Origin of the sequence: Pseudomonas sp. RL, assembly GCF_000647775.1 — a bacterium.
Taxonomy (GTDB): domain Bacteria; phylum Pseudomonadota; class Gammaproteobacteria; order Pseudomonadales; family Pseudomonadaceae; genus Serpens; species Serpens flexibilis.
The window spans coordinates 1-55,236 of sequence record NZ_JBOY01000063.1 but is presented as its reverse complement, the minus strand read 5'-3'; the positions used below and the strand labels follow the sequence as shown (position 1 = coordinate 55,236).

Genomic DNA, 55,236 nt, shown 5'->3' with positions numbered 1-55,236 from the left:
GATCGCGCTCGACCTCGGTGACCAGATTGGTGACCCGCTTGATGACCTGGCCGGTGAGGTCCTGATAGTCCTGCGCCAGCATGATCTCGTTCAGCTGCGCGCCGACCTTCTCGCTTTCGCGTTCGCTGCGGACAAAGAACTGCTCGACCCGCTTGACCAGCTGGCGAAAGCCTTCGGCATCCATCTCGCGACGCATGAAGCGCTGCCAATCGGTACGCAACTCGCGGGCGTCGTCGTTCAGCCGACTGATCACCGGCGCGGTGGCCTCGACCAGGTCCATGGTGCGATTGGCCGCGCGCTCGGTCATCGACACGACGTAGTTCAGGCGCTCGGTGGCATCGGCGATCTCCGACATCTCCCGCGACTCGGGGAAATTCGGGTCGATATGGAAGCTGACGATCGCGGTGTGCAACTTGCGCGTCAGCCGCCCCACGGCCTGGTATAGGCCACGGTCACGCACCTTGTTCAGCTCGTTGATGATCTGCACGGCATCGCCGAAGTCGCGTTGCTCAAGGCTGCGAATCAGCTCCCGTGCATTGTCCATCAGGCTCGCTTCGAGCTCGCCCCTTGGATCTGTGTGCTGCTCCATCATGCCCCCAAGGCGCTGTTCAGCCGCTGACGCGTTCGAAGATCTTCTCGATCTTGTCCTTCAGTCCCTGGGCGGTGAACGGTTTGACCACATAGCCGTTCACACCGGCCTGGGCTGCCTCGATGATCTGGTCGCGCTTGGCTTCAGCGGTCACCATCAGCACCGGCAGGTGCTTCAGGCGCTCATCGGCACGCACCGCGCGCAGCAGGTCGATGCCATTCATGCCCGGCATGTTCCAGTCAGTCACCAGGAAGTCGAAGTTGCCGCTCTGCAGCATCGGCAGGGCGGTGAGGCCGTCGTCAGCTTCGGTGGTGTTGGTGAAGCCCAGGTCACGGAGCAGGTTCTTGATGATCCGCCTCATCGTCGAGAAATCGTCCACGATGAGAATCTTCATGTTTTTGTCCAACGGTCGACCTCCATACAGTCCAAAAACGCAGCCGGGTCATCCCGACTGCGTCCCCTTCTTCAGAAAACCGGCAAGCCCTGTCAGCGAGCCCGCCATTCGCCCAGCCGGGCCCGCAAACGGGCGGCGCACTGGCTGTGCAACTGGCTGACGCGGGATTCGCTGACCCCCAGTACCTCACCGATTTCCTTGAGATTCAGTTCTTCGTCGTAATACAGCGACAGCACCAGGCGCTCGCGCTCCGGAAGGTTGGCGATCGCTTCGCTCAGCGCATTCTGGAAGCGCTGGTCCTCGTGCTCGCGCGAAGGGCTCGGGTGGGAGTGCTCGATATCTTCCAGCGCACCGCCGCCCTCGCCCTCCTGCAACAGGTCATCGAAACTGAACAGGCGACTCCCCAGGGTGTCGTTGAGGATCGCGTAATACTCTTCGAGACTTAACTGGAGTTCGGCAGCAACCTCGTGATCTTTAGCGTCGCGGCCGGTTCTGGCCTCCACCACGCGGATGGCGTCGCTGACCATGCGGCTGTTGCGATGCACCGAACGCGGCGCCCAGTCACCCTTGCGCACCTCGTCGAGCATGGCGCCACGGATGCGGATGCCGGCATACGTCTCGAAACTGGCACCCTTGCCCGAATCGTATTTCTTCGCCGCCTCCAGCAGACCGATCATGCCGGCCTGCATCAGATCCTCGACCTGCACGCTGGCCGGCAGGCGGCCGAGCAGGTGGTAGGCGATCCGCTTGACCAGCGGCGCGTAACGCTCGATCAGCTGGTACTGGGAGTCACGGGACTGGGCATGGCTGTACATGTGAACGGGTGAGCTCATGCGGAAGAACCTGTTGTGGGCCTGTTCACCAGACGCTCGACGAAAAACTCCAGGTGGCCGCGCGGATTGGCCGGCAACGGCCAGCTGTCCACCTTCTGGGCGACCGCGCGGTAGGCCTGCGCACACTTGGAACGCGGGTAGGCCTCGTACACGGCGCGCTGTTTCTGCACGGATTTGCGCACCAGCTCGTCGGCGGGAATCGCCCCCACGTATTGCAGCGCCACGTCGAGGAAGCGCTCGGTGACCTTGGTCAGCTTGGCGTAGAGGTTGCGGCCTTCCTCGGGGGTGTGCGTCATGTTGGCCAGCACGCGGAAGCGGCTCAGGCCGTAGTCGCGGTTGAGCAGTTTCACCAGGGCATAGGCGTCGGTGATCGAGGTGGGCTCGTCGGTGACCACCAGCAATACTTCCTGGGCCGCACGCACGAAGCTGATCACGCCGTCGCCGATACCGGCGGCGGTGTCGATGATCAGTACGTCAATGCTGTCGCTGATGTCGCTGAACGCCTGGATCAGCCCGGCATGTTGCTGACTGGTCAGGCGCACCATGTTGGCCGCGCCCGAGGAGGCCGGCACGATGCGGATACCGCCGGGCCCCTGCAGGATGACGTCGCGCAGTTCGCACTCGCCCTCGATCACGTCGGCCAGGTTGCGCTTGGGCGTCAGGCCCAGCATCACGTCGACGTTGGCCAGGCCAAGGTCGGCGTCCAGCAGCATCACCCGGCGGCCGAGGTCGGCCAGGGCCAGCGCCAGGTTGACCGAGACGCTGGTCTTCCCAACACCACCCTTGCCGCCGGTCACGGCGATCACCTGTACGGGGTGCAAGCTACCCATGTTCTCTCCACTGATTCGCCAGTCTGGCCTGCTGTCCTTGTTCGCGCCGCGGCGCGAAGGGTCTGGCTAGCCAGCCGCTTCCCCTGATTCTTATCCGACGCGACGCGTCGTGGTGTTGTTGTATAGGCCGGCGAACATGTCGGCCATCAGATCCTCGCTGGGATCTTCGGACATCTGCATGCGCACGGCACGGCTCACCAGCTGGTGGCTGCGCGGCGTATGCAGATCGTCGGGAATGCGCGGCCCGTCGGCCAGGTAGGCCAGGGGCAGCTTCTCGCTGACCAGCACGCCGAGGATCTCGCCCAGGCTCAGTGCTTCGTCAAGCTTGGTGATCACGCAGCCAGCCAGGCCGCAGCGCTTGTAACTCTGATAGGTGGCACGCAACACCTGTTCCTGGCTGGTGGCCGCCAGCACCAGATAATTGCGGGCGTTCAGATCAGCGGCGGCCAGCGCGTCGAGCTGCTGGCGCAGGGCCGGATCGGCGGTCGGTAGGCCGGCGGTGTCGATCAGCACCAGACGCTTCTTCCTCAGCGGCTCCAGGGCCTCGATCAACGATTCGCCGGGCTCCACCTGGGTGACCGGCACGTTGAGAATCTTGCCAAGGGTCTTGAGCTGTTCCTGGGCGCCGATGCGGTAGCCGTCCATGCTCACCAGGGCGATATTCTTGGCGCCGTGCTTGAGCACGTAGCGCGCCGCCATCTTGGCCAGCGTGGTGGTCTTGCCCATGCCGGCCGGGCCGACCAGGGCAATCACGCCGCCCTCTTCCAGCGGCTCGCGCTCGGGCACGATCAGGCTGCGCGCCAGATGGGCAAGCACGATGCGCCAGGCACGACGCGAGTCTGTCTCGTCACTGACCTCATCCATCAGCTTCTTGGACACATCCACCGGCAGGCCGATGCGCTGCATGCGCCGCCAGAGGTTGGCGATCAGCGGCCGATTTTCCTGGATGTTGCCCCAGACCATGGTGCCCAGCTGCATCTCGATCAGCTCGCGCAGACCGGTCAGCTCACTGCGCACCGCATCCAGCATGCCTTCGGTGCTCTCCGGATCACGACGCGGCGCCGGCGGGGCGACCGGCGCGACCGGTGCCGGCTGGGTCTGCTCGCTTTCGCTGCGGATGGCCATCTCCACCTGGGCGGAGGCAATCATTTCCTGGGTCTTGCGCAGCTCGGCTTCCAGCTGCAGGTTGGGCTCGCGCACCAGTTCATTGGGCAGTTGATAGTTCAGCGCCGCGACCAGCTCGACACCACCGGCCAGACGACGATTGCCGATGATCGCGGCATCGGCGCCCAGTTCGTCACGCACCAGCTTCATGGCCTGGCGCATGTCGGCGGCGAAGAAGCGTTTGACCTGCATGGTCGGAATACCTCGGTTAGTTCTGGCCTACGGTGGCGACGATGGTGACCTGCTTGTTGTCCGGCACTTCCTGGTAGGACAGCACATGCAGGCTGGGTACAGCCAGACGTGCAAAGCGGGAGAGCATGGCGCGGATCGGCCCGGCAACCAGCAGTACCACCGGCTTGCCGAGGGCTTCCTGACGCTGCGCGGTCTCCACCAGGGAGCGCTGCAGCTTCTCCGCCATGCCGGGTTCGAGGAGGAAACCTTCATCGGCGCCCTGGCCGGCCTTCTGAACGCTGCCAAGCAATATTTGTTCCAGCCGCGGGTCCAGCGTGATCACCGGAAGCTCCGGCTCTAGCCCCACAATGCCCTGCACGATGGCGCGGCTCAGCGCCACGCGGACCACTGCCACCAGCGCGCCGGGATCTTGACTCTTGCCCGGCACACTGGCGATGGCCTCGGCGATGCTGCGGATGTCCCGCACCGAGACCTGCTCTTGCAGCAGCGCCTGCAGCACCTTGAGCAAGGTGGACAGCGAGACCATGCCCGGCACCAGTTCCTCGGCCAGCTTGGGCGAGCTCTTGGCCAGCACCTGCAGCAGCTGCTGGACCTCTTCGTGACCGATCAGTTCGTGGGCGTGCTTGTAGAGCACCTGGTTGAGGTGCGTGGCGACCACGGTACTGGCGTCCACCACCGTGTAGCCCAGGGTCTGCGCCTGCTCGCGGGCCGAGCCCTCGATCCACACCGCCTCCAGGCCGAACGCCGGATCGCGGCCGGCGATGCCGTTCAGGGTGCCGAACACCTGACCCGGATTGATGGCCATCTCGCGATCCGGGTACAGCTCGGCCTCCGCCACACTGACACCCATCAGGGTCAGGCGGTAGGCGTTGGGCAGCAGATCGAGGTTGTCGCGGATGTGTACCGGCGGAATCAGGAAACCCAGGTCCTGGGAGAGCTTCTTGCGTACGCCCTTGATGCGCGCCAACAACTGGCCGCCCTGGTTGCGGTCCACCAGCGGGATCAGCCGGTAGCCGACCTCCAGGCCCACCAGATCGACCGGATTGACGTCTTCCCAGCCGAGTTCCTTGCTTTCCGGCTCCTGCAGGGCCGGCAACTGGTCGGCGGGCAGCGCCGGCGCCGCATCGGCCTCGGCGCGCGCCTTGCCGTTCGCCTTGCGCCAGATCAGCCAGGCAAGGCCGGCCGCCACTAGGCCCAGGCCGACAAAGGGCGTGTGCGGCATGCCCGGCACCAGGCCGATGACGATCAGCAGGCCAGCCGCCACCGCCAGGGCCTTGGGCGAGGAGAACATCTGCCGATTGACCTGCTGGCCCATGTCCTCGGACGTGGACACGCGGGTCACCATGATGGCCGCCGCGGTGGACAGCAGCAGCGAGGGAATCTGCGCCACCAGGCCGTCGCCGATGGTCAGCAGGGAATAGATGCGCGCCGCCTCGCCCGCCGAGAGGTCGTACTGCAGGGTACCGATGGCCATGCCGCCGAGCAGGGTGACGAACATGATCAGCAGGCCGGCGACGGCGTCACCACGCACGAATTTGCTGGCGCCGTCCATGGAGCCGTAGAAATCGGCTTCCTGCGCCACCTCGGCGCGGCGCTTCTTGGCCTCGGCCTGATCGATCAGGCCAGCATTGAGGTCGGCGTCGATCGCCATCTGCTTGCCGGGCAGGGCATCCAGGGTGAAGCGCGCGCTCACTTCGGAGATGCGCCCAGCGCCCTTGGTGATCACCACGAAGTTGATGATCACCAGGATGGCGAACACCACCGCACCGACCACGTAGTTGCCACCGACCACCACATCGCCGAACGCCTGGATCACCTTGCCGGCCGCGCCTTCACCCTCCTGGCCATGCAGCAGCACCACGCGGGTGGAGGCAACGTTCAGCGACAGCCGCAGCAGCGTGGAAACCAGCAGGATGGTCGGGAACACGGCGAAGTCGAGCGGCCGCAGCGCATAGACGCTGACCAGCAGGACGACGATGGACAGGGCGATGTTGAACGTGAAGAACACGTCGAGCAGGAAAGGCGGCATCGGCAGGGTCATCATGCCCAGCAACACCAGCACCAGCAGCGGCACGCCCAGATTGCCCCGGCTCAGACTGGCCAGGTTGCCGCGCAAGTTCGTCAACCGCGTGCGATCCACCCGCTTCTCCCACTCGCTGAAACAATTTTTTGACGCGCATCACAAACGCGCAGGAGTGATAGCAAGAAGCCGTCCAACTTGCGGGGTGGCGACGGAGAAAAACCAAAAAAGTTCCGTCGGCCAGCGCTTTTCTGGCCGCCAACCGAGGCATCGCCGTTGCGTCAGGCAAAACCCATGTTCCGCCTTCGAAAGCTGGCGCCCAAAAAAGCTCGGGGCTGAAGCCCCTCCTGCCAAAGCGGTGATCCGCATGTCCGCAGGAGGGGCTTCAGCCCCGATGCTTTCCAGCAGGGATGTATCAGCGCTTGCGCAGCACCACGCTGCCAATGGAATAGCCAGCGCCGAAGGAGCTCAGCACACCCACCGAGCCGGCAGGCAGATCGTCCTGGTGCTTGTGGAAGGCGATCACCGAACCTGCCGAACTGGTGTTGGCATAGGTGTCCAGGATCACCGGCGCCTCATGGGCTTCGGCGTCGCGCCCCAGCAGTCGACGGGCAATCAGCTGGTTCATGTTCAGGTTGGCCTGGTGCAGCCAGAAGCGCTTCACCTCGGTCACCGGTACGCCGACGTCCTGCAGGTGCGCTGCGATCAGCTCCGCCACCATCGGGCAGACTTCCTTGAACACCTTGCGCCCTTCCTGGACGAACAGCTTGTCGCGCGCCCCGACGCCTTCCTCGGCGCAGCGGTTCAGGAAGCCGAAGTTGTTGCGGATGTTGTTGGAGAACTGGGTGACCAACTTGGTCCCGACGATCTCCCACTGGTGCGGCGAGGCGGCTTGGTCGGCGCGCTCGACAATCACCGCCGTGGCGGCATCGCCGAAGATGAAGTGGCTGTCGCGGTCGCGGAAGTTCAGGTGACCGGTGCAGATTTCCGGGTTGACCATCAGCACGGCCCGGGCCTGGCCGAGCTGCACGGCGTTGGCCGCGGCCTGCAGACCGAAGGTGGCGGAGGAACAGGCCACGTTCATGTCATAACCGAAACCCTGGATGCCCAGCGCGGCTTGAACCTCGATGGCAATGGCCGGATACGGACGCTGCAGGTTGGAACAGGCGACGATCACCGCGTCGATGTCGGCGGCGGTGCGACCGGCACGCGCCAGCGCCTCGCGGGCCGCAGCCACCGACATCTCGCAGAGAATGCTCCACTCGTCGTCGGAGCGCTCCGGGATGCGCGGGGTCATGCGCTGCGGATCGAGAATCCCGGCCTTGTCGGTCACGTACCGGCTCTTGATGCCCGAGGCCTTCTCGATGAAAGCGGCGCTGGACTCGCTCAGCGGCTGGACATCGCCACGCGCGATGGCGTCGGCGTTCTCGGCATTGAACTGCTGGACGTAGGCATTGAAGGCAGCCACCAGCTCATCGTTGCTGATGCTCTGGGACGGGGTATACAAGCCGGTACCGCTGATCACGACGTTATGCACTGTCGGTCCTCTTGGCTGGTGTTCATGTAATAAATGTGACGATATTGTGCCCGAAAATTTCAAACCTTACCGCCAGACTTCCCTGCCCGATTCATCCCGCGCATCATGCGCAGCCGGCTATCCAAGGCGCCCTGCACCCTGTTTCCTGCAGCGCCTGCTGCACTCCGCTGTAATCGAACGATGTCCGACACCCTAGCGCCCCCTCTTCCCTCCGTCCTCGCCGGCCCCGTGCTGCGACGCTGCACGCCCGATCGCCTGCTGATCTGGCTGGTCGGCAGCCGGGAGCTGAACCTGACCCTGCACCTCGACGCCGGCGACACAGTGCGCACGCTTCCCCTGAGCCAGAGCTGCCGCCGCCTGCGCTTCGGCCAACACGCGGTGCTGCACCTGCTGGACATCGCGCTGCCCGAGCCCCTGCCGCCGGACCGCCTGATTCGCTACGACCTGACCGTCGACGGCCAGGGCATCGCCCAATGGGCGCCGCATCTGCTCTATCCCGGAGAAGAGCGTCCGAATTTCGTCCTGCGCGAGCGACTGGACAATCTCCTGCACGGCTCATGCCGCAAACCGCATTCCGCCTGCCCGGACGGCCTGCTGCAGGTCGACGCCCTGCTGGCCCGGACCACGGAACCACAAGCCCGCCCCAGCCTGCTGCTGATGAGCGGCGACCAGGTCTATGCCGATGACGTGGCCGGACCGACCCTGGCGGCCATCCATCGGCTGATCGAGCGCCTGGGCCTGTTCGGCGAATACCTGGACGGCGCGGTGGTCAGCGATACCGACCAGTTGTACCGCCACCCGGATACCTTCTACCGGCGCGAAGCGCTGCTGCCGGCCTTTCGCCGCAACGAACCGCTGCGCGAGCGGTTCTTTGGCGGTGTGGAGAAGCCCATCTTCACCAGCGCCAATGCGCACAACCACCTGATCAGCCTCGCCGAGATGCTGGCCATGTACCTGCTGGTCTGGTCACCGACTCCATGGTCTCTGATCGACCTGCAGGCACCCGCCCTGGCGCCGGCGGACGCCACGCGTTACGAGCAGGAGCGCGGACGACTGGGTCACTTCATCGACGGCTTGCCACAGATCGCGCGCACCCTGGCGCACCTGCCGACCCTGATGATCTTCGACGACCATGACGTCTCCGATGACTGGAACCTGTCGGCCAGCTGGGAAACCAGTGCCTATGGCCACCCCTTCTCGCGCCGCATCATCGGCAACGCCCTGCTCGGCTACCTGCTCGGGCAGGGCTGGGGCAACGACCCGGACGCCTGCGCCGAACCATTGGAAGGCGCGGCCCGCCTGCTGGCCAGTGTGGATCCCCAGGGCAAGCTGCCCGGCAAGGCCCATGATGACTACCTGACCGCGCTGTTCCATTTCAATCGCTGGGGCTATGTCGTGCCGGGCGAGCCGGCGCTGATCGTGCTCGATACCCGTACCCAGCGCTGGCGCAGCGAGCGTCACCCAAGCCGACCATCGGGCCTGATGGACTGGGAAGCCCTGAGCGACTTCCAGCAACAGTTGCTGGATCACCGTAGCGCGGTGATCGTCTCGGCCACCCCGGTGTTCGGCGTGAAGCTCATCGAGGTGATCCAGCGCATCTTCACCTGGTTCGGCCACCCACTGCTGGTGGATGCCGAGAACTGGATGGCCCACCCCGGCGCCTCGCATACCCTGCTCAACATCTTTTGCCACTCCCGCACCCCGGGCAACTACGTGATCCTTTCCGGCGATGTGCACTACTCGTTCATGTACGACGTGGCGGTGCGCCGTGCACGCGGACCACGGATCTGGCAGATCACCAGTAGCGGCATCAAGAACGAATTCCCGCGCCGCCTGCTCGACTGGTTCGACCGCCTGAACCGCTGGCTCTACGCGCCTCGCTCACCGCTCAACCTGCTCACCAAGCGGCGCCACCTGGCGATCACCCCGCGCATTCCGAGCCGCAGCCAGCGCGGCGAGCGCCTGTGGAACGGTGCGGGCATCGGGCAGGTACTGCTTGATGATCGGGGCCGCCCCCGGGAAGTGCTGCAGCTCAACGCGGACGGCAGCGCGCCGACGCGCTTCGTCGCCACGAAGCGGGACTGAACACGGCTTTGGGTTTATCCTTGCCGCCCTTTTTTCACATGCCGATAACCGCCATGAAAGATTCGCTTGCCGAGCTGATCCGCCTGATCGCTTCCGGCTGCCTCGCCGAAGAGGACGTGCTGCGCATTGCCGACGAGGCCGCGCAGGCCTATGCCGACCCCGAGGGGTTCCTGGCCGCCAACCCGGACATCAATTACGACGAGAGCTTCCCCATCCCGCTGGGCGAGTGGGTGGTGGCTGGCAGCCTGCCGGACACCGTGCTGTTCCAGGCCGACACTTATCAGGAACTGTTCCAGCAGATCCGCGATTCCTTTGGCCCAGAGGTGACGTTCGTGCTGCAGGCCAAGCAGTTGGCCAAGGCCGACGCCCTGACAGCACTCAAGCGCATCCAGGTGCAGCTCGGCGCGCTGTATCCGGAAAAGGGCGGCTACGTCCTGGTCGACTTCAGCGAGCCGCTGGATGACGAGCTGCAGGCCGTGCTGGTGTATGCCAGCGACCTGCGGCGCGTCCTGGACCTGGCTGTGGAGGTGGGCATCTACGCCGCGCCAGCCTACGAGAGCCTCAAGGCCGAACAGGAAGGCTGATCAGCCCTGTGGGAGCGAATTCATACCCGAGGCGGCGAAAGGTACGCGAATGAATTCGCTCCCACGCTATCAGGCTCTCTCGACCGGCAGCACCGGCACCGGTCGATTGTCGTCACCCACCGCCACGAAGCTGAACACGCCTGTGATGGCGTGTTCGCGCCCATCTGCGTACATGCTTTCCACGTAGATATCCACCTGCACCTTCAGGCTGGTGTTGCCCACCTTGATGATGCGCCCTACCAGCTCGACGATCGAACCGGCCGGAATCGGATGCTTGAAGTCGATGCGATCGGAGGAAACCGTCACCAGCGGCTTGCGGCAGAAGCGCGTGGCGGTAATGAACGACACCTCATCCAGCCAGGCCAGCGCCGTGCCGCCGAACAGGGTGCCGTGGTGGTTGGTGGTCGGCGGGAACACCGCCTTGCTGATGCAGGTGGTCGACAGCTCGATACGGCGCTGGATTTCTTCTTCGCGGGTGCTCATGACTGCTTGCTCTATCTTGCACGTAAGGGTGGGCATGACGCCCAAATGAAAAAAGCAGCCCGTAGGCTGCTTTTTTGTGAAAAGGCGGGTCGGTTAGACCAGCTTTTCCTTGATGCGCGCTGCCTTGCCGGACAGGTCGCGCAGGTAGTACAGCTTGGCCTTGCGCACGTCACCGCGACGCTTGACAGTGATGCTGTCAACGATCGGGGAGTAGGTCTGGAAGGTACGCTCGACACCCACGCCGTTGGAGATCTTGCGCACGGTGAAGGCGCTGTTCAGGCCGCGGTTACGCTTGCCGATCACCACGCCTTCGTAGGCCTGCAGGCGGGAACGGTCGCCTTCCTTCACCTTCACTTGCACGATCACGGTGTCGCCAGGGGCGAACGCCGGGATCTCTTTGTTCATCTGTTCAGCTTCGATCTGCTGAATGATCTTGTTGGTCATGCTGTGCTCCTAAGACAAACCGTCTCGGTTTGCCATCGATACGTTATCTATCGTTCCGCTGGCGTATGTACTCGTCCAGCAGCTTTTTCTCTTCTCCAGAAAGCGAGCGGCAATCCAGAAGATCGGCACGGCGTTCCCAGGTTCGCCCGAGGGCTTGCTGCAAGCGCCAGCGCCGGATGTGTTCGTGGTTGCCGCTGAGCAGCACCTCCGGAACACGTTGGTCCGCATATACCTCCGGTCGCGTGTAATGCGGGCAGTCGAGCAGGCCGTCGGTGAACGAGTCCTCCTCGGCGGAATCTGCGTGGCCCAGGGCCCCCGGCAGCAACCGCGTCACTGCATCGATCAGCACCATCGCCGGCAGCTCGCCACCGGACAGTACATAGTCGCCAATCGACCATTCCTCATCGACATGCGCCTCAATGAAGCGTTCGTCGATGCCTTCGTAGCGCCCGGCGATGAGAATCAGAGACTCTTCGTTCGCCAGCTCGCGCACGGCTGCCTGCTTGAGCGGGCGACCCTGCGGCGAGAGGTAGATCACCTTCGCCCGATCCCCGGCGGCTTCACGCGCTGCGGACAGCGCCCGTTCCAGGGGTTGAATCTTCATCACCATGCCAGGACCGCCGCCGAAGGGTCGGTCATCCACGGTCTGGTGACGATCCTCGGTGTAGGTCCGCGGATTCCAGCAATTGAGGTTCAACAACCCCTGCCGGACCGCACGACTGGTAATGCCGTACTCACTGATGGCGGCAAACATTTCCGGGAACAGCGTGATGACATCGACCCGCATGGTCAGAAGTCCGCGTCCCAGTCCACCTGCATTTCGCCGGCGGCCATGTCGATCTCGAGTACGCACTGCTCCGTGTAGGGCAACAGGCGTTCGCGATCATCCAGGCTGCCCGCACAGGGCTTGACCACCATCACATCATTCGAACCGGTTTCCAGCAGGTGGTCGATCTTGCCGAGCAGTTGCCCGTCCTGATTGATCACCTTCAGACCTTCGAGCTGGTACCAGTAGTACTCGCCGTCGGTCAGCTGTGGCAGCTGGCTGCGCGGGATGCAGATCTCGAATTCGGCGAGCAAGCGTGCCTCTTCGCGATCATCCAGCCCTTTCAGCTTGGCCACCAGGACCTTGCCATGCAGGCGGCCCGTCACCAGCTCTGCCTGCCGCACCTCACCCCCTCGCCGAAGCGTCCAGTGGCGGTAGTCCAGCAGGTTGTCGATCGGATCGGTAAAGGAATAGACCTTCACCTCACCTCGCACACCATGCACCGAAACGATCTTGCCGATGACGATCAGGTCTTCGGCCGGGGCCGGCGTCGTATTCATAGCGGTTGCGCTTAGGCGGCAGCCTGAGCAGCTTCCTTCAGCAGCTGAGCAACGCGCTCGGACGGCTGGGCACCCTGGGACAGCCAGTAGTTGGCGCGTTCCTGGTTGACGGACAGCTTGACTTCAGCGCCGGCGGCAACCGGGTTGAAGAAGCCGATGCGCTCAACGAAGCGGCCATCGCGAGGATTGCGGCTGTTGGTCACGATCAGGTGGTAGAAGGGGCGCTTCTTGGCGCCGCCACGGGCGAGACGGATGGTTACCATGTGAACTTCGTTCCTGTAGTCGGTGCTGCAAAACCAGATGCAACGCGGGCGCATGGCCCGAAAGGCCGCGTATTTTAAGGAATATCCCGGCGATTGCAAATGGCTTTTGCGGGAATGGCCGCAGCCCCGGCGAAGCGCGATACGCCTCGCCAGGGCCTGTGGCCGTTGCGGGCGCTGGCGCCCGGTCGATGATCCGCCAGGCGAATCATCAGAACTTCGGCATTCCGCCGCCGGGGAACATGCCGCCCATGCCACGCATCAGCTTGGACATGCCCCCCTTGGCGGTGAACTTCTTCATCATTTTCTGCATCTGCTTGTGCTGCTTGATCAGGCGACCGATATCCTGCACCTGGGTGCCGGAACCCAGGGCAATGCGACGCTTGCGCGAGCCGCTGATGATGTCCGGATCCCGGCGCTCGGCCGGGGTCATGGAGTTGATGATCGCCTCCATCTGTTTGAACTGCTTCTCTGCCGCGCCCTGGGCGTTACCCATCTGCGCCAGGTTGATGCCGCCCATGGACGGCAGCTTGTCCATCAGGCCGCCCAGGCCGCCCATGTTCTTCATCTGCTGCAGCTGGTCGCGGAAATCTTCCAGGTCGAAGCCCTTGCCCTTCTTGAGCTTCTTGGTGAGCTTCTCGGCCTTCTCGCGATCCATGGTCTGCTCGGCCTGCTCGATCAGGCTGAGCACGTCACCCATGCCGAGGATGCGCGAGGCGACGCGGTCCGGGTGGAACGGCTCGAGCGCATCGCTCTTCTCGCCCATGCCGAGGAACTTGATCGGCTTGCCGGTAATGTGGCGCACGGACAGCGCGGCACCGCCACGGGCATCGCCGTCCACCTTGGTGAGCACCACGCCGGTGAGCGGCAGCGCATCACCGAAGGCCTTGGCGGTATTGGCCGCGTCCTGACCGGTCATGGCGTCGACCACGAACAGGGTTTCCACCGGCTTGATGGCGGCATGCAGCGCCTGGATCTCGGCCATCATGTCGGCATCGACGTGCAGGCGGCCGGCGGTGTCCACCAGCACCACATCGATGAACTTCAGCTTCGCCTCGCGGATCGCCGCCTCGGCGATGGCCACCGGCTTCTGACTGATATCGGAGGGGAAGAAGGTCACGCCAATATCATTGGCCAGGGTTTCCAGCTGCTTGATGGCCGCAGGGCGGTAGACGTCCGCCGACACCACCATCACCGATTTCTTCTTGCGCTCCTTGAGGAAGCGCGCCAGCTTGCCGACCGTGGTGGTCTTGCCCGCACCCTGCAGACCGGCCATCAACACCACCGCCGGCGGCGCGGCGTTGAGCGCCAGGTCCTCGTTGGCGGCCCCCATCAGCGTTTCCAGTTCGGCACGCACGATCTTCACGAAGGCCTGGCCAGGCGTCAGGCTCTTGGACACCTCGGTGCCCACCGCGCGCTCCTTGACCCGATTGACGAAATCCTTGACCACCGGCAGGGCAACATCGGCCTCCAGCAGGGCCATGCGCACCTCGCGCAGGGTGTCCTTGATGTTGTCCTCGGTCAGCTTGGCCTTGCCAGTGACGGTACGCAGGGTATGCGAGAGGCGGTCGGTAAGGTTTTCGAACATGCGCGGTCCTTCAAAGGGCGGTTGCGGCAGGCGGCGGAGTATATCAAGAGTGCTGACGGTCATCACGGCTGGCAGTCTTTCGTCGCCCGATGGTCTATGCCACACTCAGCGCCTTCGCGAATCACCCTCGAATCGACTATGCATCCTCTGCTGCCCAGCCTCGCCGCCGCCTGTCTTTACGCCGGCGCCACTGCCTACCAGGGCATGCGCCTCGGCCAGCGGAACAACCCCGCGCGCACCCTGTTGACGCTGCTGGGGGTGCTGGCCCTGATCGCCCATGTCTACACCCTGGTCAACCAGCTGTTCAGCCCGGCCGGGCTGACCCTGGACTTCTTCCGCGCCGCCAGCCTGATTTCCGCGGCGGTGATCGCCCTGATCCTGCTGGCCAGCCAGCGCATGCCGGTGCAGAACCTCCTGCTGCTGCTCTTTCCGCTTGGCTTCCTGACGGTCCTGCTGGCCGCCTTCGCCCCCAGCGGAACCGCCGCCACCATCAACGAGAATGCCGGCATCCTCAGCCACATCCTGCTGTCGATCCTGGCTTATGGACTGCTGACCATCGCCATGTTCCAGTCCCTGCTGTTGCTGCTGCAGGACCATCAACTCAAGCAGAAGCGCCTGTCCAGCCTGGCGGTACGCAGCTTTCCCCCGCTGCAGACCATGGAAAGCCTGCTGATCGGCTTCATCTGGGCCGGCTGGGTACTGCTCAGCCTGTCGCTGCTCAGTGGCTGGCTGTTCCTGGGTGACTTGTTCGCCCAGCACCTGGCCCACAAGACCCTGCTCTCGATCATCGCCTGGGTGGTGTTCGGCATCCTGCTGTGGGGCCGCCATCGCCTGGGCTGGCGCGGCCATACCGCCGTGCGCTGGACCCTGGCCGGATTCCTGCTGCTGATGCTGGCCTATTTCGGCAGCAAGCTGGTGCGGGAATTCATCCTGCACGTATAAGGGCTACAGACGCACCCGAGGGCCGGCTTGAATGCCGGCCTTTTCGTTTTCCGGGCGCGAACCCTCGGCTTGCTGGCTGTCCAGAGCCGCCAGGTATTGATCGGCCAGACCTTCCGCCCAGTGCCGATATCCCGCCGATGAGGGGTGATAACCGTCACGCGCCAGAAAGCGAGGTTCGAAAAGCAGGCGGACGGGAAGATGAAGCGCCTGCTTACGCTCGGCAACCTGGCGCGCCCAGCGGTCCAGCAGCGAAGCGCGCCAGCCAAACACATTACGCAGCAACCAGGGCAAGGCACGAAAATGCTGGATGGGCGGCACGCCCGCCAGCACCACGCGAGCCCCCTCATCCGCACAACCGTCGATCAGGCGTGCCAGACCCTCCTGCCAGCGGCGCTTGCCGCACAGGCCCATGGTGTCGTTGACGCCCAGCACCAGCAGAACGATGTCAGCCGGCTCTTCCTCCCGCACGTCGGGCAGCAGGCGCTCCAGCGCTCCAGCCAGACGAATGCCACTTTCGCCACAGGTCTTCCATCGCACCGTCCGTGCAAACCGCTCCGACAGGCAGCGGGCCAGCTGGGCGGCCAGACCGTCTTCCAACTGATCGACCCCGACGCCCACCGCCGTGGATTCCCCCAGCACCAGCAAACGCAGCGGCCTGCCGGTTCGTTCGATACCGGCAACGCCTTCCTCCGGCCCTCTCGCGACCGGCAATCGCACCGTAGTGCGCAGCGCATGCAGGGCCAGCGGCAGCATCACCGGCGAGAGCGGTACGGCGACCATCCACCAGAGCAGGCCGCGCATCGACCCTACAGCTCCACGCGGATGGTCTGGGCCGCGCGGGTCGCCTTGGCGCGCGCCAGGTCGATCGATTCGTCACGCGCCAGTGCCACGCCCATGCGCCGCTGCCCGGCAACTTCCGGCTTGCCAAACAGCCGCAGCGCGGTGTCCGGCTCTGCCAGCGCCGCGCCCAGATTGGCGAAGGCGGTCTGCCGGGAATGGCCTTCGACCAGCAGCACCGCCGAGGCCGAGGGCCCGAACTGGCGGATAACCGGAATCGGCAGGCCGAGAATGGCCCGGGCGTGCAGGGCAAACTCCGACAAATCCTGGGAAATCAGCGTCACCAGCCCGGTGTCGTGGGGACGCGGCGACACCTCGCTGAACCACACCTGGTCGCCCTTGACGAACAGCTCGACCCCGAACAGGCCGCGCCCGCCCAGCGCCTCGGTGACCCGCAGGGCGATGCGCTCCGACTCGGCGCGCGCCACTGGCGACATGACCTGCGGCTGCCAGGACTCAACATAGTCACCCTTCACCTGGCGATGGCCGACCGGCTCGCAGAACGACGTGCCAGCGGCGTGCCGCACGGTCAGCAGGGTGATCTCGTAGTCGAAATCGATGAAGCCCTCGACAATCACCCGACCCTTGCCGGCACGGCCGCCTTCCTGGGCGTAGTCCCAGGCGGCCTGCAGGTCGGCGGCGCTCTTCAGCACGCTCTGCCCCTTGCCGGACGAACTCATGATCGGCTTGACCACGCAGGGGTAGCCCAGGGCTTCGGCGGCCGTCGCGTAGGCCTCGAACGTATCGGCAAAGTGATACGGCGAGGTGGGCAGGCCCAGCTCCTCGGCCGCCAGGCGGCGAATGCCCTCGCGGTTCATGGTCAGTTGCGCCGCCCGCGCGGTGGGGATCACCGTGTAGCCCTCGGCCTCAAGCTCGACCAGGGTGGCGGTGGCGATGGCCTCGATCTCGGGAACGATGTAATGGGGTCGCTCGCGCTCGATCACCGAACGCAGCGCAGCGCCGTCCAGCATGCTGATCACGTGGCTACGATGCGCCACCTGCATGGCCGGCGCATCCGCATAGCGATCCACCGCAATGACCTCGACCCCCAGGCGTTGCAGTTCGATCACGACTTCCTTGCCCAGCTCACCCGAACCGCACAACAGGACCCGGGTCGCCGTGGGCGAGAGGGGCGTTCCAATACGAGGCATCACGCTGTTTCCTATATATGGAGCGGGCGCCATCGGGCGCCCTTGTTGTCAATTCAACTGGCCGCTTTCGCGTGCGCGCTGCACGCAGCGCGCCAGTACCGCGCGACGCTCGGCGTTGTCCATACGCCCCCAGCGGCCGATTTCCTGGGCGGTGCGCTGGCAGCCCAGGCATACATCGCGCTCGTCCAGCGCGCAGATGTCCACGCAGGGCGAGCGTACGGGGCGTTCATCGCTCATCAGTCTTCCTCGGCCAGCAGCTCGCGGGCATAGCGCTCGGCGTTATGCACATAGTGGGCGGCACTGGCTTCCAGCATCTTCTTCTGCTGTTCGCTCAGCTCGCGCACCACCTTGCCGGGCGAGCCCATCACCAGGCAGCCATCGGGAATTTCCTTGCCTTCGGGGATCAGGGTATTGGCGCCAATCAGGCAGTGCTTGCCGATCTTCGCGCCATTGAGGATCACCGCGTTGATGCCGATCAGGCTGTAGTCGCCTACCGTGCAGCCGTGCAGCATGGCCTTGTGGCCGATGGTCACACCGCGTCCGAGGGTCAGCGGGTAGCCCATGTCGGTGTGCATCACGCTGCCATCCTGCACGTTGCTGTTCTCGCCGATATGGATCAGCTCGTTGTCGCCGCGCAGCACGCAGTTGAACCAGACGCTGGCGCCCGCTTCCAGCTTCACCTTGCCCACCAGGGTGGCATTCGGCGCAATCCAGCTTTTCGGGTCCGCTTGCACGCGGTGCTCTCCCAGACGGTATTTCACGGCATTTTCTCCTTGTTGTTCTAGCGGCGCAGGGTAACGAAGGAGTCCGGCGCCACTCGCATGTCGATCCCGGCGTCGTACAGCAGATTGACCAGCTCGACCACCATGATCGCGGTCAACCCCCAGATCTTGAAGTCGCCATAGCGGTAGCACGGCACGTACCAGGGCACGCCACGGTAGTCGATACGGTGGGTGGTTTCCGGCGGGTAATCGAGGAAGAACTCCAGCGGCACCTGGAACACCGCGGCGATCTCGGCGTCATTGGGCCGGTACTCGACGAAGTCGGGGACCAGCCCGACGATCGGGGTCACCTTGATGCCATGCAGCGACACCAGTGGGCTGAGGGGGCCGATCACCTCGACCAGGCCAGGCGGCAGGCCTACCTCCTCTTCCGCTTCGCGCAGCGCCGTATCGGCCAGACTCGGATCGCCCGGATCGCAGCGCCCGCCGGGAAAGGCCACCTCGCCGCCATGGGTGGACAGGTTGCTGGAACGCAGGGTGAGCACCAGCTCCGGCTCCTCGTGCCGGGTGATGGGTACCAGCACGGCCGCCTCGGGATAACGCCTGTCTTCGCGCTCCAGGGGCCGCGGCGCGTAATTGCGGATCCGCCGCAGCAGTTCGTCCTGCATGATCGTTCTCGTCCTACATTCAGGGTCGCATCATGGCATGAAGAATGTCAGCCGCCCAAGACCCCGGCCCCGCCCAACCCAGCCTGCCCCTGGCGGGTCGCCGGGCCTGCAGGTGCGACTCTGCGGCACGCCAGGGGTTCCTTGGTCGGAAGCGCCTTTCCCGACCATCGGGCGATCCCTAGAATGCGGCTTCGTTACGTGGTGGCGGCCAGCGGCTGCCTGTCTTCCTGTAATTGCCGGTGGTCCTTCGTGATCGGTCGGGGGATATTGTTCGATGCGCTGGATGCTTGCCGCCCTGTTTTTCTGCTGCGCATCGCTGGCCCACGCCAGCGCCAGCGGTTTCCTGAAGGAACCTCAGGTGGACAAGGTGCTGGTGCTCAAGTCCGAGCGCAGGCTGCACCTGATCAGTCGGGGCGAGACCCTGAAGAGTTACCGCGTATCGCTGGGCAAGCGGCCCGCCGGACACAAGCTGCGCGAAGGCGACAAGCGCACCCCGGAAGGCTTCTACTGGATCGACTGGCGCAAGACCAGCGACAAGTTCAACCTCTCCATGCACATCTCCTACCCCAACATCCGCGACCTGGCCCGCGCGCGCCGTGAGGGCGTCGAGCCCGGCGGCATGATCATGCTGCACGGCACACCCGTCGACGAGCACTATCCCGAGTGGTACTTCCACAGCCTGGACTGGACGGACGGCTGCATCGCCCTGAGCAACGCCGACATGCAGGAAGTCTGGGAGCTGGTGGACGACGGCACGCTGATCGAGATTCGGCCGTAGCGAAGAAAATTCCTGTGGGAGCAGGCTTGTCCGCGAGCTTTTCCAGCACAGCGCACCCAGAAGCTCGCGAACAAGTTCGCCTCCCACGGTCCGGGCTGTGCCCCTTAGAGCGGCGGCTCGGGCGGCGCCTCGGCGCGGTTGATGCCCGGGATGTGCAGGCCGCTCTCGGCGATCTGGGTATCTTCCAGCTGCGGCTGGGTCGACCAGATGAGGATGTCGTAGTAGCGCCGCACGTTGGCCACGTAATGCACCGGCTCGCCGCCGCGCGCATAGCCGTAGCGGGTCTTGGTATACCACTTCTTCTGCGCCAGGCGCGGCAGGATCTTCTTCACATCCAGCCACTTGTTCGGGTTCAGCCCTTCGGCCTGGGTCAGCCGGCGGGCGTCTTCCAGATGGCCGCCGCCGACGTTGTAGGCGGCCAGCGCAAACCAGGTGCGGTCCGGTTCGACGATGCTCTCGGGCAGACCGTGATAGACCTTGGCGAAATACTTGGCGCCACCGTCGATGCTCTGCCGCGGATCCAGGCGATTAGCCACGCCCATCGCCTTGGCAGTGTTCTGGGTGAGCATCATCAGGCCGCGCACGCCGGTCTTGGAGACGGCATTGGGGCGCCAGTGGGATTCCTGGTAGCCGATGGCCGCCAACAGGCGCCAGTCGACCTTGTACTCGGCGGCCGCCTTGTGGAAGTAGTCTTCATAGCGCGGCAGGCGTTGCTGCAGGTGCTTGGCGAAGGTGTTGGCGCCCACGAAACCAAGCACGTCCAGGTGGCCGTAGTAGCGCTCGTACAGACGCTCCACCAGTCCCGATTCCTCTGCCTTGGCCAGGAAGGGATCGATCAGCTCCAGCAGGCTGCGATCCTCGCCGCCGGCCACCGCCCAGTGCAGGCCGAGCGGTTCGCCGAGGTCGAAACCGACGCGGATCTGGCTCAGGTACACCTGATTCATGGCCAGCTCGTTGGAATCGACCACCGTCAGGTCGGTCTCGCCCTCGTCCACCATGCGCAGCAGGTCGGCCACCTCGACGGCATCCGACTCCTCATAGTTGAGGGTCGGCAGCAGGCTTTTCATCTCCGCCAGCAGCTCGGCATGCCGACTGTCACGCAACACCAGGATCTGCCGCCCGGCCAGCTCCCGGGTACGCCTCGGACGTTCGCGCCCCTGCCGATAGATGACCTGCGGAACGACCTGCAGATACGGACGCGACAGCAGCACCTCGGCGGCGCGCGCCTTGCTGATGGTCAGCCCCGGCGCCGCCAGTACCGGACCGTCGCTTTCATTGAGGCGGGTAAACAGGTCGGCGAGGTTGTCGGCCACCTCGACCTGCAGCTCGACACCCAGCTCGTCGGCGAAGCGCTTGAGCAGCTCGTACTCGAACCCGGTCTCGCCGTTGCGGTCCTGAAAATAGGTGGAGGGGCTGTTGCGGGTGATCACATGCAGTACGCCCTCCTCCTTGACTCGCTCGAGTGTGGACGGCTGATTGGCCTCGCTACACCCCACAAGCAGCAGGAAGACGCTGGTCGCCAGCAGACGGCCGGCGCGACGCAGATACGCGGTTCGCAGAAACATCGGCGCATTATACGCAATGCCGGGAATCGGCATATCCACCCGCCGGGAAAACTGCCCGCCGCGCCCGGCGGTGACTTTGGCCTACGGCGCGGTTCATAGGGTAGAATGCGCCGTTTCCACGCACCCCCTCCCGAGGCTGTTTCGACGATGTTGATCCTGCGCGGCACTCCCGCCCTTTCCGCCTTCCGTCACGGCAAACTGCTCGAGCAACTGACCAGCAAGGTCCCGGCCGTCACCGGCCTGTATGCCGAGTTTGCCCACTTCGCCGATGTGACCGGCGAGCTGACCGGCGACGAGCAGTCCGTGCTGGACCGCCTGCTCAAGTACGGTCCGAGTGTCCCGGTGCAGGAACCCGCCGGACGTCTGTTCCTCACAGTGCCGCGCTTCGGCACCCTGTCGCCCTGGTCGAGCAAGGCCAGCGACATCGCTCGCAACTGCGGCCTGGGCAAGATCCAGCGTCTGGAGCGTGGTATCGCCTATTACGTGAGCGGCAGCCTGAGCGACGCCGATGTCGCGCAGGTCACTGCCCTGCTGCACGACCGCATGACGCAGACCGTGCTGCAACGCTTCGAGGACGCAGCCGCGCTGTTCAGCCATGCCCAGCCCAAGCCGCTGGTCGCCGTTGACGTGCTCGGCGGCGGTCGCGCCGCCCTGGAGCAGGCCAACCGCGACCTGGGCCTGGCCCTGGCCGAGGACGAGATCGACTACCTGGTGAAAAGCTTCACCGAGCTGGGCCGCAACCCGCACGACATCGAGCTGATGATGTTCGCCCAGGCGAACTCCGAGCACTGCCGCCACAAGATCTTCAATGCCAGCTGGGACATCGACGGCGAAAGCCAGGAAAAGTCCCTGTTCGGCATGATCAAGAACACCTACGAAATGAACCGTGAGGGCGTGCTGTCCGCCTACAAGGACAACGCCTCGGTGATCGTCGGCCACGTGGCCGGGCGTTTCTTCCCCGATCCGGAAAGCCGCGAGTACGCGCCGCACCGCGAGCCGGTGCACATCCTGATGAAGGTGGAAACCCACAACCACCCGACCGCCATCGCGCCCTTCCCCGGCGCCTCCACCGGCTCGGGCGGCGAGATCCGCGACGAAGGCGCCACCGGCATCGGCTCCAAGCCCAAGGCCGGCCTGACCGGTTTCACCGTCTCCAACCTGAACATCCCCGGTTTCGTGCAGCCCTGGGAAACGCCCTACGGCAAGCCCGAGCGCATCGTCACCCCGCTGGACATCATGATCGAAGGCCCGCTGGGCGGCGCCGCGTTCAACAACGAGTTCGGCCGTCCGGCGCTGACCGGCTATTTCCGCACCTTCGAACAGGCCGTGGCGACCCCGCGCGGCGAGGAAGTGCGCGGCTACCACAAGCCGATCATGCTGGCCGGCGGCCTGGGCAACATCCGTGAAGAACACATCCAGAAGAAGGACATCTCGGTCGGCGGCAAGCTGATCGTGCTCGGCGGCCCGGCCATGCTCATCGGCCTGGGCGGCGGCGCGGCCTCCTCCATGGCCACCGGCGCCAGCGCCGCGGACCTGGACTTCGCCTCGGTGCAGCGCGAGAACCCTGAAATGGAGCGCCGCTGCCAGGAGGTCATCGACCGCTGCTGGCAGCTCGGCGAGCGCAACCCGATCAAGTTCATCCACGACGTCGGCGCCGGCGGTCTGTCCAACGCCCTCCCGGAACTGGTCAACGACGCCGGGCGCGGCGGCCGCTTCGAGCTGCGCAACGTGCCCAACGACGAGCCGGGCATGAGCCCGCTGGAAATCTGGTGCAACGAGTCCCAGGAACGCTACGTGCTGTCCGTGGACGCCGAGGACCTGGAGCGCTTCGCCGCCATCTGCGAGCGCGAGCGCTGCCCGTTCGCGGTGGTCGGCGAGGCCACCGAGGAGCGCCAGCTGACCGTGGCCGACAGCCACTTCGGCAACAAGCCGGTGGACATGCCGCTCAACGTGCTGCTCGGCAAGCCGCCACGCATGCACCGCAGCGCCAGCCGCGAAGCGGCGCTGGGCGATGACTTCGCCGCCGAGAAGATCGAACTGGGCGAGGCCATCTCCCGCGTGCTGCGTCACCCGGCGGTGGCCAGCAAGAGCTTCCTGATCACCATCGGCGACCGCTCCATCACCGGCCTGGTGGCCCGCGACCAGATGGTCGGCCCCTGGCAGGTGCCGGTCGCCGACTGCGCCGTGACCGCCACCAGCTTCGACGTCTACACCGGCGAAGCCATGGCCATGGGCGAGCGCACCCCGCTGGCCCTGCTGGACGCCCCGGCGTCCGGCCGCATGGCCATCGGCGAGACCCTCACCAACCTGGCCGCCTCGCGCATCGCCAAGCTGGGCGACATCAAGCTGTCCGCCAACTGGATGGCCGCCGCCGGCCACCCGGGCGAGGACGCGCGCCTGTACGACACCGTCAAGGCCGTCGGCATGGAACTGTGCCCGGCGCTGGGCATCACCATCCCGGTGGGCAAGGACTCCATGTCCATGAAGACCCGCTGGCAGGAGGGCGACACCGAGAAGAGCGTCACCTCGCCGCTGTCGCTGATCGTCACCGGCTTCGCCCCGGTGGCCGATATCCGCAAGACCCTGACCCCGCAGCTGCGCCTGGACCAGGGCGACAGCCAGCTGCTGCTGATCGACCTCGGTCGTGGCCAGAACCGCATGGGCGCCTCCATCCTCGCCCAGGTGTACGGCCAGATCGGCCGCCAGGCGCCGGACGTGGACAACGCCGCCGACCTCAAGGCGTTCTTCGATACCGTGCAGAGCCTGAACCAGGACGACCGCCTGCTGGCCTACCATGACCGTTCCGACGGCGGCCTGCTGACCACCCTGGTGGAAATGGCCTTCGCCGGGCACTGCGGCCTGGATGTTCAACTGGACGCGCTGGCCACTTCCCGCGAGGCGCTGGCCGCCGCCCTGTTCAACGAGGAGCTGGGTGCGGTGATCCAGGTTCGCCAGGCCGACAGCGCCGAGGTGCTGGCGCGCTTCGCCGCCGCCGGGCTGGGCGACTGCGTCCATCTGATCGGTCAGCCGGTGACGGGCAGCGACGTGCTGCTGAGCTTCGCCGGCGCGCCGGTGTTCCGCGAACAGCGCCGCGTGCTGCAGCGCCAGTGGGCGGAAACCAGCTGGCAGATCCAGCGCCTGCGCGACAACGCCGAGTGTGCCGATCAGGAGTTCGACCTGCTGCTCGACGAGCAGAACCCGGGCCTGCACGCCAAGCTGAGCTTCGACGTCAACGAGGATGTCGCCGCGCCCTACATCGCCAAGGGCGTGCGCCCGCGCATGGCGATCCTGCGCGAGCAGGGCGTCAACGGCCAGACCGAAATGGCCGCCGCCTTCCACCGCGCCGGCTTCGCGGTGGTCGATGTGCATATGAGCGACATCATCGCCGGCCGCGTCAGCCTGGAAGACTTCAAGGGCCTGGTGGCCTGCGGCGGCTTCTCCTACGGCGACGTGCTGGGCGCTGGCGAGGGCTGGGCCAAGTCGATCCTGTTCAACGCCCGCGCCCGCGACAACTTCAGCGCCTTCTTCGAGCGCCAGGACAGCTTCGCCCTGGGCGTGTGCAACGGCTGCCAGATGATGAGCAACCTGCACGAGCTGATTCCCGGCACCGAGAACTGGCCGCACTTCGTGCGCAACCGCTCCGAGCAGTTCGAAGCGCGCGTGGCGATGGTGCAGGTGCAGGAATCGCCGTCGATCTTCCTGCAAGGCATGGCCGGTTCGCGCCTGCCGATCGCTATCGCCCACGGCGAAGGACACGCGGAGTTCGAAAGCGAGGAGGCCCTGCTGCAGGCCGACCTGTCCGGCACCGTGGCGCTGCGCTATGTGGACAACCACGGCAAGGTCACCGAGGCCTATCCGGCCAACCCGAACAGCTCTCCGCGTGGCATCACCGGTCTGTGCAGCCGCGACGGCCGCGTGACCATCATGATGCCGCACCCGGAGCGCGTGTTCCGCGCCGTGCAGAACAGCTGGCGTCCGGATGACTGGCAGGAAGATGCCGGCTGGATGCGCATGTTCCGCAACGCGCGGGTGTGGGTGGGCTGATCCAGCACGCGCGTGTCACAAAAAGGCCATATCCTCGGATATGGCCTTTTTGCATCTGGAGGAACCCTGCATGTTCAAGCTCTGCTTCTTCGTCCCCGACAGCCACCTGGAAAGCGTGAAGAGCGCGCTGTTCGAGGCTGGAGCAGGGCGTATCGGCCTCTACGACCAGTGCTGCTGGCAGGTGCTCGGTCACGGCCAGTTCCGCCCGCTGCCGGGCAGCGAGCCACATCTTGGTAGCACCGGCGCGCTGGAATGCCTGGAGGAATGGAAGGTGGAGCTGGTGGTCGAGGCGCATCGCATCCAGGCAGTCGTCGCCGCCCTCAAGGCCGCCCACCCCTACGAGACGCCTGCCTACGAGGTGTACCGGCTGGAGGCGTTCTAGGGTTGAAACGCCCCGGCTCCTTCCGTACCAGGCGACAAAACATCGATTGATTCGATTCTTATCAGGCACTTTTTGCGCTTATCAATCGAGCCAGCCGAGAGGATCATGGCACCATCGCTTCAGCGGAAGCCCCTTTCAGGAGAGATCGCCATGATCGAAGTACGCCCCTTCGCCAGTCTCGGCGCCGCCAACCACGGCTGGCTGAATGCCAAGCACCATTTCTCCTTCGCCGAGTACCACGACCCGCAGCGGGTGCACTGGGGCCGGCTGCGCGTGTGGAATGACGACACCATCGCGCCGCACAGCGGTTTCCCGCCGCATCCGCACCACGACATGGAGATCATTACCTACGTGCGTGAAGGCGCGATCAGCCACCAGGACAGCCTGGGGAACAAGGGTCGCACCGAAGCCGGCGATGTGCAGGTGATGAGCGCCGGCAGCGGCATCACCCACAGCGAGTACAACCTGGAAAGCGTCACCACGCGTATCTTCCAGATCTGGATCATGCCGGAGCAGCGTGGCGGCCAGCCGAGCTGGGGCACCCGCCCGTTCCCGAAGGGCGAGCGCAGCGGCGCCTTCGTCACCCTGGCCAGCGGCCTGGGAGACGCCGACGCCCTGCCGATCCGCGCCAACGGCCGCCTGGCCGCCGCGACGCTGAATGCCGGCCAGGCCACCGACTACGCCTTCGCCGAAGGGCGCAAGGGCTACCTGGTCGCGGCCAAGGGGCGCTTCAAGGTCAACGGCATCGAAGCAGCCGCCGGTGACGGCGTGGCCATCAAGGACGAAGCGCAGATCCGCGTCGAGGCGCTGGATGACGACACGGAGGTGGTGCTGGTAGACGTGGCGTAGGGTTGATCGCGCATCACCGATCCACCACGCACGCCACCGGCGCGCCGTACCGGCGCGGTGGTGGACAAGGACAACGTTGTCCACCCTACGTGGCGTCAGTCGCTTCACCGATTCAACATGCCGGCGCATCTTGGACACGTAGGGTGGATCGCGCTTCACCGATCCACCACGCGCGCCGCCAGGCGCGCCGTAGCGGCGCGGTGGTGGACAGGAACTGCGCTGTCCACCCTACGTCTGTCCGACCTCCCCCGCATAGCAGGGCGGCGAACTGCCCGGCGCCTGGCGCTCCAGCTCGTCCTCCAGGAACTCCGCCAGCACCACGGCGTTGTTGTGCCGTTCGTCCTTCGCAGCGTACAGCAGCGTCAGCGTGCCCCGGCCGGCCGGCTCCAGCAGCGGCCACCAATGTTCCGGATGTGCCGCCAGCTCCCGTCGATAGGCATCACGGAATTCACCAAAGCGTTCCGGAGAATGACCGAACGCCTTGCGCAGATCCGCGCTGGGCGCCAGCGCCGGCAGCCAGTCGTCATGCGCCAGCGCCTCCTTGCGCACCCCCCTCGGCCACAGCCGGTCCACCAGTATCCGGCGCCCGTCTTGCGGGCTCGCCGTGTCATACACTCGCTTGCAGGCGATCATGCGTGCCCCCTTGTTCCCGTCGAGGCGGCTGGTTAACGTGACGCCCCCTGACCTTACGGAGAATGCCCATGCCCCGCCTTCGCGTCCTGTGCTACGGGCTTCTGCCCTTGCTGCTTGGTTGCCAGTCGCTGTCCGGCGAGTCCGAGGATTTCGTACCGGTGCAACGACTGATGGGTGAGCTGAGTGTTGACCAGGGACGGCTGCGACTCCAGCCCTGCGGTGGCGGCCGGCAGCTCGATGTGCAGGATGCCGGCTCGTTGGGATTGCTGCGCGAAGCCGAGCAGATGCTCGGCGGGAGCGCCGGACGGCTGTTTGCCGATCTGGCCGGCAACGACCTGGGTGACAAACTGCAGGCGACCCGCCTCTACCGCCTGCAGGCGGAAGGCCAGGGCTGCCAGGACGCAGACTTCGGGCGGCTGATCGCCCGCGCCAGCGGCAACGAGCCCTTCTGGAGCGTGTCCATCTCGGCCAAGGGGCTGATCCTGCAACGCCCCGGCGAGGAGCCGCTGGCCGTGCCCTACCTGGAGGAACAGCTGCCGGAAGGCCGTCTGTACTTCTCTAGCGAGGCCAATGGTCACAGCCTCAGCCTGTGGCTGGCGCCGCAGCGCTGCCAGGACGACATGAGCGGCGCGCTACGCCACCTGAGCGCCGAGCTGCGCCTGGACGGCCAGCGCTTGACCGGCTGCGCCTACCTGGGCGGCGCGCGGCAATAAAAGGGTGCCTTGGGAGCGGACTTATCCGCGAGTTTCTCCCGGCACCCCGAACAGACTTTCCGCTACACCACCTCAATGGCAGCCATCAGGCCGGTTTCCATGTGGTCGATGACATGGCAGTGGAACATCCAGGTACCCGGGTTATCCGCCACCAGCGCTACCCGGGCGGTTTCGTTCTTGCCCAGCAGGTAGGTATCGGTGAAATAGGGCTCGATGCGCTTGCGATCGGAGGACAGCACCTTGAAGGTCATGCCGTGCAGGTGAACCGGGTGCTGGTACTGGCTGACGTTGCGCAGCTCGAAGATGTAGTGCCCGTTCCGCTTCAGCGTGGCGATTGGCCGCTCCATGCAGCTGTTGTCGCTGATGTTCCAGGCCTGCCCGTTGATCTGCCAGAAGGTGAACGGCCCACCCTGCTCGGCATTCGTCGAGAGCGCGCCCGCCCATTCGAAGTTGAAGCGCAGCGTCTCGGCACGGGCCAGATCCGGCTCGGCAATCGGATTGGCCGGCAACGCCGGCGGCCAGTCACCCGGCGCTTCGCTGGAGGCCACGCTTTTCAGCGTGGCCAGGCGCAGCGGACCGTTGCGCACCGGCAGCTCGGTGCCGGCGGACGGCACGCGGATGGCCAGATCGATGCGCATGCCCGGCCCCAGCCAGTAATCCTTGCCCAGCGGGCGTGGCGGGATCGGGTTGCCATCCAGCGCGTAGATGCGTACCTCGGCGCCCGGCAGGGCCAGCCGGTAGGTATGGGTATTGTCGAGGTTGAGCAGGCGCAAGCGCACCACCTGGCCAGCCGGCAGTTCCAGTGTCGGGTTGTGACTGCCGTTCACCGTGGACAGGATGCCCGGCGTGCCGCCGCGCGCCGCTTCGCGCGGCACGCTGAAGGCGGTGAACGCCCCCTGCGGGTCCACATGCCAGTGCTTGATGCTCAGCGTGCGCTCATGACGGAAACCACTGGGTTCACGCTCCTCGACGATGACCGGCCCCACCAGGCCGCGCCCCAGCTGTTCGCCGCTGGCGGTGTGTGGGTGGTACCAGAAGGTGCCGGCATCCGGGCAGAGGAAGTCGTAGTCGAAATGCTCACCAGGCAGCACCGGCAGCTGCGATAGGTAGGGCACGCCGTCCATTTCCAGCGGGATGCGCAGGCCATGCCAGTGGATGGTGGTCGGCTCCGGCAGGCGATTGATGAAGCGTACCCGCAGGCGCTCGCCCTGCCGGCAGCGCAGCTCGACGCCAGGCACCTGCCCGCCGTAGGCCCAGGCGGTCGTGGTAAAGCCGGGCACCAGCTCCACATCCAGCGGGGCGGCGATCAGCTCGTAATCATGGGTGGTGACGTGCCGCGGCCGACCCAGCCAATAGCGCGCGCCGCCGGCGCCGATACCCAGCACCCCCAGCGCCGCAAGCCCAGTCAACACCTGACGACGGCTGACACCCATCGCTGTTACTCCTGACCGTCAAAAGATGAGAGATCTTCTCACTTGTTAAGGGGTCAGGGCGAGCGCCGCGATGCGCGGGCTTCGCGACAAAATGTCTCGCTCAACGCACCACGTGCACGAAGTGCCGGTGCCGTTCGTACTGGTCAAGGATGTCGCCGATCACGCCATCGCGGTTCCAACCCATGATGTCGTAGTCCTGGCCGCCCTCCCTCAGGTACACCTCGGCCCGGAAGTACTTGCGCGCTTCATCCTCTTCGTCCTCGCTGACGACGAAACTCGGTTGCACGTAGGCCCTGGGGCGTACCCCGTAAAGGAAATCCGGCTCGCCCGGATGGCGAATGACCAGACTCACCGATTCGGGCCTCCCGGTATCCACCTCAACCTCGAAGCCCTGCTTGCGCAGCTCCTCGGCCACCGCCTCGCAGGCCGGGGTCACGGTGTCCTGGATGAAGCGCGCCACATGGCTGCGCCGCGGCATCATCACCATGCCGCGCAGGCGCCGCTGCCAGCTCTCGCTGCCATGGCCATGGGCACGGGAAAGGCTCAGGGACTGGAAGCGCACCCGTCGCTTGGTGGCGTCCAGTCGCAGGGCCTTGAGCAGCCCCCAGGTGGCCGCCAGCAGGAACAGGGTATAGGGCAAGGCACTGGCAATCGTGGCGGTTTGCAGCGCGGTCAACCCATCGGCCAACAGCAGGGCGATAGCAATGGCCGCCATGGTCGTCGCCCAGAACAGCTTCTGCCAGAGCGGCGTCTTGTTGCGCCCGCCGGACGCCAGCATGTCCACCACCAGGGCGCCGGAGTCCGCCGAGGTCACGAAGAACACCAGCACCATCAGCATGGCCAGTAGCGAGAGGAAGTACCCCAGCGGGAAATGTTCCAGGAAGGCGAACAGCGCCTGGGCGCTGTCCGCCTCGACTGCCTCGCCCAGGCTGGCGATGTCCTGCACATGGATCATGTAGATCGCGGTGTCGCCGAACACCGTCATCCACGCCAGGGTGAAACCCGCCGGTACCAGCATGACCCCGCTGACGAACTGGCGGATGGTCCGGCCCCGGGAGATCCGTGCGATGAACATGCCGACAAAGGGCGACCAGGCGATCCACCAGCCCCAGTAGAACAGCGTCCAGCCACCGATCCAGTCGCTGGGCTCATAGGCATAGAGGTTGAAGGTCTTGTCCACCAGCTCAGCCAGGTAGCCCCCCGTGTTCTCCACGTAGGCCTTGAGGATGAATACCGTCGGCCCGAGCACCAGGACGATGATCATCAGCAGCACGGCGAACAGCAGATTGGTCTCCGAGAGAATGCGGATGCCGCGGTCCAGTCCGCTGACCAGCGAAATAGTGGCCAGCACCATGGCCACGACGATGAGCACCACCTGCACCCAGATGGCGACGGGGACGTCGAACAGGTAGTTCAGCCCGCTGTTGATCTGCGCGACGCCGAAGCCCAGCGAGGTGGCCACGCCCAGCACGGTGCCCAGCACGGCAAAGATGTCCACGGCATGGCCGATCGGTCCGTAGATCCGTTCGCCGATCAGGGGGTACAGGGCCGAACGCAGGGTCAGCGGCAAGTCGTGCCGGTAGCCGAAGTAGGCGAGGATCAGTGCCACGATCGCGTAGATGGCCCAGGCGTGAAGTCCCCAGTGGAAGAAGGTGATCTTCATCGCCTCGCTGGCGGCGAACGCCGATCCCCCCTCGCCGACCGGGGGCGACAGGTAGTGCATGACGGGTTCGGCGACGCCGAAGAACATCAGGCCGATGCCCATGCCGGCCGAGAACAGCATGGCGAACCAGCTGTAGTTGGCGAAATCCGGCACGCTGTGGTCCGGACCGAGCTTGATGTCCCCGTAGCGGCTCACCCCCATGAAAACCACCGCCAGCAGAATGATCGCCACGGCCAGGATGTAGAACCAGCTGGCGTTGGTGGTGATCCACGCCTGCGCTTGCCCGAAGACTGCCTGTGCCGTTTCGGGAAAGCCGATGGCGAACAGGACCAGCGCCAGCAACAGGATCGATGAGAGCAGAAACACAGGGGGGTTCACGGTTCTCTTCACAACCGAATCTCCTGATCATCTCGCCGCTACAAGACGACCCCGGGGAAAAGGAGAAGGTTCTGAAACGGCAACGTACAGGGCAGCCCAGGCTGCCCTGTACCAACACCGACCTCGGCCAGCCGACCTAGTGCTGAATGACGTTTCGTGACCCCCAGTCCTTGTAGAGATGCACGCCATCGGGGGTGGCGATGTAGTTGGCAGAGTGGGTCATGTGGACACCTCGAGAGGTGGAGAGATCAGTCCGCAACAACCAGTGAAACATCGATGTTCCCGCGGGTCGCGTTCGAGTAGGGGCACACGATGTGGGCCTGGTTGACCAGATCATCCAGTACGGCCCGCTCCACGCCGGGGGCACTGATCCGCAGCGTCACTTCGATGCCGAACCCGGTGGGAATCTGCCCGATGCCCACCTTGGCGGTGACCTGCGTGTCGGCCGGCAGGGTCTGCTTCTGGCGGGACGCGACGAACTTCAGGGCGCCCAGGAAGCAGGCGGAATAACCGGCGGCAAACAGCTGTTCCGGATTGGTGCCGCTGCCGCCTGCGCCGCCCAGCTCCCTGGGTGTGGCCAGCTGAACGGACAGGACGCCATCGGACGACGTGGCCTTGCCGTCACGGCCACCGGTGGCGGTAGCTGTTGCTTCATAAAGAACTTTGGCGATGGACATGGGATGTTCCTCTGATGACGTGGCGTGATTGCCTTTGCATGCCGGCACCCTGTGGGGCAGCCACCTGCTGCAGGCCCAGGGCGGCACCGGTCAGCTGCACCTGATTCGAAGGGGACCGATAACGGTCGTGCATGGTTCAACCCGGCTGCAGATTGATCGTCCCAGTCTGCTGCTCTATCCGCGGCCGATCGCCCACCGCTTCGAAAGCGATCCAATAAAAAGGACAGATTCAATTTCCGCGCTGACTGCCAGCAAAGCGCAGGCTAGGGTCAGCCGTGCTCCAGAAAATCCTGCCCACCCTGCTCTTCCCGGCAGGGTCCAGTTTATTCCAGACGAAAAAAAGCCCCGCATTGCGGGGCCTTTTTGCATCAGGCGTCTTAGTTGACTTGAACCTGATCAGCCTGCATCCCTTTCTGGCCTTTGGCCGGCACGAAAGAGACGGATTGGCCTTCGCTCAGGCTTTTGAAGCCTGCGCTTTCGATTGAGCGGTAGTGAACGAACAGGTCGGCGCTGCCATCAGTCGGGGTGATGAAGCCGAAACCTTTTTCATCGTTGAACCACTTGACGGTGCCAGTTTGACGAGTAGACATGCTGTATCTCCAGGGTAAATTAAGACTTCGACGCTGAAACATTCAGGCCGAGACTGAGAAGCCAATAGCAAAACGAACCAGGGAGATGAGGCATTGAAGCATCAAACTGTGTATCGAAGTGGCAATCGCAAAGCAGTGAGGCGAATATACGCTAATTCCTGAAAAGGTATAGTTTTATTTTCTTTGCAGGTTTCCCGGAAATAAATAAACGCTTACTGGTTAGATTATTATCCAGCAATTAACACGCAAGCTGTTGATTCTATACAACTATTTGGGGAGACGCGGAAAGACCATTTTCCGTCGCTCCCACGCAGGCGTGAGCCTAGGTGCTGCGGGCCTTTTCAAGGCAAGGCGCGCACCGCGGGCCGTCGGTGAGCAGCTCGACAGCGCCCACATAGGCGCCCTGCGGCAGCTCCTGGGCTTGGCCATGCGCTGATCCAGCCAGGCATCGACTTCGGCCTCGAACCACCCGGCGCAGCGCGGCGTCAGCATGAAGTGCTGCGGGAACTCGCCGCGCTTCTCCAGGTTTTATTGTGGTGGCCGACAGGTCGGCCACCAGATCGACCGGCGCCAGCCAGTGTCTACCGATGATGGTTAGCGAACGACAGAAACACAAAGGCCCCTGTATTTACAGGGGCCTTTGTGTATTTCACGAATGACGTTGAACGGTAAAAAACGCTACCTGATCATTCCCACTCGATGGTGGCCGGCGGCTTGCTCGACACGTCGTAGGTGACGCGGGAGATGCCTTCGATCTCGTTGATGATGCGGTTGGAGACCTTCTCCAGCAGCTCGTAGGGCAGGTGCGCCCAGCGCGCGGTCATGAAGTCGATGGTTTCTACGGCGCGCAGAGCGACGACCCAGGCGTAGCGACGGCCATCACCGACCACACCGACGGATTTCACCGGCTGGAACACCACGAAGGCCTGGCTGGTCTTGTGGTACCAGTCGAAGTTGCGCAGCTCCTCAATGAAGATGTGGTCGGCGCGACGCAGCAGGTCGGCGTACTCCTTCTTCACTTCGCCAAGGATGCGCACGCCCAGGCCCGGACCCGGGAACGGGTGGCGGTAGACCATGTCGTAGGGCAGGCCCAGCTCCAGGCCGATCTTGCGCACCTCGTCCTTGAACAGTTCGCGCAGCGGCTCGACCAGCTTGAGCTTCATGTCCTCGGGCAGGCCGCCGACGTTGTGGTGGCTCTTGATCACGTGGGCCTTGCCGGTCTTGGCGCCGGCCGACTCGATCACGTCCGGGTAGATGGTGCCCTGGGCGAGGAACTGGATGTTGTCCAGCTTGCCGGACTCCTCGTCGAACACTTCGATGAAGGTGCGGCCGATGATCTTGCGCTTCTGCTCCGGGTCGGAAACGCCGGCCAGGTTGCCGAGGAACTTTTCTTCGGCGTTGGCGCGAATGACCTTGACGCCCATGTTCTCGGCGAACATGGCCATCACCTGGTCACCCTCGTGCAGGCGCAGCAGGCCGTTGTCGACGAACACGCAGGTCAGCTGGTCGCCGATGGCCTTGTGCAGCAGCGCGGCAACCACGGAGGAGTCCACGCCGCCGGACAGGCCGAGCAGCACGTTGGCGTCGCCGACCTGGGCGCGTACCTGGGCGATGGCGTCCTCGACGATGTTGGCCGGGGTCCACAGCGCCGCGCAGCCGCAGATGTCGAGAATGAAGCGCGACAGGATGCGCAGGCCCTGCTTGGTATGGGTCACTTCCGGGTGGAACTGCACACCGTAGTAGGCGCGCGTGTCGTCGGCCATCGCCGCGATCGGGCAGCTCGGGGTGCTGGCCAGGATGTGGAAACCTTCCGGCAGGCGGGTGACCTTGTCACCGTGGCTCATCCACACGTCCAGGCCCAGCACGCCATCGGCGTCCACATGGTCCTCGATGCCGTCCAGCAGGCGGCTCTTGCCAACCACATCGACACGGGCATAGCCGAATTCGCGCAGGTCGGAACCTTCCACCTTGCCGCCCAGCTGTTCGGCCATGGTCTGCATGCCGTAGCAGATGCCGAACACCGGTACGCCCAGGTCGAATACCGCCTGCGGCGCGCGCGGGCTGTCGGCCTGGTGCACCGACTCCGGCCCGCCGGCGAGGATGATGCCGCGCGGATTGAAGGCGCGGATCGCCTCGTCGCTCATGTCGAACGGGTGCAGTTCACAGTACACGCCGATCTCGCGCACGCGGCGGGCGATCAGCTGGGTGTACTGGGAACCGAAGTCCAGGATCAGGATCCGGTGGGCGTGGATGTCAGGATGAGACATGGGCTTTCCTTCGGAAAAAGCTTGAAGCGGAAAGCCGGAAGCTGGAAGAGAAAGCGGAGCCCATGCTCGCGACTTTCAACTTCCAGCTTCCGGCGCCTGTTTAGCCGAGTGGATCAGCCCACTCGATAATTCGGGGCTTCCTTGGTGATCTGCACATCGTGCACGTGGGACTCGGCCATGCCGGCGCCGGTGATGCGCACGAACTGCGGACGGGTACGCATCGTCTCGATGTCGGCGCTGCCGGTGTAGCCCATGGAGGCGCGCAGGCCGCCCATCAGCTGATGGATGATGGCCGACAGGGCGCCCTTGTACGGCACACGACCTTCGATGCCTTCCGGCACCAGCTTCTCGGCGCCGGCGGAGGAGTCCTGGAAGTAGCGGTCGGAGGAACCCTGGGCCTGGGCCATGGCGCCCAGCGAGCCCATGCCGCGGTAGGCCTTGTAGGTACGACCCTGGAACAGCTCGGTTTCGCCCGGGGCTTCTTCGGTGCCCGCGAACATGGAGCCCATCATCACCGCGTTGGCGCCAGCGGCGATAGCCTTGGCCAGGTCACCGGAGAAGCGGATGCCGCCGTCGGCGATCATCGGCACGCCGGTGCCCTTGAGGGCCGCGGAGACATTGGCCACGGCACTGATCTGCGGCACGCCGACACCGGCGACGATGCGGGTGGTGCAGATGGAGCCCGGGCCGATGCCGACCTTCACACCATCGGCGCCGGCTTCGACCAGCGCCAGGGCGGCTTCAGCGGTGGCGATGTTGCCGCCGATCACCTGCAGCTCGGGCAGGTTCTGCTTGACCCAGCGCACACGCTCGATCACGCCACGGGAATGGCCGTGGGCGGTGTCCACCACCACCACGTCGACGCCGGCGGCGGCCAGCGCGCGGATGCGTTCTTCGGTATCGGCGCCGGTGCCGACGGCGGCCCCAACGCGCAGGCGGCCCTGATCGTCCTTGGAGGCCAGCGGATAGGTCTTGGCCTTCTCCAGGTCACGGAACGTCACCAGGCCACGCAGGTTGAAGCCATCGTCAACCACCAGCATCTTCTCGATGCGGTTCTCGTACAGCTTGGCGCGGATCTCTTCCAGCGGCGTGCCTTCCAGCACGGTGACCAGCTTGTCCTTGGGAGTCATGATGGCGGCCACGGTGTCGCCGGCGTTCGGAGTGAAGCGCAGGTCACGACCGGTGACGATACCCACCAACTCGTTGCCCTTGACCACCGGGAAGCCGCTGAAGCCATACTCGCGGGCCTTGGCCAGCAGCTCGCTGATCTTGGTTTCCGGGGTGACGGTCGCCGGATCGCGCACGATGGCGGTCTCGTGACGCTTGACCTTGCGCACCTCGGCAGCCTGCTGCTCGATGCTCATGTTCTTGTGGATGATGCCGATGCCGCCTTCCTGGGCCATGGCAATGGCCAGGCGCGCCTCGGTGACGGTGTCCATTGCCGCGGAAACCAGCGGAATGTTCAGCTCGATGCCACGAGTCAGGTTGGTCTTGAGGCTGACATCCTTGGGCAGCACCTCGGAATATCCGGGGATCAGGAGGACGTCGTCGAAAGTCAGGGCTTCTTGGCTGATACGCAGCATGGCGGGGGCTCCCAGGCGGGAAATTTCGGAAGCGCGGCATTATACGCCTGCCCGAGCCAAGCGCTCAACGCGGATTGCGCCCCTTTACCCCAACGCCTGCAGATTGGCCAGGATGCGACGGTGCACCTGCTGGCACAGCTGCAGGTCGGCGGGGTCAATGCCGGCCAGCAGCTGGCCGCGCAGCTCATCGGCGATGTGCTGGATGCGCTTGATCAGCGGCAGCGCCTGCTCGCAGAGCATCACCCGTTTGGCACGGCGGTCTTCCGGCGCCTCCAGACGCTGCACCAGTCCCTGGCCTTCCAGGCTGTCGAGCAGGCGCGCCAGTGTCGGCCCCTCGATGCCGACACTTTGCGCTAACTGGCTCTGGGTGGGCGCAGCCTCGAAGCGCGAGAGATGCAGCAGCACCAGCCAGCGCGCCTGGGACAGGCCGATGTCCGCCAGTCGGCGGTCGAGCTCGGCGCGCCAGGAACGGGACAGTTGGGTGAGCTGCATTGCGAAGGTGTGCTGTTCGAACTGACTCATATTCTTGTAGTTGGGCTAACCATTAGTGGGCTAAATAATACGCCAGGACGCCGACCAGGGAGGCGTCACCATTTCGCATAGTGGTCCTCGACGAAGCCCCAGAGGTTGTCGAGACGGATGGCGGCGCGACCGGGCGGCCGCAGCCAGCCGTCGAAACGGCCGTACACCTGCTTGAAATTGCTGGCCAGCAGCAGGGCATTCACCCGCTCGGCGTGCAAGCCGCAGCCCGCGAACGTCAGCTCGACCCGGCCATCGCCGGAGCGTATACGCCAGGGTGCCAGCGGCCGGTCCCGCTGGAACTCGAAACGCACCCCGCCCACCGGCACCAGCTCGCCGTCCAGCCAGAAGCAGTTTTCGCTGAAGCTGGTTTCATTGACGCCGCAGGACAGGTTGAGGCCGACCCGCTGGCCCTGCGCGACGCCGGACAGGCAGGCCCAGTTCCAGTAGGTTTCCGGACGCATGTAGCCCGCCGACCAGTCGTGGTGGGCGAAACAGTCGAGCGCCTGCAGATCGAACGCGCCGAGCGGGCTGCGCACCTGCCCGTCGCAGCGCACGCCGGCCACCTTGCGGGCGTACACCCAGCCGGTCGGCCCGGTGGGCGTGCAGATGTGCATGGGCTGGAAGGCCTGCTCGTCGAAGGACGCCTCGATGTGCAAGCCGTCGAGGGCGACATCGAGGCGCTTCACGCCACCCCGGTTGTCCATGCGCAAGCGGTTGCCGCGCCAGCTCAACTCGCAGATACCGTCGTCCGGCGCCTGCGAGAACCGCATCCCCAGGCCCAGCGGCAGGCGAAACTGCCGCTCAACGCGCCGGCCGCTGGCCGGGTGGTAGAGGTAGACGAACCCGGCCCCGAGCAGACTCAGATCGGCCAGTGCACAGCCGCCGATCAACTCGTCGCTGATCAGGCCGAAATACTGGAACTGGTGAAAGCGGCGCCACTTGGCCAGCCGGCCCAGCCGCCGCCCCATGGGTGAGCGCAGATCGAAGTCGCGATGATTGACCAGCGCCGGACCTCGGGGAAAGATCCCGATCCTTGGCTGGCCGTCGGCCTGTATCAGGCGGTCCATGGCGTCTGGTCTTCCTGTTGTGGGGGTTGTGTCGTCGCTCGACGCCGCACGTCTCAGAGGTCCTGGCGGAAGTCGTCGCGATCCAGATCGACCTCCGGCTCCAGATCCAGCCGGTCGCTGGCCATCACCACACGGTTGCGGCCGGACGCCTTGGCCCGGTACAGCGCCTGGTCGGCCCGCACGTACAGCTCGTCGATCGAGCGCAGCACGTCGCCGTTGACAATGCTGACGCCACCGAGCGACAGCGTCACCATGCCGGAGGGCGACGCCGCGTGTTCGATGGCCAGATTGCGCAACCGCGCGCACAGGGCTTCGGCCCGTTCGCGGGCATCGTGGGCAGTGCTGCCGTACAACAGCAGGGCAAACTCTTCACCGCCCAGACGCACCGCCATGTCCAGCGGCCGGCGCGCGGCCTGCTCGAACAGCCGGGCCACCTGCTGCAGCGTCTCGTCGCCGGCCTGGTGACCGTAGCAGTCGTTGTAGCGCTTGAAGTGATCGATGTCGCCCAGCAGCATCGCCAGCGGCTGTCCCTCGCGCTGGCTCTGGCGCCACAGGGCGTCCAGGTGACGGTGGAAGCTGCGCCGGTTGTGCAGGCCGGTGAGGCTGTCGTGATCGGCCAGCTGGCGCAACAGGCAGCGGATCAGGAACTGCTCACGGGACTTGTATTCGAGCTGGTAGCAGCCCACCGCGCCAATCAGGTTGCCGAACAGCAGATACAGCAGCTGCGACAGCAGCGAGCTCTGGGTACCGATGGTGAACTCCAGCGCTGCATAGCCGAGCAGGATGGCGAGGGAGACCCCGATGGCTTCGGGTAGGCGCAGGCCGGCCAGAAAATAGCTGCCCAGACAGATCAGCAGCAGGCCTTCGGAGGGATAGCCGGGGAAGACCCATTGCGCCATCACCACCACCACGGCGGTGCCGAGGCCCATGGCCAGCACACAGACCAGGGTGAGCGGACCCAGCAGGACGATATGGCGGCGCTGCAGCACCAGGCCAACACAGGCCAGCAGCAACACCAGCACTCCGGCGCGCACGGCCAGCACCCACCAGAGCACCGGCGGGGCAATGAAACGGAAGTCCAGCAGCCCCTGCACCAGCAGGATCAGGACACAGACCAGCAAGGCAATGCGCCGCAGCGCAAACGTGTGGTCAAGCTGGTAACGCTGGTACTCCGCCTCCAGTTCCGGCGTGAAGCTCAGCCACCGGAAGCCGCGTTCCAGCTGTTCCGCATAGGGGTTGGTGGGTACATCCTCGAGTCGTAAGCGAAGCGCATTGCCCAATTGTCATTCCCTGATCTATCAACTCGCGCCACCCTAACGCCCTGGGTGACTGACTGCAATATGACATCATAATGTGTCAAAAGGCCGGCACAAAAGCGCGATCAGCGCCCAGGTTCGAACGATGGATCCTCTTCATCAGCCCCTTCGGATGACTCGACAGTCTCTTCGAGCAGGTCGTCGAAATCGGTCTTGAGCCCCTGCTCCATCTCGTCCAGTTCGGCCAACAAGGTGCGGAAGCTGATCTCGCCCGCCGCCGGCGAGCCCCCCTCCTCGTCCGCGCCGGCAACGTCGGCACGGGCTTGCAGGCCCGCCGGCACCGGCAGCTCGTCATCCTGTACCGGCGTCGGCTCCGGCTCCATGGCGCGCAGTTCGGCCAGCGGCGGCAGCGCATCCAGGCTGCTCAGGTTGAAATGGTCCAGAAAGGCCTTGGTGGTGGCCAGCATCGCCGGCCGGCCGGGCACCTCGCGATAACCGACGACGCGGATCCACTCGCGCTCCTGCAGGGTCTTGACGATCTGGCTGCTGACCTGCACGCCGCGGATATCCTCGATCTCGCCCCGGGTAATCGGCTGGCGGTAGGCGATCAACGCCAGGGTTTCCAGCAGCGCGCGGGAATAGCGTTGCGGGCGCTCCTCCCACAGGCGGCCGACCCATGGGGCGAAGCGCTCGCGCACCTGCAGGCGGTAGCCGCTGGCGACTTCCTTCAGCTCGAAGGCGCGCCCTTCGCAACGCTGGCCCAGCACCTCCAGCGCCGCACGCAGCTGGGCGGCATCCGGACGCTCGGCCTCGTCGAACAGCTCGCTCATGCGCTCCAGTGACAAGGGCTTGCCAGCTGCCAGCAGCAGGGCTTCCAGCAGGGTGGCCAGATCGTTCGGGTCGGACAGGTTCATGCTTGCTCGGCCTCTGCGCGGACGCGGACGTGGATGGGGGCGAAGGGTTCGTTCTGCACCAGCTCGACCAGGGATTCCTTGATGAGTTCGAGAATGGCCATGAAGGTCACCACCACACCCAGGCGGCCCTCCTCCACCCGGAACAGCTGGACGAACGGCACGAAGTGCCCGTCGCGCAGGCGCTCCAGCACTTCACTCATGCGCTCGCGGGTGGACAGCGCCTCGCGGGTCACCTGGTGGCTTTCGAACATATCGGCGCGACGCAGCACCTCGGCCATGGCCAGCAGCAGCTCGGACAGCTCGACCTGCGGCAGCAGCATGCGCGCCCGCGCCTGCGGCGCTTCCAGTCGCGGTACATGCAGATCGCGGCCCAGGCGCGGCAGCTCGTCGAGGTCCTCGGCGGCGGCCTTGAAGCGCTCGTACTCCTGCAGGCGGCGGATCAGCTCGGCACGCGGGTCCTCCTCGTCCTCATCTTCTTCGCTGGAGCGCGGCAGCAGCATGCGCGACTTGATCTCCGCCAGCATGGCGGCCATCACCAGGTACTCGGCGGCCAGCTCCAGGCGCGCGACCTTCATCAGTTCGACATACCCCATGTACTGGCGGGTGATCTCCGCCACCGGGATGTCGAGGATGTCGATGTTCTGCTTGCGGATCAGGTAGAGCAGCAGGTCCAGCGGCCCCTCGAACGCTTCGAGGAACACCTCCAGGGCATCCGGCGGGATGTACAGGTCCTGGGGCATTTCGGTGACGGCCTCGCCGTATACCAGCGCCAGCGGCAACTGCTCCGGAACGGGGATGGCGGCCTGCGCCTCGATCGACGTCATGGCGTCAGGCGCTTTCCTGGAACGGCGCCGGATCGCCGCAGCCGACCCGCGCCACCTCGGGCCTGTCGCCGGTCAGGTTGACCACCGTCGACGCCTCCAGGCCACCGAAGCCGCCGTCGATGATCAGATCGACATGATGTTCCAGCAGGCCGCGCATGTCGTAGGGATCGCTGAGCGGCAGGTCCTCGCCGGGCATGATCAGGCTCACCGACATCAGCGGCGCATCCAGCTCGCGCAGCAGCGCCTGGGCAATCGGGTGGGCCGGCACGCGCAGGCCGATGGTGCGGCGCTTGGGGTGCAGCAGCATGCGCGGCACTTCGCGGGTGGCGTCGAGGATGAAGGTGTAGGGGCCCGGGGTATGCGTCTTCAGCAGCCGGAACGCGCCGGTGTCCACCTTGGCGAAGATGCCCAGCTGCGAGAGGTCGCAGCACACCAGGGTGAAGTTGTGTTTGTCGTCCAGCCGGCGCAGGCGACGGATGCGCTCCAGCGCGCCCTTGTCGCCCAACTGGCAGCCCAGCGCGTAGGAGGAGTCGGTCGGGTAGACGATCACCCCGCCGGCGCGCAGGATTTCCGCGGCCTGCTTGATCAGCCGCGGCTGGGGATTCTCCGGGTGGATCTGGAAAAACTGGCTCATGACCTCTCCCTTGCTCAATGCACGGCCCTGGGCGGACTGTCGCTGAAACGCAGCCACAATGGCGACAGATCTTCCGGCAGAGGGCGATAAAGTCCCAGCTCGGCCCACTGGGCCGGCGCATGGAAATCGCTGCCGATACTGGCCAGCAGACCGAACTCGCGGGCCAGGATGGCCAGGCTGCCGACCTGCTCGGCGGGCTGCAGGCCATTGACCACTTCCAGCGCCTGGCCGCCGGCGGCAATGAATTCGCTGACCAGCCGACGCCGCTTGCTGCGGGTGAAGTCGTACTGGCGCGGATGGGCCAGGCTGACCCAGGCGCCGGCGGCACGCAGGGTCGCCACTGTCTGCTCCAGGCTCGGCCAGTGCTGTTTCACGTCACCCAGCTTGCCGGCGCCCAGCCACTTGCGGAACGCCTCGGAACGATCGCGCACATGCCCGGCGCGCAGCAGGAATTCGGCGAAATGCGGTCGCCCCGGGGCATTCTGACCCTCGCCCAGCTCATGCTGGATCGCCCGGGCGCCCTCCAGCGCGCCGGGCATGCCCTTGGCCGCCAGGCGTCGGGCGATCTCCTCGGCGCGGCTCCAGCGCGCCAGGCGCAAGTCTTCCAGCGCCGCACACAGTGCTGGCGCCTGGCGGTCGAAGCCGTAACCCAGCACATGAATGGTGGCGCCACCCCACAGGCAGGACAGCTCAACGCCGTTGACGAAGCGCATGCCCAGCCGCTCGGCTGCGGCACGGGCTTCGTCCAGGCCGTCCAGGGTGTCGTGATCGGTCAGGGCCAGCAGGCCCACGCCGCAGGCATGGGCGCGCGCCACCACATCGGCGGGCGCGAATACGCCGTCGGAAGCAGTGCTGTGGCAGTGCAGGTCGACCTTCAGGGGGCCGCTTTCGCATTCAGTCATGTTTGTTATTATGCCGCGTCATCCCGCGCCTGGCTGCCACTGTGAAACAACTGATCGATTTCATTCCGCTGATCCTGTTCTTCATCGTCTACAAGATGGACCCGCGCAGCGTCGAACTGGCCGGCCAGAGCATCGAGCTCGGCGGCATCTTCAGCGCCACCGCCGTGCTGATCGCCAGCTCGGTGATCGTCTACGGCCTGCTCTTCGTGCAACAGAAAAAACTGGAAAAGGGCCAGTGGTTGACCCTCCTCGCCTGCCTGGTGTTCGGCGGCATGACGCTGGCCTTCCACAGCGAGACCTTCCTCAAGTGGAAAGCCCCCGTGGTCAACTGGCTGTTCGCCACGGCCTTCGCCGCCACGCATTTCATCGGCGACCGCCCGCTGGTGCAGCGCATCATGGGCCACGCCATCAGCCTGCCGCAGCACCTGTGGGTGCGCCTGAACCTGGCCTGGGTGGTGTTTTTCCTGATCAGCGGCTTCGCCAACCTGTTCGTGGCCTTCACCTTCCATGACATCTGGGTGGACTTCAAGGTCTTCGGCAGCCTGGGCATGACCCTGCTGTTCCTGGTCGGCCAGGGCATCTTCCTGGCGCGCCACCTGCAACACGACGCCCCCAAGCAGGGCGAGGATTGAACATGCTGTACGCCATTATCGCCACCGATGTACCTGGCACCCTGGAACAGCGCCTGGCCGCCCGTCCGGCCCATCTGGCGCGCCTGCAACAGCTGAAGGACGAGGGCCGCCTGGTGCTGGCCGGCCCGCACCCGGCCGAGGACGGCGAAGGCTTCACCGGCAGCCTGGTGGTCGCCGAGTTCGACTCCCTGCAGGCCGCGCGTGACTGGGCGGCCGCCGATCCCTATCGAGATGCCGGCGTGTACGCCAACGTCATCGTCAAACCGTTCAAGCAGGTCTTCCCCTGACGCCATGAGCCATGTGCTGCTGATCGACGACGACCAGGAGCTCTGCGAGCTGCTGGCCAGCTGGCTGCGTCAGGAAGGTTTCGAGGTGCGCGCCTGCCACGATGGGCAAAGCGCGCGCGCGGAGCTGGCGCAGAACGCGCCCGCCGCCGTGGTGTTGGACGTGATGCTGCCCGACGGCAGCGGCCTGGAGCTGCTCAAGCAGCTGCGCAGTCGGCATGCCGAGCTGCCGGTGCTGATGCTTTCGGCGCGTGGCGAACCGCTGGACCGCATTCTTGGCCTGGAGCTGGGCGCCGACGATTATCTGGCCAAGCCCTGCGATCCCCGCGAACTGACCGCCCGCCTGCGCGCCGTACTGCGCCGCAGCGTGGCGCCGAGCGCGCCCAGCCAGTTGGAGCTGGACGACCTGACCTTCAGCCCCGCGCGTGGCGTGGCACGCATCGGCGAGCACGAGGTCAGCCTGACGGTATCCGAAGGCCGGCTGCTCGAAGCCCTGCTCGCGCAGCCGGGCGAGCCGCTGGACAAGCAGGAGCTCGCCCAGCTGGCCCTCGGCCGCAAGCTGACGCTCTACGACCGCAGCCTGGACATGCACGTCAGCAACCTGCGCAAGAAACTCGGTCCGCACCCGGACGGCAGCCCGCGCATCCTCGCGCTGCGCAGCCGTGGCTACTACTACGCCCGCCAGCCCCACTGACCGCGCGGCACTTCCTTTACCCAGGCTTTACCGTCGGCTGACCGCGCCTGACCTTCGCATCCTTAGACTGAGCTCATCCGGAATCGCCGGAACGACTGAAGAGGATGTACTCATGCGCAAGACTCTCGCTGCCCTGCTGATCGCCGCCGCCCTCCCCGCCGCCGCACTGGCCATGCCCGGCCCGTCGGCCCCCTGCGGCCCGGAGGCCATGCAAGGCATGCAACACAAGGGCTTCCACGGCAAGCATGATGGCGGCATGCGCGACCTCGACCTGACCCGCGAGCAGCGCCGCGAGATGCGCCGCATCATGGGCGAACAGCACAAGGCTCATTGGGAAATCCACCAGCGCTACCTGGACAAGCTGCCGCAGAAAGAGCGCGAAGCCATGCAGAAGGAAATGCGCGACAACCGCGAGAAGCGCCAGCAGGAAGTGCGCAAGCTGCTGACACCCGAACAGCAGAAGCGCTTCGACGAGATGCGCAAGGCCATGGACGAGCGCCAGGCCGAGTGGAGCGAGTTCCAGGAGTGGAAGGCCGACAAGGCCAAAGCCCGGTAATATCCACACCCACCGTAACGCCGGTCAGGTCACAGCCTGACCGGCATTTTTGCTTCCGGAGAATGCCGTGCGCTCGATCTTCTGGCGAATCCTGGCGAGCTTCTGGCTGGCCCTGGCCCTGGTGGCCGGCCTGTCGCTGCTGCTGGGCCGCACCCTGAATCAGGATTCGTGGATCCTGGCGCGCCATCCGGTGGTCAAGGACCTCGCCGAGCGCTGGACCCAGATCTATGAAAGACAGGGGGCGGCCAGGGCCCAGCAGTTCCTCGAAGCCGTGCGCCGCGAACACCGTATCGACGTGCAGGTGTTCGACGACAGTGGCGAGCCGTTGCTGCGCGGCACCACGCCACGTCGCATCGCCGCTCTGGAAGGCCCCCGGGCCCGCGGGCAGCACCTACCCTGGCGGCGCCTGGGAACCGATTACACCAGTCCGCAGACGGGCGATACCTACCTCTTTCTGTACCGCATTCCCCATACGGAACTGGCCGCCTGGCATCGCGACAGCCTGCTCTGGCCACTGAGTGCGCTGGGCATCGCGCTGGTGGTGCTCACCCTGTTCAGCCTGCTGCTGACCCTGGCCATCAGCCGGCCGCTCAACCGCCTGCGCAGCGCGGTGCACGACCTGGGACAGACGACCTATCAGCAGAACAGCCTGGCGGCGCTGGCGGCGCGCAAGGATGAATTCGGCGTGCTGGCCGGCGACTTCAACCGCATGGGCGAACGCCTGCAGGGGCTGATCAACAGCCAGCGCCAATTGCTGCGCGACGTTTCCCATGAGCTGCGCTCGCCGTTGGCGCGCCTGCGCATCGCCCTGGCGCTGTCGGAACGGGCCGACGACGCAGAGCGGGCCAGGCTCTGGCCACGCCTGAATCAGGAGTGCGATCGCCTCGAGGCACTGATCAGCGAAATCCTGGCCCTGGCCCGCCTCGACAGCAACCCCGGTGCCAGCCATGCCATCGACGTGGCCGAGCTGCTCGGCCGGCTACGCGACGACGCGCGGCTGACAGCACCCGAGCAGGAAATCCGCCTCGAGATGGAGCCCGGCCTGACCCTGCTGGGTTGGCCGGACATGCTGGAGCGGGCGGTAGACAATCTGCTGCGCAACGCATTGCGCTTCGGTCCACAAGGCCAGCCCGTCGAGGTGCGCGCCGAGCGGCACCAGGGTCGTCTGGTATTGAGCGTGCGCGACCATGGCCCCGGTGTTCCGGACGAGCATCTGGGCCAACTCGGCGAACCGTTCTTCCGGGCACCGGGCCAGGCCGCTGCGGGCTACGGCCTGGGTCTGGCCATTGCTCGCCGGGCGGCCGAACGTCATGGTGGGCAACTCTTGCTGGCCAATCATCCCGAAGGCGGCTTCATCGCCACCCTCGACCTGCCACTGGCCTAACGTCAGCCGCCCACCTGCCGCGCCGGCGCGGACTCTTCCGGCGCCGCCATGTGCTTCAGGCCTTCATCCAGGGTCACCAACTCGGCATGCAGCGCACACGCCGCCTGCAGCATGGGCACCGCCAGGGCGGCGCCGCTGCCGTCGCCGAGCAGCAGGTCCAGCTGCAACAACGGCTCGGCCTTGAGCGCATCCAGCAACCAGTGGTGGCCCGGTTCGGCGGTGCAATGGGAGAACAGCAACCAGGGGCGGCATCGGGGATTCAAGTGAGTGGCCAGCAAGGCGGCGACGGTGCTGACAAAACCATCCACCAGCACTGGCACGCCCAGCTGGGCGCAGCCCAGGTAGGCACCGGTCAACGCGGCGATCTCGAAGCCGCCGAGGCTCTGCAGCAGACCCAGCGGATTGGCCAGCGAGGCCTCGTGCCGCTCCAGGGCTGCTTCGATGAGGGTTCGCTTGCGCGCCACGCCGGCGGCGTCCAGTCCACAGCCGGGACCGACCATCAGCTCCGCGGGGCAGCCAAGCAAGGCACAGGCCAGCGCACTGGCGGCCGTGCTGGACCCCACCCCCAGGGCACCGCCGATGAACAGGTCGAGATTGGCGGCCATCGCACGCTCTGCCGCTTCGCGCCCGGATTGCAGGGCGACCAGGCACTGCGCCGGCGTCATGGCATCCTCGACCAGGAAGTTGCGCGTACCGGCGGCCAGTTGCAGATGGCGCACCCCCGGCAGCCCTGTCGAGGGACGCACGGTACCCAGATCGATGATGTCCAGCGTGGCATCCAGCCGCCTGGCCAGGATGGCCAACGTCGACACACCCTCGGCAAGATTGCCGAGCATCATGCCGGTTACCGGGCGCGGCACGGCCGATACACCCACTTCGGCCACACCATGGTCGGCGACGAACAGATAGCATCCCAGGCGGGACAGCTGGGGCAGCTCCCTCCCCTGCTGGGCAGCAAGACGGATCACGACGGGTTCCAGCCGGCCAAGGGCGCGGACCGGCTTGAGCTGGCGACGCTGGCGCTCGGTGGCCTTGCGCAAGGCGACATGGTCCAGCGACTGACAGGGTTCCTGCCACCAAAACAGGCTCATGAGGCGGCTCCTAGTGCTACTCGCGGACCAGCCGCGAATTCATCACGATCAACCTTCGGCAGAGTCGATGCCGAATTACCACCGGCCGGACCTTGCAGGAACGATTGCATGTGTACAGCGAAAACCGGCGGGATTATAGGGACGTTCCGGGCACAAACTGGAGGCAAAAACTTATTAAAAACGCTCAATCATTGGTCGAAGGATCAACGATGCGCCAGCTCCTTGTCGTCAAGAATTCTTTTCGCCCCGACATAGGCGTTCGCCCAATACCGATTGGACAGACTGTCCAGGCGCACCGTCCCCCCCGAGGAGGGCGCATGCACGAAACGCCCCTCGCCCACATAGATGCCCGCGTGGCTGACCTTCCCCCAACCGCTGGTGGCGAAAAGCACCAGATCGCCCGGTTGCAGCGCCTGACGCTTTACCGCCGGCACGCCGAGCTCGCCCAGCTGGCGCGTGGTACGGGGCAGCACGATACCCGCGGCATCCCGATAGACGAAGCCAATCAGCCCGCTGCAATCGAAGCCGCTTTCCGGCGTGTTGCCACCCCAGCGGTACGGCGTGCCCACCAGGCCGACGGCACGGAACAGCACGTCGCTGGGCTGTGCAGAGGCCGAGCGCGCGGTATAGACGACGCCAGAATCCGGCTGATGGGAGGAACAGGCAGCCAGCAGGCCGAACAGGACAGGCCAGAGCAGTAGGCGAACTGCGGTGGACATTGCGGGCTCCTCGGACGAGAGAGCCATCACTTTGCCCAGTGTTGACGGCGAGAGCAACCCGGGGTGGCCCGCGCGGCGTTTGTGCAGGCCTCACGCGACTGAAGTCGCTCCTACAGGCTCGTGCGGGGCGCCGCTGCTGCAGGAGCGGCCTCAGCCACGATCAGGGCTCCAGCCGGGCCAGATTCAGGGGCTGCGGCTCGCTGCCCAGCACGCGCTTGGCTTGCAGGTAGCGCGGCGCCCAGTAGCCCTGGTCGAGTCGGTCCACCCGCACGCCGCTGCGGCGGCTGGCGGAATGGACGAAGCGGTTGTCGCCGATATAGATGCCGGCATGATCCACGCGCCCGTGGCGACGGGTGCTGAAGAACACGATGTCGCCGGGCTGCAGCTCCTCGCGGGCGACCTTGGGGGCATCGTAGCGAATCATCTGACGCGTGGAGCGCGGCAGACGAATGCCCGCCTCGTTGTGGAACAGGTAGCCAATGAAGCCACTGCAGTCGAAACCACTCTTGACCGAGGTACCACCATAGCGATAGCGGGTACCGACCAGTTGAAGGCCGCGATCCAGCAGGCGTTCCACCCGGCGCTCCTGCTGGCGCTGCTCCAGCGCCAACTGGCGTGCGTCTTCCAGTTCGGACTCGAGGTCCGCCAGACGGGTGTGGGCTTCACGCAGGGCCGTGGGTTCGGGGAGCGACTGGGCAGGCGTCGTGGCGCAGCCCACGAGCGTGGCGAGGGCGAGGGGCACGAGGGCAGCAAGGCGGTTGGGCATGGCTCGATCGTGTCGTGGCAAAAAACAGTGCGCGGACTATGCCTACCCAGGGATCGATTTTCAAAAACTATCGATCAACGGTATTTGACCGAAGCGGTTAGCACAACAACGCCAATGCGCCCGTTTCAGTGATTGACGGTCAGCGCCAGCATCATCGACAACTGGCACAGCGGCCGACCGCTCTCCGCCCGCCAGACGTTGAAGGCGGCTTGCACCGCCGCCAGGTCGCGCTGGCTGCTCGGCGTCTTGTCAACGATGCCCTGGGCCTTGAGTGCGGCCACCACGTCCTCGCTGGGGATGAAGGTATCCTTGCCCACCATGCGCAACAGACGCGGCGCGGACAGCCCGCCCAGCTGGTTGCCGTGCTTGGCCAGGTAACGCCACAGGCCGACGATGTCCTCGCCCGGCCAGTCGGCCAGGAAGGCGCCGAAGCTGCCGTGCTCGGCCGCGATCTCGAGAATCATCTGCGCATTGCGCGGCACGCTGGCCAGCTTGCCCGCGTGGCGAATCAGCCGGGCGTCACCCATCAACCGCTCCAGGTGCTCGGCGCCCATCAGCACCACCTTCTGCGGCACGAAACCGAAGAACGCCTCCTCGAAGGCCGGCCACTTGGCATCCACCAGGCTGTGCTTGAGGCCCGCGCGGAAGACCCGCAGGCTGATCTGCGACAGGTAGCGGTCGTCCGGCACGGCGCGCAGCGTCTCGGCGCTCGCCGGCACCGGCAGCCGCGCCTCCAGCGCCTCGGCAGAGCCGAAGCGGTTGAGGCAGTATTCGTGAAGCCAGCGGTAGTCACGCATGGGCAAGTGTCTCTTGGGGAGCGAAGCGGTGCACAGGGTGCCCCGTCCGCTCCGTTGCGGCAACCGCACGGGGCGAACGCGGCTCCGTAGGGTGGTCAACCGCGCAGGCGGCTGGCGGCCTCGCGCAACAGTTGCTCGGTACCGCTCCAGCCCAGGCAGCCGTCGGTGACCGACACGCCATAGCGCAATTCACCGGACAGCGGCTGGCAGCCGTCGAACAGGTGGCTTTCCAGCATGACGCCCCGCAGCGTGCGGTCGCCGGCCAGGCGTTGGGTCAGCACCTCCGCCAGCACCGCCGGCTGGCGCAGCGGGTCCTTGCCGCTGTTGGCATGACTGCAATCGACCATGATGCGCGGGGCGATCCCCTGCTTCTCCAGCGCTGCGCGCGCCGCCGCGACGCTGGCCGCATCGAAGTTGGGGCCGGCATGCCCGCCACGCAGCACCAGGTGGGTGTCGGGATTGCCGGCGGTTTCCACCAGCGCCGGGTGCCCCAGCGCATCGATGCCGAAGTGACTGTGCGGGTGGGCCGCCGAGCGCATGGCGTCACAGGCGATGCCCAGGCTGCCATCGGTGCCGTTCTTGAAGCCCACCGGCAGGTCCAGGCCGCTGACCAGCTCGCGGTGGATCTGCGATTCGCTGGTGCGCGCGCCGATGGCCGCCCAGGCCAGCAGGTCGTCGAAGTAGCCCGCCACCAGCGGCTGCAGCAGCTCGGTGGCGAGCGGCAGGCCCAGCGCCAGCATGTCGAGCATCAGGCGCCGCGACAGCGTGAGCCCTTCCGCCATGGCGTGACTGCCATCCAGGTGCGGATCGTAGGCCAGCCCTTTCCAACCGACCGTGGTGCGCGGCTTTTCCATGTAGGCGCGCATCACCAGCAGCAACTGGTCCTCCACCTCGGGCGCCAGATCAGCCAGGCGACGGACGTAATCCAGGGCGGCCTCGGGATCGTGGATGGAGCAGGGACCGACCACCACCAGCAGGCGCGGGTCGCGACCATCGAGGATCGCGCGAACGGCCTGGCGCTGATCATGCACACGGGCGGCCAGGGCGGGTTCCAGCGGCAGGCGCTGGCGCAGCAGGGCGGGAGAAGGCAGGGGCTGGGCGATGCGTCGCGCGGCGACGGCAGGCTGAAGTGCGGCGAGTGGGGCGGAAGCGTTCATCTGGCAAGTTCCTTGTGTGTGCCGGCGGCCGAGAGCCGCCCGGCACTAGCGAGTCGATCGTTCGAGTGGTGTCAGCGCGGCGGCAACGCGGCTAAATCGCCAGAAGGCACGGGTGTAGCGGTAAGCAGTGAGATAGCGGTACATGGTGTAGTCCTCGATGTGGTTGGCACGGCCTTGTGGGCCCGGAAAAACAAAACCCCCGGTCGGGTGGCCGACCGGGGGTTCTTGTGAAACGTTGCGGTAGGCGACCCTGTTTGCCGGGGCGCCTGCTGGGTATCAGACGCCGGAGTGGCTAAACCAATACCCGTAGAAGAAATAACCAGTCGCTTCGACCGCGCAGCCGCATGCCAGGGCACGCGGGGCGCCGAGCGAAGCGGAAGATACGGTGTGGTCGAGCATGGGTCGGATTCTCCGAAACGATGGACCGGACCTTACTGCAATCCACCGGCCCGGTTCAAGCCTCAGATGCTCATCGCATCGATGAAGCGTGGCGTAGCGGCCTCGTCGATCTTCAGGCTCTTGAAGTCGTACAGGTTGCGGTCGGCCAGCTGCGAGGGCGCCACATTCTGCAGCGCGCGGAACATCACCTCGGTACGCCCCGGGCTCTTGCGCTCCCAGTCCAGCAGCATCTCCTTGACCACCTGACGCTGCAGGTTCTCCTGCGAACCGCACAGGTTGCACGGGATGATCGGGAATTCCTGGAGTTTCGCGTAGGCCTCGATGTCCTTCTCGCTGCAGTAGGCCAGCGGGCGGATCACCACGTTGCGGCCATCGTCGGAACGCAGCTTGGGTGGCATGGCCTTCAGGGTGCCGCCGTAGAACAGATTGAGGAAGAAGGTTTCCAGGATGTCGTCGCGGTGGTGCCCCAGCGCCATCTTGGTCGCGCCGATCTCGTCGGCGTAGGTGTACAGCGTGCCGCGACGCAGGCGCGAGCACAGCGAGCAGGTGGTCTTGCCCTCCGGGATCTTCTCCTTCACCACCGAATAGGTGTCCTTCTCGATGATGTGGTACGGCACGCCGATGGATTCCAGGTACTGCGGCAACACGTGCTCGGGGAAGCCGGGCTGCTTCTGGTCGAGGTTCACCGCGACGATCTCGAAGCGGATCGGCGCCACCTTCTGCAGGTACAGCAGGATGTCCAGCAACGTGTAGCTGTCCTTGCCACCGGACAGACAGACCATGATCTTGTCGCCGTCCTCGATCATGTTGAAGTCGGCGACCGCTTCGCCGACCAGCCGGCGCAGGCGTTTCTGCAGTTTGTTCTGGTTGACGGACAGCGTACCCATGATGCGTGGCAAATCCCGGCGGTTGAAAGGGACGCGCATTTTACGCGCAAAGCCGCCATTTCCCCAGCCCGACAGTCGGTCATCAACGGTTGCGGATTCAGACCCTGTGCTAGGCTCCCCTGCACCCACGCCGCCCAACCCCACCGCCCATGACCGTCGACGCCTTTCCCGCCACCGACCTCAGCGATACGCTGCTCACGCTGTTGCGCGCGGCGCCCGGCGGCAGCAGCGAGTACCAGTTGATCCAGACGCTGCGCGCCGATGGCAACCCGCACCTGTCGCAGCGCTCGCTGCAGGACCCGCTGGTGCTGTTTCGCACCCATTTCCTGGTGTTCAACGCCCTGTATCGCCTGCGCGAGCGACTCTGGCGCGAGCAGGCCGGTCACCTGGAGATCAGCCCGCTGCGCATCTGCCTGCTACCCTACCAGGCCGGCAGCCAGGGGCTGAGCGAAAGCGACCCGTTGCGCGACTACTACCTGGACATGAACCAGCTGCACGCCACCACCGAGGCGGACGTGGAACAGTTGCTGGACAGCTTCTGGAAGCGCCTGGACAGCGGCGGCGACCAGACCCGCGACGCGTTGCGCCTGTTCGAGCTGGAACATGAGCCGCAGCTGGACCTGGCGCGCATCCGCCTGCGCTACCGCCAGTTGGTCAGCCGCCACCACCCGGACCGGGGCGGCAGCACCGAGCGCCTGCAGAGCATCAACGCCGCCATGGAAGTCCTCGAGCGCCATTACCACTGATCCGGATAAACGGACGCCTCCGGTTGCCGTTTCGCCAGCCTTCCTATACTGCGACACAAGGTCGCACGCTGGCGGACAGCCACGGGAGACGACCCGCTACCGAGGAGGTGCAGGCCATGATCAATCATGTCTGGGGGCTGTTCACCCATCCCAACAGCGAATGGCGCGAGATCCGCGGCGAAGAGCAGACCAGCCATCCGCGGCTGTATGCCCTGTTCGTGCTGGCGGCCATTCCGCCGATTTCCGCCTTCATCGGCACCACCCAGGTCGGCTGGGCCCACGGCAACGCGCCGGCGGTGCGGCTGACCGAAGCCAGCGCCCTGCCCCTGGCGGTGCTGTCCTACCTGGCCATGCTGATCGGCGTGCTGGTGATGGGCTGGTTCATCCACTGGATGGCACGCACCTATCATGCCAACCCGACCCTGCGCCAATGCGTGATGTTCGCCGCCTACACCGCCACCCCGCTGTTCATCGCCGGGCTGTCGGCGCTGTATCCGAGCCTGTGGCTGGGCATGATCATCGGCACGGCGGCGGTGGCCTATACCGCCTACCTGCTGTACGTCGGACTGCCGACCTTCATGGATATCCACCCGGACGAGGGTTTCCTGTTTTCCAGCTCGGTGCTGGCGGTAGGCCTGGTGGTGCTGGTGGCGATGCTGGCCGCCTCGGTGGTGTTGTGGGGCATGGGCATCGGCCCGATCTACACGCTCTGACCCGCAGTCGGGGCGCGGCCTGCCGCGCGCCCCGCGACTTCTCTATACTGGCGCGCCTGTTTTACCGGGAGGCCGCCATGCCCCACTTGCTCGAAGCACGCGTCGAAGCGTGCTATCGCCAGGCCGAGACGTTCTTCAAGCGCAGCTTTCCCCGCCCGAGGGTCAGCCTGCAGTTGCGCGGGCAGAAGGCCGGCGTCGCGCATCTGCAGGAGAACCTGCTGCGTTTCAACGCCCAGCTGTATCGGGAGAACACCGAGCATTTCCTGCGCCAGACCGTGGCCCACGAGGTGGCCCATCTGGTCGCCCATCAGTTGTTCGGCCTGCGCATCCGCCCGCATGGCGAGGAGTGGCAGAAGATCATGCGCGGCGTCTTCCAGTTGCCCCCCGAGCGCTGCCATCACTACGACGTGCCACGGCGCAAGGCGACCCGTTACGTCTATCGCTGCCAATGCCCGGAAGGCCTGTTCCCGTTCAGCGCCCAGCGCCACGGCCTGGTCGCCAAGGGTCGGCGCTATCTGTGCCGACGCTGCAGGGCAACGCTGCAGTTCACTGGCGAGCTGCGCGTGGAGTGATGCCGAGGGGCTTCAGCGCCGTGGCCTTCGTGCGGGCCTTAGCCAAGAGCTCGCGACTGAAGTCGCTCCTACGATCGGTACGGGCGCCCGCCGCAAGATCAGAGGGGACGCACGCGGCGGGTGAACAGCAGGGAGCCGAGCATGGCCAGCAGGCTTTCCACCAGCGCCGCCAGCAGCAGGCCGCAGGACAGACCCCAGGCGATGGCCGCCGGGTCCAGCGGCACCTGGTACTGGTAGCCACGCAACGCATCACGGGTCAGTCGCGGGTCGGCGGCGCTGAACAGGTGCCAGGCGCGCGCGTACCAGGGCCCCTGCATGGCCTGCCACTCGCGGTCGAGCAATTCGGCGCGGCCCACGAGGTGCTCGATGCTGCCGGCATCGCTGCGCATCACCGGATCGTCACTGGCGCGATAATGCCGCAGCAGCGCCTGCAGGTCGCCGGCGAAGAAACGCCGCGCGGTGTCGCGGAAGCCTTCCAGGCTGTGCGCCGATTCCAGGCGGTGGGCTTCCAGACGCTGGGTGTAGACATCCATGAACGCGGGGATCTGCACCCCCACCAGCAGGCCGAAGGCAAACAGCAGCAGACGCAGGTAACTACGCAACATGGAGAGATTCCTGACTGAAGGTGCGGACTGACTGCAAGCGGCGTGCCGCTCAGGCCTTGCCGCTGGCGATGCACTCGCCGCGCCGCCACAGGGTCCAGTCGCCCGGCTCGTGGGCGATCCAGCGTTCGTTATCGGTCAGCGGCTCGGTGGCCAGCACGGTCACCACGTCGTCGGGGCTGGTTTCCGCCTGAAAATCGACGGTCACGTCGGCATCCTTCAGACGCGCTGGCCCGAAGGGCGCGCGGCGGGTGATCTGCGCCAGCTTGGTGGTGCAGAAGCTGAACAGCCAGTCGCCATCGCTGAGCAGGCAGTTGAACACGCCCTTGCCACGGTACTCGGCGCAGGCGGCCACCAGCGTCGGCAGCAGCAGCGTCACATCCACCGGGGCGGGAAAGGCCTGGCGAACCCGGTTGAGCAGTTCGCAGAACGCCGCCTCGCTGTCGGTTTCGCCCACCGGCCGATAGAAGCCCGCCTCGGCATGGAAATCCCGCAGCTGGCCGTTGTGGGCGAAGCACCAGTAGCGCCCCCACAGCTCGCGGGAAAAGGGGTGGGTGTTGGCCAGCGAGACCGGCCCGGCATTGGCCTGGCGGATATGCCCGATGACCACCTTGCTCTTGATCGGATAGCGTTGTACCAGGCGCGCCACCTCGGAGTCGGCACTGGCGGTTGGGTCCTGGAACAGGCGCAGCCCGCGCCCTTCGTAGAAGCCGATGCCCCAGCCATCGCTGTGCGGGCCGGTGCGGCCGCCACGCTGCATCAGTCCGGTGAAGCTGAACAGGATGTCGGTGGGCACATTGGCGCTCATGCCGAGCAGTTCACACATGGCAGCGTCTCCGCGGTCAGGCCTGCGGCTCGACGCGGCGGGCGTCCTCGCCGTCCGCCCGCGCAGCGGCGCGCTCCCGCAGCCAGCG

Annotated in this window: 58 protein-coding genes (1 of these 58 only partly in view); 17 read left to right on the top strand and 41 right to left on the bottom strand. The window is 65.6% G+C overall.

Annotated elements, in window-relative coordinates:
- The 7 genes from AS93_RS0111265 to AS93_RS0111235 form a co-directional block, all read right to left on the bottom strand.
- Positions 1 to 589 carry the 5' portion of a protein phosphatase CheZ gene (locus AS93_RS0111265; protein WP_027590712.1) on the bottom strand. The gene continues 200 nt to the left of window position 1, outside the view, so only the first 589 of its 789 coding nucleotides appear in the window; the start codon lies at positions 587 to 589; its stop codon lies off the left edge, out of view.
- A 19-nt stretch (positions 590 to 608) separates the two neighbouring features.
- Positions 609 to 983 (bottom strand): chemotaxis response regulator CheY, encoded by a 375-nt coding sequence (locus tag AS93_RS0111260; RefSeq protein WP_175444346.1) that lies wholly within the window; start codon positions 981 to 983, stop codon positions 609 to 611.
- Positions 984 to 1,075: 92 nt separating this feature from the next.
- On the bottom strand, positions 1,076 to 1,816 hold the full coding sequence (gene fliA / locus AS93_RS0111255; protein ID WP_175444347.1) for an RNA polymerase sigma factor FliA: 741 nt from the start codon (positions 1,814 to 1,816) through the stop codon (positions 1,076 to 1,078).
- Entirely contained in the window at positions 1,813 to 2,646 is an 834-nt protein-coding gene (gene fleN, locus AS93_RS0111250; protein WP_027590709.1) for a flagellar synthesis regulator FleN, read from the bottom strand. Before fleN ends, fliA begins: the two co-directional genes overlap by 4 nt.
- A 90-nt stretch (positions 2,647 to 2,736) precedes the next feature.
- Complete coding sequence (gene flhF / locus AS93_RS0111245) at positions 2,737 to 4,002, bottom strand: flagellar biosynthesis protein FlhF (RefSeq protein WP_027590708.1); 1,266 nt, start codon at positions 4,000 to 4,002, stop codon at positions 2,737 to 2,739.
- A 16-nt stretch (positions 4,003 to 4,018) separates the two neighbouring features.
- On the bottom strand, positions 4,019 to 6,142 hold the full coding sequence (flhA, locus tag AS93_RS0111240) for a flagellar biosynthesis protein FlhA (RefSeq protein WP_027590707.1): 2,124 nt from the start codon (positions 6,140 to 6,142) through the stop codon (positions 4,019 to 4,021).
- Positions 6,143 to 6,437: 295 nt separating this feature from the next.
- Entirely contained in the window at positions 6,438 to 7,559 is a 1,122-nt protein-coding gene (locus AS93_RS0111235) for a beta-ketoacyl-ACP synthase III (protein WP_027590706.1), read from the bottom strand.
- A 180-nt stretch (positions 7,560 to 7,739) separates the two neighbouring features.
- Between AS93_RS0111235 and AS93_RS0111230 the strand changes: the two genes are divergently transcribed.
- Complete coding sequence (locus AS93_RS0111230; protein WP_027590705.1) at positions 7,740 to 9,644, top strand: isoleucyl-tRNA synthetase; 1,905 nt, start codon at positions 7,740 to 7,742, stop codon at positions 9,642 to 9,644.
- 53 nt (positions 9,645 to 9,697) lie between these two features.
- Positions 9,698 to 10,228, top strand: coding sequence for a hypothetical protein (locus tag AS93_RS0111225; RefSeq protein ID WP_027590704.1), 531 nt, complete (start codon positions 9,698 to 9,700; stop codon positions 10,226 to 10,228).
- Between the two features lie 69 nt (positions 10,229 to 10,297).
- Here the strand turns inward: AS93_RS0111225 and AS93_RS0111220 are convergent, their stop codons facing one another.
- The 6 genes from AS93_RS0111220 to ffh form a co-directional block, all read right to left on the bottom strand.
- Entirely contained in the window at positions 10,298 to 10,711 is a 414-nt protein-coding gene (locus AS93_RS0111220) for an acyl-CoA thioesterase (RefSeq protein WP_027590703.1), read from the bottom strand.
- A gap of 93 nt (positions 10,712 to 10,804) precedes the next feature.
- Positions 10,805 to 11,155 carry a 50S ribosomal protein L19 gene (gene rplS / locus AS93_RS0111215; protein ID WP_027590702.1) on the bottom strand — a complete coding sequence of 117 codons (351 nt, stop codon included), beginning with the start codon at positions 11,153 to 11,155 and terminating at the stop codon, positions 10,805 to 10,807.
- Positions 11,156 to 11,198: 43 nt separating this feature from the next.
- Positions 11,199 to 11,942: a tRNA (guanosine(37)-N1)-methyltransferase TrmD gene (trmD, locus tag AS93_RS0111210; protein WP_027590701.1), complete on the bottom strand. Its 744-nt coding sequence runs from the start codon at positions 11,940 to 11,942 to the stop codon at positions 11,199 to 11,201.
- A 2-nt stretch (positions 11,943 to 11,944) separates the two neighbouring features.
- Entirely contained in the window at positions 11,945 to 12,481 is a 537-nt protein-coding gene (gene rimM, locus AS93_RS0111205) for a ribosome maturation factor RimM (RefSeq protein WP_027590700.1), read from the bottom strand.
- A gap of 11 nt (positions 12,482 to 12,492) precedes the next feature.
- Positions 12,493 to 12,744 (bottom strand): 30S ribosomal protein S16, encoded by a 252-nt coding sequence (rpsP, locus tag AS93_RS0111200; RefSeq protein WP_027590699.1) that lies wholly within the window; start codon positions 12,742 to 12,744, stop codon positions 12,493 to 12,495.
- Positions 12,745 to 12,952: 208 nt separating this feature from the next.
- Positions 12,953 to 14,329: a signal recognition particle protein gene (gene ffh, locus AS93_RS0111195; RefSeq protein ID WP_027590698.1), complete on the bottom strand. Its 1,377-nt coding sequence runs from the start codon at positions 14,327 to 14,329 to the stop codon at positions 12,953 to 12,955.
- Between the two features lie 138 nt (positions 14,330 to 14,467).
- Between ffh and ccsA the strand changes: the two genes are divergently transcribed.
- Positions 14,468 to 15,271: a cytochrome c biogenesis protein CcsA gene (ccsA, locus tag AS93_RS0111190; RefSeq protein WP_027590697.1), complete on the top strand. Its 804-nt coding sequence runs from the start codon at positions 14,468 to 14,470 to the stop codon at positions 15,269 to 15,271.
- Between the two features lie 3 nt (positions 15,272 to 15,274).
- On the opposite strand, the gene AS93_RS19220 is transcribed toward ccsA, so the two are convergent.
- Genes AS93_RS19220 through AS93_RS0111165 form a run of 5 tightly spaced genes read right to left on the bottom strand, consistent with a single transcriptional unit; the run spans position 15,275 to position 18,649 of the window.
- Positions 15,275 to 16,072, bottom strand: a complete 798-nt coding sequence (locus AS93_RS19220; protein WP_051587447.1) for an SGNH/GDSL hydrolase family protein — start codon at positions 16,070 to 16,072, stop codon at positions 15,275 to 15,277.
- A gap of 5 nt (positions 16,073 to 16,077) precedes the next feature.
- On the bottom strand, positions 16,078 to 17,259 hold the full coding sequence (gene purT, locus AS93_RS0111180) for a formate-dependent phosphoribosylglycinamide formyltransferase (protein ID WP_027590696.1): 1,182 nt from the start codon (positions 17,257 to 17,259) through the stop codon (positions 16,078 to 16,080).
- Between the two features lie 48 nt (positions 17,260 to 17,307).
- Positions 17,308 to 17,499, bottom strand: coding sequence for a DUF1289 domain-containing protein (locus AS93_RS0111175; RefSeq protein ID WP_027590695.1), 192 nt, complete (start codon positions 17,497 to 17,499; stop codon positions 17,308 to 17,310).
- Positions 17,496 to 18,020, bottom strand: coding sequence for a gamma carbonic anhydrase family protein (locus tag AS93_RS0111170; RefSeq protein ID WP_027590694.1), 525 nt, complete (start codon positions 18,018 to 18,020; stop codon positions 17,496 to 17,498). The genes AS93_RS0111175 and AS93_RS0111170 overlap by 4 nt, the downstream gene beginning before the upstream one ends.
- A gap of 20 nt (positions 18,021 to 18,040) precedes the next feature.
- Positions 18,041 to 18,649, bottom strand: coding sequence for a CoA pyrophosphatase (locus AS93_RS0111165; protein ID WP_027590693.1), 609 nt, complete (start codon positions 18,647 to 18,649; stop codon positions 18,041 to 18,043).
- A 274-nt stretch (positions 18,650 to 18,923) separates the two neighbouring features.
- Here AS93_RS0111165 and AS93_RS0111160 point away from each other — a divergent pair, with 274 nt between their 5' ends.
- Positions 18,924 to 19,427 carry a L,D-transpeptidase family protein gene (locus AS93_RS0111160; protein WP_027590692.1) on the top strand — a complete coding sequence of 168 codons (504 nt, stop codon included), beginning with the start codon at positions 18,924 to 18,926 and terminating at the stop codon, positions 19,425 to 19,427.
- Between the two features lie 104 nt (positions 19,428 to 19,531).
- On the opposite strand, the gene mltF is transcribed toward AS93_RS0111160, so the two are convergent.
- On the bottom strand, positions 19,532 to 20,992 hold the full coding sequence (mltF, locus tag AS93_RS0111155; protein WP_027590691.1) for a membrane-bound lytic murein transglycosylase MltF: 1,461 nt from the start codon (positions 20,990 to 20,992) through the stop codon (positions 19,532 to 19,534).
- Between the two features lie 147 nt (positions 20,993 to 21,139).
- On the opposite strand from mltF, the gene purL reads away from it, so the two are divergent.
- From purL to AS93_RS0111140, 3 genes are all read left to right on the top strand, one after another.
- Positions 21,140 to 25,036 (top strand): phosphoribosylformylglycinamidine synthase, encoded by a 3,897-nt coding sequence (purL, locus tag AS93_RS0111150; RefSeq protein ID WP_027590690.1) that lies wholly within the window; start codon positions 21,140 to 21,142, stop codon positions 25,034 to 25,036.
- 70 nt (positions 25,037 to 25,106) lie between these two features.
- Positions 25,107 to 25,418, top strand: coding sequence for an NGG1p interacting factor 3 protein, NIF3 (locus AS93_RS0111145; protein WP_027590689.1), 312 nt, complete (start codon positions 25,107 to 25,109; stop codon positions 25,416 to 25,418).
- A 150-nt stretch (positions 25,419 to 25,568) separates the two neighbouring features.
- Positions 25,569 to 26,267 carry a pirin family protein gene (locus AS93_RS0111140; protein ID WP_027590688.1) on the top strand — a complete coding sequence of 233 codons (699 nt, stop codon included), beginning with the start codon at positions 25,569 to 25,571 and terminating at the stop codon, positions 26,265 to 26,267.
- Between the two features lie 228 nt (positions 26,268 to 26,495).
- On the opposite strand, the gene AS93_RS0111135 is transcribed toward AS93_RS0111140, so the two are convergent.
- Positions 26,496 to 26,900, bottom strand: a complete 405-nt coding sequence (locus AS93_RS0111135; RefSeq protein WP_027590687.1) for a DUF488 domain-containing protein — start codon at positions 26,898 to 26,900, stop codon at positions 26,496 to 26,498.
- 62 nt (positions 26,901 to 26,962) lie between these two features.
- Between AS93_RS0111135 and AS93_RS0111130 the strand changes: the two genes are divergently transcribed.
- Positions 26,963 to 27,613: a hypothetical protein gene (locus AS93_RS0111130; protein WP_027590686.1), complete on the top strand. Its 651-nt coding sequence runs from the start codon at positions 26,963 to 26,965 to the stop codon at positions 27,611 to 27,613.
- 62 nt (positions 27,614 to 27,675) lie between these two features.
- On the opposite strand, the gene AS93_RS0111125 is transcribed toward AS93_RS0111130, so the two are convergent.
- The 3 genes from AS93_RS0111125 to AS93_RS0111115 all read right to left on the bottom strand — a co-directional run bounded on the left by AS93_RS0111125 (position 27,676) and on the right by AS93_RS0111115 (position 31,764).
- Complete coding sequence (locus tag AS93_RS0111125) at positions 27,676 to 29,046, bottom strand: multicopper oxidase family protein (protein WP_027590685.1); 1,371 nt, start codon at positions 29,044 to 29,046, stop codon at positions 27,676 to 27,678.
- Between the two features lie 100 nt (positions 29,047 to 29,146).
- Positions 29,147 to 31,087 (bottom strand): choline BCCT transporter BetT, encoded by a 1,941-nt coding sequence (gene betT, locus AS93_RS0111120; RefSeq protein ID WP_256214738.1) that lies wholly within the window; start codon positions 31,085 to 31,087, stop codon positions 29,147 to 29,149.
- 248 nt (positions 31,088 to 31,335) lie between these two features.
- Positions 31,336 to 31,764 carry an organic hydroperoxide resistance protein gene (locus AS93_RS0111115; RefSeq protein WP_027590683.1) on the bottom strand — a complete coding sequence of 143 codons (429 nt, stop codon included), beginning with the start codon at positions 31,762 to 31,764 and terminating at the stop codon, positions 31,336 to 31,338.
- A 28-nt stretch (positions 31,765 to 31,792) separates the two neighbouring features.
- Here AS93_RS0111115 and AS93_RS21230 point away from each other — a divergent pair, with 28 nt between their 5' ends.
- Positions 31,793 to 32,149: a cupin domain-containing protein gene (locus tag AS93_RS21230; protein ID WP_139326708.1), complete on the top strand. Its 357-nt coding sequence runs from the start codon at positions 31,793 to 31,795 to the stop codon at positions 32,147 to 32,149.
- Here AS93_RS21230 and AS93_RS0111110 read toward each other — a convergent pair.
- The 10 genes from AS93_RS0111110 to AS93_RS0111065 all read right to left on the bottom strand — a co-directional run bounded on the left by AS93_RS0111110 (position 32,142) and on the right by AS93_RS0111065 (position 42,299).
- Positions 32,142 to 32,354, bottom strand: coding sequence for a cold-shock protein (locus tag AS93_RS0111110; protein ID WP_027590682.1), 213 nt, complete (start codon positions 32,352 to 32,354; stop codon positions 32,142 to 32,144). The two genes, AS93_RS21230 and AS93_RS0111110, sit on opposite strands and share 8 nt — an antisense overlap.
- 686 nt (positions 32,355 to 33,040) lie before the next feature.
- Positions 33,041 to 34,621: a glutamine-hydrolyzing GMP synthase gene (gene guaA, locus AS93_RS0111105; protein ID WP_027590681.1), complete on the bottom strand. Its 1,581-nt coding sequence runs from the start codon at positions 34,619 to 34,621 to the stop codon at positions 33,041 to 33,043.
- 113 nt (positions 34,622 to 34,734) lie between these two features.
- A complete protein-coding gene (gene guaB / locus AS93_RS0111100; protein WP_027590680.1) occupies positions 34,735 to 36,204 on the bottom strand; it encodes an IMP dehydrogenase in 1,470 nt (489 codons plus the stop codon).
- Positions 36,205 to 36,288: 84 nt separating this feature from the next.
- Complete coding sequence (locus AS93_RS0111095) at positions 36,289 to 36,726, bottom strand: MarR family transcriptional regulator (RefSeq protein WP_027590679.1); 438 nt, start codon at positions 36,724 to 36,726, stop codon at positions 36,289 to 36,291.
- A gap of 65 nt (positions 36,727 to 36,791) precedes the next feature.
- Complete coding sequence (locus tag AS93_RS0111090) at positions 36,792 to 37,793, bottom strand: DUF2804 domain-containing protein (RefSeq protein ID WP_027590678.1); 1,002 nt, start codon at positions 37,791 to 37,793, stop codon at positions 36,792 to 36,794.
- A gap of 53 nt (positions 37,794 to 37,846) precedes the next feature.
- Positions 37,847 to 39,073, bottom strand: coding sequence for a GGDEF domain-containing protein (locus AS93_RS19215; protein ID WP_081798286.1), 1,227 nt, complete (start codon positions 39,071 to 39,073; stop codon positions 37,847 to 37,849).
- Between the two features lie 101 nt (positions 39,074 to 39,174).
- On the bottom strand, positions 39,175 to 39,963 hold the full coding sequence (gene scpB, locus AS93_RS19210; RefSeq protein ID WP_037009009.1) for an SMC-Scp complex subunit ScpB: 789 nt from the start codon (positions 39,961 to 39,963) through the stop codon (positions 39,175 to 39,177).
- Positions 39,960 to 40,670, bottom strand: a complete 711-nt coding sequence (locus tag AS93_RS0111075) for a ScpA family protein (RefSeq protein ID WP_162172923.1) — start codon at positions 40,668 to 40,670, stop codon at positions 39,960 to 39,962. Before AS93_RS0111075 ends, scpB begins: the two co-directional genes overlap by 4 nt.
- 121 nt (positions 40,671 to 40,791) lie before the next feature.
- Complete coding sequence (locus AS93_RS0111070) at positions 40,792 to 41,421, bottom strand: L-threonylcarbamoyladenylate synthase (RefSeq protein ID WP_027590676.1); 630 nt, start codon at positions 41,419 to 41,421, stop codon at positions 40,792 to 40,794.
- Between the two features lie 14 nt (positions 41,422 to 41,435).
- A complete protein-coding gene (locus tag AS93_RS0111065) occupies positions 41,436 to 42,299 on the bottom strand; it encodes a PHP domain-containing protein (protein ID WP_027590675.1) in 864 nt (287 codons plus the stop codon).
- Positions 42,300 to 42,364: 65 nt separating this feature from the next.
- Between AS93_RS0111065 and AS93_RS0111060 the strand changes: the two genes are divergently transcribed.
- The 5 genes from AS93_RS0111060 (at position 42,365) to AS93_RS0111040 (ending at position 45,873) form a co-directional block, all read left to right on the top strand.
- On the top strand, positions 42,365 to 42,955 hold the full coding sequence (locus AS93_RS0111060) for a septation protein A (RefSeq protein ID WP_027590674.1): 591 nt from the start codon (positions 42,365 to 42,367) through the stop codon (positions 42,953 to 42,955).
- 2 nt (positions 42,956 to 42,957) lie between these two features.
- Positions 42,958 to 43,242 carry a YciI family protein gene (locus tag AS93_RS0111055; protein ID WP_027590673.1) on the top strand — a complete coding sequence of 95 codons (285 nt, stop codon included), beginning with the start codon at positions 42,958 to 42,960 and terminating at the stop codon, positions 43,240 to 43,242.
- A 4-nt stretch (positions 43,243 to 43,246) separates the two neighbouring features.
- Complete coding sequence (locus tag AS93_RS0111050; RefSeq protein ID WP_027590672.1) at positions 43,247 to 43,933, top strand: response regulator transcription factor; 687 nt, start codon at positions 43,247 to 43,249, stop codon at positions 43,931 to 43,933.
- 112 nt (positions 43,934 to 44,045) lie between these two features.
- Positions 44,046 to 44,489 (top strand): Spy/CpxP family protein refolding chaperone, encoded by a 444-nt coding sequence (locus tag AS93_RS0111045; protein WP_027590671.1) that lies wholly within the window; start codon positions 44,046 to 44,048, stop codon positions 44,487 to 44,489.
- A 67-nt stretch (positions 44,490 to 44,556) separates the two neighbouring features.
- A complete protein-coding gene (locus AS93_RS0111040) occupies positions 44,557 to 45,873 on the top strand; it encodes a HAMP domain-containing sensor histidine kinase (protein WP_027590670.1) in 1,317 nt (438 codons plus the stop codon).
- A 2-nt stretch (positions 45,874 to 45,875) separates the two neighbouring features.
- Here the strand turns inward: AS93_RS0111040 and cobT are convergent, their stop codons facing one another.
- The 6 genes from cobT to ttcA form a co-directional block, all read right to left on the bottom strand.
- The gene (cobT, locus tag AS93_RS19205) at positions 45,876 to 46,964 is read right to left on the bottom strand and encodes a nicotinate-nucleotide--dimethylbenzimidazole phosphoribosyltransferase (protein WP_065365675.1); all 1,089 of its coding nucleotides are present in this window, start codon (positions 46,962 to 46,964) and stop codon (positions 45,876 to 45,878) included.
- Between the two features lie 203 nt (positions 46,965 to 47,167).
- A complete protein-coding gene (locus AS93_RS0111030) occupies positions 47,168 to 47,683 on the bottom strand; it encodes a C40 family peptidase (RefSeq protein WP_027590669.1) in 516 nt (171 codons plus the stop codon).
- Between the two features lie 160 nt (positions 47,684 to 47,843).
- Positions 47,844 to 48,449, bottom strand: a complete 606-nt coding sequence (locus tag AS93_RS0111025; protein ID WP_027590668.1) for a C40 family peptidase — start codon at positions 48,447 to 48,449, stop codon at positions 47,844 to 47,846.
- A 125-nt stretch (positions 48,450 to 48,574) separates the two neighbouring features.
- The gene (locus AS93_RS0111020; protein ID WP_027590667.1) at positions 48,575 to 49,246 is read right to left on the bottom strand and encodes a DNA-3-methyladenine glycosylase I; all 672 of its coding nucleotides are present in this window, start codon (positions 49,244 to 49,246) and stop codon (positions 48,575 to 48,577) included.
- 95 nt (positions 49,247 to 49,341) lie between these two features.
- Entirely contained in the window at positions 49,342 to 50,403 is a 1,062-nt protein-coding gene (locus AS93_RS0111015; RefSeq protein ID WP_027590666.1) for a 3-deoxy-7-phosphoheptulonate synthase, read from the bottom strand.
- 461 nt (positions 50,404 to 50,864) lie between these two features.
- Positions 50,865 to 51,689, bottom strand: coding sequence for a tRNA 2-thiocytidine(32) synthetase TtcA (gene ttcA / locus AS93_RS0111010; protein WP_027590665.1), 825 nt, complete (start codon positions 51,687 to 51,689; stop codon positions 50,865 to 50,867).
- A 149-nt stretch (positions 51,690 to 51,838) separates the two neighbouring features.
- Here ttcA and AS93_RS0111005 point away from each other — a divergent pair, with 149 nt between their 5' ends.
- The 3 genes from AS93_RS0111005 to AS93_RS0110995 all read left to right on the top strand — a co-directional run bounded on the left by AS93_RS0111005 (position 51,839) and on the right by AS93_RS0110995 (position 53,720).
- Entirely contained in the window at positions 51,839 to 52,435 is a 597-nt protein-coding gene (locus tag AS93_RS0111005; protein ID WP_027590664.1) for a DNA-J related domain-containing protein, read from the top strand.
- Between the two features lie 116 nt (positions 52,436 to 52,551).
- Entirely contained in the window at positions 52,552 to 53,148 is a 597-nt protein-coding gene (locus tag AS93_RS0111000; RefSeq protein WP_027590663.1) for a Yip1 family protein, read from the top strand.
- A gap of 77 nt (positions 53,149 to 53,225) precedes the next feature.
- Positions 53,226 to 53,720, top strand: a complete 495-nt coding sequence (locus AS93_RS0110995; RefSeq protein WP_027590662.1) for a SprT family zinc-dependent metalloprotease — start codon at positions 53,226 to 53,228, stop codon at positions 53,718 to 53,720.
- 98 nt (positions 53,721 to 53,818) lie between these two features.
- On the opposite strand, the gene AS93_RS0110990 is transcribed toward AS93_RS0110995, so the two are convergent.
- Entirely contained in the window at positions 53,819 to 54,325 is a 507-nt protein-coding gene (locus AS93_RS0110990; protein WP_027590661.1) for a DUF2937 family protein, read from the bottom strand.
- A gap of 49 nt (positions 54,326 to 54,374) precedes the next feature.
- Positions 54,375 to 55,148: a class II glutamine amidotransferase gene (locus AS93_RS0110985; protein ID WP_027590660.1), complete on the bottom strand. Its 774-nt coding sequence runs from the start codon at positions 55,146 to 55,148 to the stop codon at positions 54,375 to 54,377.
- Between the last annotated feature and the right edge of the window lie 88 nt (positions 55,149 to 55,236).

What these genes read in the sequence shown, in the direction of transcription:
- guaA (WP_027590681.1), bottom strand. Translation starts at nt 34,621, where the DNA reads ATGTCTCATCCTGACATCCACGCCCACCGGATCCTGATCCTGGACTTC.
- AS93_RS0110985 (WP_027590660.1), bottom strand. Translation starts at nt 55,148, where the DNA reads ATGTGTGAACTGCTCGGCATGAGCGCCAATGTGCCCACCGACATCCTG.
- flhF (WP_027590708.1), bottom strand. Translation starts at nt 4,002, where the DNA reads ATGCAGGTCAAACGCTTCTTCGCCGCCGACATGCGCCAGGCCATGAAG.
- AS93_RS19220 (WP_051587447.1), bottom strand. Translation starts at nt 16,072, where the DNA reads ATGCGCGGCCTGCTCTGGTGGATGGTCGCCGTACCGCTCTCGCCGGTG.
- AS93_RS0111125 (WP_027590685.1), bottom strand. Translation starts at nt 29,046, where the DNA reads ATGGGTGTCAGCCGTCGTCAGGTGTTGACTGGGCTTGCGGCGCTGGGG.
- AS93_RS0111025 (WP_027590668.1), bottom strand. Translation starts at nt 48,449, where the DNA reads ATGCCCAACCGCCTTGCTGCCCTCGTGCCCCTCGCCCTCGCCACGCTC.
- AS93_RS0111070 (WP_027590676.1), bottom strand. Translation starts at nt 41,421, where the DNA reads ATGAGCCAGTTTTTCCAGATCCACCCGGAGAATCCCCAGCCGCGGCTG.
- AS93_RS0111145 (WP_027590689.1), top strand. Translation starts at nt 25,107, where the DNA reads ATGTTCAAGCTCTGCTTCTTCGTCCCCGACAGCCACCTGGAAAGCGTG.
- AS93_RS0111050 (WP_027590672.1), top strand. Translation starts at nt 43,247, where the DNA reads ATGAGCCATGTGCTGCTGATCGACGACGACCAGGAGCTCTGCGAGCTG.
- AS93_RS0111030 (WP_027590669.1), bottom strand. Translation starts at nt 47,683, where the DNA reads ATGTCCACCGCAGTTCGCCTACTGCTCTGGCCTGTCCTGTTCGGCCTG.
- AS93_RS0111110 (WP_027590682.1), bottom strand. Translation starts at nt 32,354, where the DNA reads ATGTCTACTCGTCAAACTGGCACCGTCAAGTGGTTCAACGATGAAAAA.
- AS93_RS0111160 (WP_027590692.1), top strand. Translation starts at nt 18,924, where the DNA reads ATGCGCTGGATGCTTGCCGCCCTGTTTTTCTGCTGCGCATCGCTGGCC.
- ccsA (WP_027590697.1), top strand. Translation starts at nt 14,468, where the DNA reads ATGCATCCTCTGCTGCCCAGCCTCGCCGCCGCCTGTCTTTACGCCGGC.
- AS93_RS0111095 (WP_027590679.1), bottom strand. Translation starts at nt 36,726, where the DNA reads ATGAGTCAGTTCGAACAGCACACCTTCGCAATGCAGCTCACCCAACTG.
- rplS (WP_027590702.1), bottom strand. Translation starts at nt 11,155, where the DNA reads ATGACCAACAAGATCATTCAGCAGATCGAAGCTGAACAGATGAACAAA.
- AS93_RS0110990 (WP_027590661.1), bottom strand. Translation starts at nt 54,325, where the DNA reads ATGTTGCGTAGTTACCTGCGTCTGCTGCTGTTTGCCTTCGGCCTGCTG.
- AS93_RS0111135 (WP_027590687.1), bottom strand. Translation starts at nt 26,900, where the DNA reads ATGATCGCCTGCAAGCGAGTGTATGACACGGCGAGCCCGCAAGACGGG.
- trmD (WP_027590701.1), bottom strand. Translation starts at nt 11,942, where the DNA reads ATGCGGGTCGATGTCATCACGCTGTTCCCGGAAATGTTTGCCGCCATC.
- purL (WP_027590690.1), top strand. Translation starts at nt 21,140, where the DNA reads ATGTTGATCCTGCGCGGCACTCCCGCCCTTTCCGCCTTCCGTCACGGC.
- AS93_RS0111090 (WP_027590678.1), bottom strand. Translation starts at nt 37,793, where the DNA reads ATGGACCGCCTGATACAGGCCGACGGCCAGCCAAGGATCGGGATCTTT.
- rimM (WP_027590700.1), bottom strand. Translation starts at nt 12,481, where the DNA reads ATGAATACGACGCCGGCCCCGGCCGAAGACCTGATCGTCATCGGCAAG.
- fliA (WP_175444347.1), bottom strand. Translation starts at nt 1,816, where the DNA reads ATGAGCTCACCCGTTCACATGTACAGCCATGCCCAGTCCCGTGACTCC.
- cobT (WP_065365675.1), bottom strand. Translation starts at nt 46,964, where the DNA reads ATGAGCCTGTTTTGGTGGCAGGAACCCTGTCAGTCGCTGGACCATGTC.
- AS93_RS0111140 (WP_027590688.1), top strand. Translation starts at nt 25,569, where the DNA reads ATGATCGAAGTACGCCCCTTCGCCAGTCTCGGCGCCGCCAACCACGGC.
- purT (WP_027590696.1), bottom strand. Translation starts at nt 17,259, where the DNA reads ATGCCTCGTATTGGAACGCCCCTCTCGCCCACGGCGACCCGGGTCCTG.
- AS93_RS0111115 (WP_027590683.1), bottom strand. Translation starts at nt 31,764, where the DNA reads ATGTCCATCGCCAAAGTTCTTTATGAAGCAACAGCTACCGCCACCGGT.
- ffh (WP_027590698.1), bottom strand. Translation starts at nt 14,329, where the DNA reads ATGTTCGAAAACCTTACCGACCGCCTCTCGCATACCCTGCGTACCGTC.
- AS93_RS0111130 (WP_027590686.1), top strand. Translation starts at nt 26,963, where the DNA reads ATGCCCATGCCCCGCCTTCGCGTCCTGTGCTACGGGCTTCTGCCCTTG.
- AS93_RS0111165 (WP_027590693.1), bottom strand. Translation starts at nt 18,649, where the DNA reads ATGCAGGACGAACTGCTGCGGCGGATCCGCAATTACGCGCCGCGGCCC.
- AS93_RS0111000 (WP_027590663.1), top strand. Translation starts at nt 52,552, where the DNA reads ATGATCAATCATGTCTGGGGGCTGTTCACCCATCCCAACAGCGAATGG.
- AS93_RS0111220 (WP_027590703.1), bottom strand. Translation starts at nt 10,711, where the DNA reads ATGAGCACCCGCGAAGAAGAAATCCAGCGCCGTATCGAGCTGTCGACC.
- AS93_RS0111055 (WP_027590673.1), top strand. Translation starts at nt 42,958, where the DNA reads ATGCTGTACGCCATTATCGCCACCGATGTACCTGGCACCCTGGAACAG.
- AS93_RS0111260 (WP_175444346.1), bottom strand. Translation starts at nt 983, where the DNA reads ATGAAGATTCTCATCGTGGACGATTTCTCGACGATGAGGCGGATCATC.
- mltF (WP_027590691.1), bottom strand. Translation starts at nt 20,992, where the DNA reads ATGTTTCTGCGAACCGCGTATCTGCGTCGCGCCGGCCGTCTGCTGGCG.
- AS93_RS0111045 (WP_027590671.1), top strand. Translation starts at nt 44,046, where the DNA reads ATGCGCAAGACTCTCGCTGCCCTGCTGATCGCCGCCGCCCTCCCCGCC.
- AS93_RS0111015 (WP_027590666.1), bottom strand. Translation starts at nt 50,403, where the DNA reads ATGAACGCTTCCGCCCCACTCGCCGCACTTCAGCCTGCCGTCGCCGCG.
- AS93_RS0111005 (WP_027590664.1), top strand. Translation starts at nt 51,839, where the DNA reads ATGACCGTCGACGCCTTTCCCGCCACCGACCTCAGCGATACGCTGCTC.
- ttcA (WP_027590665.1), bottom strand. Translation starts at nt 51,689, where the DNA reads ATGGGTACGCTGTCCGTCAACCAGAACAAACTGCAGAAACGCCTGCGC.
- rpsP (WP_027590699.1), bottom strand. Translation starts at nt 12,744, where the DNA reads ATGGTAACCATCCGTCTCGCCCGTGGCGGCGCCAAGAAGCGCCCCTTC.
- AS93_RS0111020 (WP_027590667.1), bottom strand. Translation starts at nt 49,246, where the DNA reads ATGCGTGACTACCGCTGGCTTCACGAATACTGCCTCAACCGCTTCGGC.
- AS93_RS0111225 (WP_027590704.1), top strand. Translation starts at nt 9,698, where the DNA reads ATGAAAGATTCGCTTGCCGAGCTGATCCGCCTGATCGCTTCCGGCTGC.
- AS93_RS0110995 (WP_027590662.1), top strand. Translation starts at nt 53,226, where the DNA reads ATGCCCCACTTGCTCGAAGCACGCGTCGAAGCGTGCTATCGCCAGGCC.
- fleN (WP_027590709.1), bottom strand. Translation starts at nt 2,646, where the DNA reads ATGGGTAGCTTGCACCCCGTACAGGTGATCGCCGTGACCGGCGGCAAG.
- guaB (WP_027590680.1), bottom strand. Translation starts at nt 36,204, where the DNA reads ATGCTGCGTATCAGCCAAGAAGCCCTGACTTTCGACGACGTCCTCCTG.
- scpB (WP_037009009.1), bottom strand. Translation starts at nt 39,963, where the DNA reads ATGAACCTGTCCGACCCGAACGATCTGGCCACCCTGCTGGAAGCCCTG.
- AS93_RS0111230 (WP_027590705.1), top strand. Translation starts at nt 7,740, where the DNA reads ATGTCCGACACCCTAGCGCCCCCTCTTCCCTCCGTCCTCGCCGGCCCC.